This window comes from Thiogranum sp. (assembly GCF_058323355.1).
Map to the genome: position 1 here is coordinate 1 of NZ_JBTTIO010000028.1, position 45098 is coordinate 45098.

The window sequence follows — 45098 nt, forward strand, 5'->3', positions numbered from 1 at the left end:
AAACGTCCGGTCTTGCCAAGCTGGTGGCACACAAGGGAAAGATTCTTGGTGCGTCCATACTCGGTCCTCACGCCGGTGAACTGATTCATGAAATTGCACTGGCCATGAAGACCGGTGCAGGCATAGGCGATATCTCGGCCACAATTCACGCCTACCCGACACTGGCGCAGGTCCACCGGCGTACCGTCAATACCTTCTACGGGAAGAAACTGTTCAGCCCGGCTACCCGACGGCTGGTGAAGTGGATCAACCGCCTGATACCCTGAACAGGGACCACCGCCATGACAGGTATCGCTGACCCGGCAGCCTATGAGGCCTGGTACCACACGCCTCGTGGGCAATGGATTGCTGATCGTGAATTTGGCTTGCTGAAAGAACTGTTAAACCCCGAACCGGGTGCCTCGCTGCTGGACATCGGTTGTGGTACCGGCTACTTCAGTCGCCGTTTTGCACGGCTCCCTTTATCGGTGACCGGAATTGACCCGGACTTTGCCGCATTGCAGTTTGCCAGGGTGCAGGGTGAGGCAATCCACTATGTACATGGGTGTGTTCAGTCGCTGCCTTTTGCGGATAGCGCTCTCGATTACACCGCTGCCGTGACCAGTCTCTGCTTTGTTGAAGATCCGTTACAGGCCTTGCAGGAAATGTGGCGTGTCACCCGCCACGTGCTGGTGCTCGGCTTGCTTAACCGTCACAGCTTGCTCTACTGGAGAAAAAGAGGGCGAGGTGGTTATGCCGGCGCCCGCTGGGACACGTCGAATGAGGTGCTGAAAACATGGGTGCCTGCACTCACACCTGCACCCGTAGAAACCCGGTTGCGCAGTGCTGTTTTTCTTCCCGGGGGAAGCCGGATAGCGCAGTGGAGTGAGCGCAGGATGCCGTCCTCACTGGCATGCGGTGGCTTCCTGGCTGTCGAATTGAGGAAGAAGGGGGGATCGGCCTAAGGAGCCGTATTAATCTAACAGATACAATAAATCAATGACTTGGGATTTATTTAATGAGGGCAGGGTTGTTTCCTTGACCAGCGGGAATTTAGTGGTATTCTAGTATTCAAGTGAGTACTTGAATAGTGGTATGGGTTTGATTGCCACTGACGTTATTCCACGGTTACGGAGAGGCTTATGTCTGTTTCAATCATTATCGCCGGTCTGGTCACAGGTTTTTTACTGGGTGTCTTCGGCAGTGGTGGCTCTATCATCACCATGCCTGCCTTGCTTTATCTGCTGGATGTAGAACCCAAGTCAGCGATTGCCATGAGCCTGGGTATCGTTGCGGTTACTGCCACTATTACGGCCATACAGCACTGGCGGCATGGTAATGTGGATCTCAGGATCACTGCCATTTTTGGATTGTTTGGTGTGGTGGGAACCTACTTCGGTGCACTCGCAGGGGTAATCACGCCAGTTGTTATTCAACTCGGTGTCTTTGCACTGGTGATGTATGCGGCAGCCTGGAAAATGCTGATACCCCGACCCGAACATAAATCCGTGGGTGCAGCCGCAGTAACTGATTGTCCCGATGGTAATTGTGATGACCTTCAGTACGGGCATATTGCCATGCATGGTATTGGCGTAGGTCTGCTGACGGGTATCGTGGGCGTGGGCGGCGGGTTCCTGATTGTTCCTGCGCTGGTGTTATTGTCCGGCCTTTCCATGAAGAAAGCCGTTGGCACTTCGTTAAGTATCGTTGCGCTTAAATCTTTTGCCGGTTTTGCCGGTTATGCTGGTGCAGTCTCGATTGATTACCCAATGATGGCAGTATTTACAGCGATAGCAGTTGTCGGCAGCGTAGCTGGCAGTCAGTTGGGGCACCGTTTGCCAGCCAGCCTGCTTAAACGTGGCTTTGGTGGTTTTCTGTTGCTGGTGGCCAGCTACATTCTGGTCAAGAGTGTGTTGCTCGGTTAAGTGTGCAGAATGTGAACTTTTCAGGCCGCAGGCTCCAGCTCGGGTCGATACTCACCAAGCATGGCCAGGTGGTTCATGCGTGCACGTTCGAGCAGGGCCTGTTGCGCCGTCGGCATGTTCTCTACTTTTCCTTCCCAGGCCTGTAGTGCTGTCTGCTGCAGGGCGCGGCCATAGGAGATACTCAGCAGCCAGGGCGAACCGGCTCCCTGCTGATTCAGTGCATTCAGGTTGGCTGTGGCTTCTTGCGGCCCCTGCCCACCGGACAGGAAGTTGATACTGGGCACGGCAGCCGGGACAGTACGCCGCAGAACCCTGAGCGTGGCAGCTGCCACCTCGTCCGGTTCGGCGCGGCGGCAATCCTTGCCGGGCAGTACCATGTTGGGCTTCAGGATCATCAACTCAAGCGCCACATGATGGCGGTGCAGGGCATGGAACACGGCATGCTGTACGGCTTGCGTGACCTGAGCATGACGATCGATGTCATGATCACCATCCATTAATACTTCCGGTTCGACAATTGGTACCACTCCTTCGGCCTGGCACACAGCCGCATAACGGGCGAGCATTTCCGCGTTGGCTTCAATGCCGTGCTGTGTGGGTACATGTTTGTCGATGGCGTAGACCTCGCGCCACTTGGCAAAGCGTGCACCCTGTGTTTTGTAGGTTCTCAGCCGGTCGGCGAGGCCATCAAGCCCCTGGGTGATGAGATCGCCGGGCGACAGCGCCAGTGGCACCTTGCCCTTGTCTACCTTGATGCCAGGTACAATCTTCTGTGCCCAGGCAGCTTCCGGTATGGTTTTCCCGGCTGCGGTGTTCTGGCCCAGTGTCTCCTCAAACAGGATGATACCGCTGATGTATTCACCCAGCCCCTTGGTTGTCACCAGCAGGCTGCGCCAGGCGCGCCGTGTCTCTTCGGTTGATTCAACATCAATGGCCTTGAAGCGTTTGGCAATGGTCGGTGAGCTTTCGTCAGCGGCAAGAATACCGCGACCTTTTTGCACCATGTCCTTGATGGTATTTTCAAGTTCAGTCTGGTGTTCCATGTTATACCTCCTGTTTACTACGCTGATATTCAGCCTGTATATCCTGCTACCAGCTCCAGTTGCGGATTTCCGGCATGTCCTGGCCGTGTTCGGTGATGTACTGCTTGTGTTCGATCAGCCTGTCACGCATGAGTTGTTTCAGGTATACCCCTTTTGAACCGAGTCCCTCTACCCGGTCGACGACATCCCTGACAAGGTTGAAACGGTCAAGCTCATTCATGACAGTCATGTCGAACGGTGTAGTCGTTGTGCCTTCTTCCTTGTAACCGCGCACGTGCAGGTTGTCGTGGTTGGTCCGGCGGTAGGTCAGGCGGTGGATCAGCCAGGGATAACCGTGAAAAGCAAATACAATCGGTTTATTGGTGGTAAACAGGGCATCGAAGTCGGGGTCACTGAGGCCGTTCGGATGTTCTTCCCTGGGCTGCAGGGTCATCAGGTCGACAACATTAACCACACGAACCTTCAGTGCCGGGAGATGCTCACGAAGCAGTTTCACCGCCGCAAGCGTTTCTATGGTGGGAACGTCACCGGCACAGGCCATGATAACGTCAGGATTACTGTCCGCATCATTGCTTGCCCATTCCCAGATACCGATGCCGGCGTGGCAGTGCCGGATCGCCGCATCCATGTCCAGCCACTGCGGTTCCGGTTGCTTGCCGGCAATGATGACGTTGACCAGGTTGCGGCTGTTCAGGCAGCGATGGGTGATACACAGGGTGGTATTGGCATCCGGTGGCAGGTAGACACGCACAATATCTGCCTTCTTGTTCACGACATGATCGATAAAGCCGGGATCCTGGTGTGAAAAGCCGTTGTGATCCTGTCGCCAGACGTGTGAAGTCAGCAGGATATTCAGTGATGCAATCGGTTGCCGCCACGGGATCTCCTTGCTGACTTTGAGCCACTTGGCGTGCTGGTTGAACATCGAGTCGACAATGTGGATAAAGGCTTCATAACAGGAAAACAGGCCATGTCTGCCGGTCAGAAGATAGCCTTCCAGCCAGCCCTGACAGGTGTGTTCGGAAAGAATTTCCATCACCCGGCCGTCTGGCGAGAGGTGGTCGTCATAGTCATGGGTCTCGGCTTCCCAGGCCCGGTTAGTGACCTCCAGCAGGGCGCCGAGACGGTTGGAAACGGTTTCGTCCGGGCCCATTACGCGAAAGTTGTTCTGCCCGGCGTTCAGGGTCATGACATCGCGAAGAAAGACGCCCATTCGGCGGGTCGCTTCGCCAACAGAAGCGCCGGGTGCAGGGACATCTACCGCGTACTCGCGATAGTCCGGCAGTTTCAGGTTCCGTAGCAGCAGGCCGCCGTTGGTGTGGGGGTTGCTGCCCATGCGTCGATTACCTTTCGGTGACAAGGCTGCCAGTTCCGGCATCAGCCGGCCGTTGTCATCAAACAGGGTTTCAGGGCGGTAGCTTTTCATCCATTGTTCCAGCACACGAATATGTTCCGGTTTTTCCGCCAGTTGTGCGAAAGGCACCTGGTGGGAACGCCAGTAGTCTTCCAGTTTCAGTCCGTCGATCTGTTTCGGACAGGTCCAGCCCTTGGGCGTGCGCAGGATAATCATCGGCCAGCGCGGTCGGGTAGAGACATTGTTGTTGCGCGCGTGTTCCTGAAGGGTATGGATGTCGTTGATAACCTTGTCGAGCGTAGCAGACATGGCCTGGTGTACGGCCTGTGGGTCCGCTCCTTCAATCAGGTACGGTGTATAGCCGTATCCGCGAAACAGGTCCACCAACTCCTCGCTGCTGATACGCGCCAGTAGAGTCGGGTTGGCAATCTTGTAGCCGTTGAGGTGCAGGATTGGCAGTACAGCCCCGTCGCGCTGCGGATCCAGAAACTTGTTGGAATGCCAGGCGGTGGCGGCCGGGCCGGTTTCCGCCTCGCCATCGCCGACCACGCAGGTGACGATCAGGTCAGGGTTATCAAAGGCCGCGCCGTAGGCATGACTCAGGGAATATCCCAGTTCACCGCCTTCATGAATCGATCCGGGCGTCTCCGGTGCGGTGTGGCTGGGTATGCCACCGGGAAACGAGAACTGTTTGAACAGTCGTTTCATGCCGGCTTCATCGCGGGTGATATTGGGGTAGAGTTCGCTGTAGCTTCCCTCAAGATAGGTGTTGGCGACCAGTCCCGGTGCGCCATGTCCGGGACCGGTGACGTAGATCATGTTCAGGTCGTGTGCGCATATCACCCGGTTGAGGTGGGCGTAGATCATGTTCAGGCCGGGCGTGGTGCCCCAGTGTCCCAGCAGGCGCGGTTTGATGTGTTCAAGTGACAGCGGCTGTTTGAGCAGCGGGTTGTCCAGCAGGTAGATTTGCCCGATGGAGAGGTAATTGGCGGCGCGCCACCAGGCATCGATCAGGCCGAGTTCATGGTTGTCGAGAGGCGTATCGGTAACCGTAAAATTTGCTTTGATCATGGTATGTCCCTGTGTGCCGGTGGCAGGCCGCCTTCATGCGCAGCGTGCCGGGAATTCTGCGCGCGCCCGCTACACCTTGCTGCAACCTGGGTGACAGCCATGCCGCCCCTGGTGGCCTACTGTATATCTCATAGTATATGAGCTGCTTAATAAAAAACCCGGAAAAGGAGTGCATGTGATGAGACGCTTATATTTTCTTCTTCCCAATGTGGAAGTTGCACACAAGGTGGTCGATGAATTGCTGCTGGCACGTGTCGAGGAGCGCCATATCCACATCATTGCGCCGGAAGGTGTGGCACTGGGTGATTTGCCAGAAGCGACATTGCTGCAAAAAAGTGATTTTATCCCCGCCGTTGAGCGTGGAGTTGCACTGGGCGGGGCAACCGGCATACTGGCCGGTCTCGCTGCGATTGCCATGCCTGGCGTTGTTGTTGCCGGTGGTGCGCTGCTGGCAATGAGTCTGCTGGGTGCAGGCATGGGGGCCTGGCTTGGCGGTATGATCGGTATGGATGTCGATAACACCCGTGTAAAGGAATTTCAGTCAGCCATTGAAAAAGGTGAACTTTTGATGATGGTTGATGTGCCGAAGGATCGAGTCAGCGAAATTGAAAGCCTGGTCAAGAAACACCATCCTGATGCTGACTTTGAGGGGACCGAGCCGACGATCCCTGCTTTCCCGTAATAGCCGGCTGTCACTGGGAGGGCAGCACGGCAAGTGTGTGCCTGGCAATTACCAGCTCCTCGTTGGTGGGTATAACCCATGCTTCAACACGACTCCCTGACGTGCTGATGCAGGGTGCGGTCCGGGTGTTGGCCGATGCGTCGAGTTGCAGTCCCAGCCAGTCACATCCTGCGATGATGGCGGAACGTATCTGCGGGCTGTGTTCACCGATACCGGCAGTGAATACCAGTGCATCGATGCCACCCAGTGCTGCGGCCAGGGAGCCAATGGCGCGCACGGTGTGGTGAACAAACAGGTCGATAGCAAATCGGGCCGGTTTTTCTGTCGAGTCAAGCAGGGTACGCATATCATCACTGATACCTGATACCCCCAGCAGCCCGGATTCAAAGTAGAGCAGATCGGAAACAGCCTGCGCGGTCATACCCTGTTCCAACAGGTAAAGTACGACAGCGGGATCAATGCTGCCGCAGCGAGTGCCCATTGGAACGCCATCCAGTGGTGTAAAGGTCATTGTCGTTGCAATACTGTGACGTTGATGCATGGCGCACAGACTGACACCATGCCCGATGTGAGCCACAATAATTCTGCCATCGGCTTTTTCTCCCAGGTATTCGGGCAGCACGCTGGCGATATATTCATAAGACAGACCATGAAACCCATAGCGCCTTATATCATTAAGTTCTTCTTTCTGCGGGAGGGCGAAGTGTTGTTCGACATCAGTACGTGTGCTGTGAAATGCTGTGTCGAAGCAGGCAACCTGGGGTATGCCCGGTTGCAGTTTCTGTAATGCCGTAATGCCCGCCAGGTTGGCTGGCAGGTGGTTGGGTGCAAGCGGTATTAATGCCTGCAGATAGTCGAGCACGTCATCGGTGACAGGAACCGGTGCATCGAAGCGCCTTCCGCCATGCACAATGCGATGGCCGACTGCGGTCAGTGTGGTATCCCCGGCCTGCTCCGATAGCCATGTCATCAGGATGGACAGTGCATGTTCATGGTTTTCGAGGACGATGGTCGTTTTACGGGTGTGCTTGCCTTGCGAGACCCGGAAGCAACCGTTCTCTCCGATTCCGCTCAGCTGGCCACGATAGCGGAGTTGCGGTGTGCTGCGATCCGCGCAGTCAAACAGGGCGAATTTCAGGCTGGAGGAACCACTGTTGATAACCAGCAGGCTGTCGTGGCTGCCCGTCATGGCGGGCTAGATTCTGTACATCGGGTGGTTGGTGCTCATCTGTATCCAGAACACCGTATCAAACATGAGCCACTGGACAAGGATAAACCCGACGATGGCCAGCAGCGCCATGATGATAGCGGCGAGTACCGCGTCACCAAAACGCTCGACCTCGAAGCCTGGCACGATGGCAGCAGTCAGTTTTAGCATTACCGCGTTAATCAGCAGTGCAAACAGTCCAAAGGTAACTACTGTAAGCGGTAAGGTGAGGAACCAGAGGATCGGCCGGATCACCGCATTGATCGCGCCCAGTACCAGTGCCGCCAGCAGCAGGCTGCCGGCAGATCTGGCCCGCACACCGCCAACCATGAGTGTGACCAGCGAAAGCCCTGCTGCGGTTACCAGCCAGATCACCAGAAACCCGATTAACATTTTCCCTGCTCCTGTGATTTACGGGCTATTGTGCCGGTTCAGGCCTGTCCGGGCTGCAACCTGGGTGACAACACCATGGGACAAATGGTGGTAGATTTGACGCCTGTTCCGGATCGTCGCAGGTGTTTTGAGCGGGGTCAATGACCATTCGGTATCCCGTCGCGCATGCTTCGCGGCAGGCTGAGCGTTGTGTAGAACCGGGGAACAAGCCTATGAGTGATACGAGCAAAAAACCAGTGGCAGAAGCTAAACCGCCGTACCTGGAGCTGGCGTGCGGCATATTCGATAACGAGACCTCGGCGATGCGGGTGGTGGAGAAACTCATCGAGGATGATTTCCCCATGGACCAGTTGTCCCTGTTACACCGTTCCGGTGGCGAGGGTGACGATATGCTGGGCCTTGCCTTTACCAACACCAAAGAACGCGTGAAAGTCTGGGGTGAACATGGTGCGGCATGGGGTGCGCTGTGGGGACTGCTTGCCGGCGCTACAGGTCTGTTCATGTTGCCGGGTATCGGGCCATTGCTTGCAGCAGGGCCGGTTGTCGAGGCGCTGGGTGGTGCGATTGCAGGCGCGGCGCTGGGGGGTGGCGCGATGGCCGGTGCAGCAGCACTGACCCAGCTGGCCAGTGCCCTGCACCGGATGGGTATACCGGATGCCGATATCGAAATGATTCACGATGCCATCCAGCAGGGGCGTTATGCCGTTATCCTGCACTGCACGCCGGAACAGGTGGAGCAGTGCGCCATGCGACTCAGCTGGGCCGGTGCTGATCCAGTGGTTACCATGCCGATCGCGCATTGAAGAGGTGGTCATGAAAATCTCCTTTCATGGCGCCGCACAGGGTGTAACAGGGTCATGCCACCTGCTTGAATGTGCAGGAAAGCGTATCCTGATCGATTGCGGTATGTACCAGGGTGGACACGAGCTGGTCGAAGAGAATTCTGCGCCGTTCGGTTTTGACCCGGGCGATATTGATTATCTGCTTTTGACCCACGCCCACCTCGACCACTGCGGGCGTATTCCGCTGCTGGTCAGGCAGGGGTTCAGGGGCGAGATCATTACCACCTCCGCATCGGCAGAGCTGGCGCGCCTGGTTATGCTGGACGCTGCAGGTCTTCAGGAGGAGGAGGCGCGTTACCAGTTACGCAAGGCGCGTCGACACGCTGGTAATCATGGTAAGAATATCGAGCCGCTCTACACCATGCTGGATGCGCTCAACAGTCTTGAGTATTTCGGTCGGCACGCAACATATAACGAAACCCTGAAACTCGATGGCGGGATTGGTGCAACCTATATCGATGCCGGGCATATTCTCGGCTCTGCCAGTATTGTGCTGGACCTTGAAGAAAAAGGCCGCAAGCATCGATTGCTGTTTTCAGGTGATCTTGGTTACAGCGGCAGGGCGATTTTACGGGGTCCGGTCAGTCCGCAACCGGTTGATACCCTGGTAATGGAAACAACGTATGGCGACCGTTGCCACAAGCAGTTACAGCCATCCATCGATGAGTTGTATGGCGTAATCAATGAAACCGTCAGGCGAGGCGGGAATATCATCATTCCAACGTTTGCGCTGGAACGTGCCCAGGAAGTGTTGTACTACCTGCGGGAAGGGGTGAACAACGGGCATATCGAGCACTTCGCCAATGTGTTTCTCGATTCACCCATGGCGATTTCCGCCACACAGATTTTTCGACGGCACCCGGAGTGTTTCAATGCAGAAACACGCAGGATTTTTGATGCGGGCGAGGACCCCTTTGATTTGCCCGGATTGCACTTTACCCGTGAGACAGCCGAATCCATGTCCATTAACCAGATCGATGGCGGTGCAGTGATCATGGCAGGCTCGGGTATGTGCACCGGGGGGCGCATACGCCACCACCTCAAGCATAATTTGTGGCGCAGGCAGAACAGTATTGTGTTTGTCGGTTATGCGGCAGAGGGCACACTGGCACGCCGTATAATCGATGGTGCCGGGAGCGTGCGAATCTTTGGCGAAGAGATTCCGGTCAACGCCAGTATTCACACGATCGGCGGGTTTTCCGCGCACGCCGACCAGGCTGAACTGCTGGCGTGGCAACAGCGTACCGGAAAGCCTGATACGACTTTCCTGGTACACGGTGAAGAAGCCGCCATGCAGGCATTTTCACGGAAACTAACCGGCACCAGGGTAGAGATGCCTGCTCTGCACCAGGTCTTCACCCTGTAATCAACGGTTGCGCAGCATGCGGTAGGCCGTGATCTTTACTACATCGTTGATAACAAACCAGACCAGGGCATAGGCCCAGATGCCCAGCGCATACTCCCAGCCGATTGGCGTGACGAAGATACCGTATACAGCTATCAGCGTTCCCAGGATTTCGGTGCCGAAGGTGGCGCCAAACAGCAGGGCGGACGGGTAGGGACGTTTCCAGAACCAGTTATCTATACGGGTGATATACAGGGTGCTGTGTCCGGCGATAATCAGTTTCAGAAACAGCAGTGTTTGAATCAGTTCTTCGGGCAGTCCCTTTTCCTGCAGGATGTAGAACAGCAGGAAGGACGATATAACACCTGTAACCCCGAGCACGCTGGATACCGTCAGTAACTCTGGCATATTCCAGCGTACCGGTTTCCTGTCCACACGTGTGTGGTCGTAGGCAATGGCAAGGATGGGGATGTCGTTGAGCAGCGCCAGAAGAATAATCATCAATGCCGTAATGGGGTAGAAGTTGAATACCACAATTGATAGTGTTATGAACAGGATGATGCGGATGGTTTCCGCGATACGGAAGGTGGCGTAGCTTTTCATCCGCTCGAAGGTAATGCGTGCCTGCCTGATGGCTTCGTTGATGACGGACAGCCCGGGTGCGGTCAGGATGATGTCAGCTGCCGCGCGTGCCGCGTCAGTGGCATTGGCCACGGCAAAACCACAGTCGGCTTTTTTCAGTGCAGGTGCGTCGTTGACGCCGTCACCGGTCATGGCGACCAGGTGGCCGCCTTTTTGCAGCGTGTCGACAATCCGGTACTTGTCTTCCGGCACCACTTCGGCAAACAGATCCACGTCCTCGATCATATCAATGATGGCTGATTCGTGGGTGTGGATGAATTCGCGTTCCAGCAGACGTGTGTCATAGAGTTCTGCCAGTGTCTCCATGACCTCGCTGGCAAAGCGCCGGGCTTCTGATTGTGATACATCGTCCTTGAGGCGCGAGTAGATGGCCGCAGACAGGGCGGACGTCAGCGCCAGCAACTCCTGGCTGCCGCTGCCAGTCAGCTGTTTTGAACGGATGGTTTCACCTTCAAGCCCGAGCAGCCGGCCGACTTCACGGGCAATGGCGACGTGATCCCCGGTGACCATTTTGACGCGGACGCCGTAGTCCCGCATATCGGCAATAACCTGTGCGGATTCCGGACGCGGTGGATCGTAGAGAGGAATGAGGCCAATCAGCTGCAAGGGCCGGTCGCCGGTTTTCCGGCCCACTGCCAGTGTGCGGTAACCCTTTGTGGCCAGTTGGTCGACAAGTTTATTGACGATGGCGGCTTCCTCGTCCGGCAGTTGTGCCATTTCCGACAGTACCTGTGCGGCACCTTTTACCGCAGTAAATGTTTCTTCATCTGTTTCGATCTCTGCTTCGGTACGTTTGCGTATTGGGTCAAAGGAACTGAAGTGTGTCTGGCGGTAGACCGTCAGATCCATATCCGGCAATTTTTCATCGATGTAGTGGAAAATCGGTAATTCAATCGGATCGTTGTTCTCCAGGCGTGAAGCAAGCGCTGCCACCAGGAACAGTTCCGGAATATCGTGCCCGTCGAGCACCACCGGTTTGGCGACTTGCATGCGGTTTTCGGTCAGCGTACCGGTCTTGTCGCTACAGAACACATCGACGCCGGCCAGTTCCTCGATGGCCGTGAGCTTTGACACGATCGCCTGGCGGCGGGCAAGATTCATGGCGCCAACCGCCATGGTGACGGACAGTACTGCCGGCAGTGCGACGGGGATGGCGGCAACGGTCAGTACCAGCGCGAAGCGGATAATCTCGATCAGTTCATCACCGCGGAACAGCGATACCAGGATGATCAACAGCACCAGCGCAACAGTGATCAGGATAAGAAAGTTGCCGATCTGTATCACCATTTTCTGGAAGTGACTGCGTTCTTCCAGTTGCGCCCTGGCGACCAGTGAAACGACACGGGAGAAACGTGTGCGCATAGCGGTATTAACAACAACCGCCAGCATTTCGCCCTGCTTGACGACGGTGTTGGCATAGGCGACTTCATTGAGCTTGCGGCTGACCGGTAATGATTCGCCGGTCAGTGCGGACTGGTCGATAAGCAGGTAGTCGCCGGAGAGCAGCTGCACATCGGCGGGTAGGATATCTCCAATCCTCAGTCGCACCACGTCCCCGGGTACCAGCTCCCGCGCGGGTATGACTTTCATGCTGCCGTTGCGCAGTACGTTTACCTGGCGAGCCATTCTTTCTTTCAACGCCTTTAGCGCGTTGAGGGCGCGATGCTCCTGGAAAAAGTCAAGGCTGGCATTGACCAGCAGCATTACCACGATGATGCTGAAGTCTTCCCATTTTCCGGCCATTGCCGACAAAATAGCCGCCGCTTCGATCATCCACGGAATGGGCGCCCAGAAACGCCGGAAGATTCTGTGCCAGAGCGGTTCTTCCCGCTCCTCGACCTCGTTGGGGCCATAGTCCCTGAGGCGCTGTTCCGCTTCGGCCTCAGTGAGGCCCTGTTGCGGGTCCACGTCCAGTGCCTTCAGCGTTTCGCTGATATTTTGCTGTGCGTAGTTGTCAGTGTCCTGGGTCATGTTCGAATCCTGGTTGAAAATACCGGATACGGGATGCCGCAAGACTAGCGTGATTTATCTTTCCAGCCTGCAACCCAGGTGACAGCTGAGATAACGCTGATGGCCTAGGCTTTTTAACAGGTTAACACATACGCTCAGGGGTGATCACATGTTCGAGATTCTACCGGTCAATGAAGAAAATGTTCTGGCGTTCAGGGTCAGCGGGAAACTGACCGACGAGGATTACAAAACTTTTTTACCAGAGCTGGAGACACTGATACGTGAATATGGTGTGATATCACTTTTTATCGAGCTCGATGATTTCCAGGGCTGGGAACCCGGTGCCGCATGGGATGACCTGCGTTTCGGTCTTCAGCACGACAAGGACTTCAAGCGTATCGCTGTAGTCGGTGATAATACACTGGAACACCTCGGCACTGGACTGGCAAATTTCTTCACTCATACCGAGATACGCTTCTTCGGAAAGTCCGAAGCAGACAAGGCATGGGACTGGTTGAGAGAAAAACCGGAACAGAAGGGCGGGGTCAGGCCGGTAATACCCTACCGGCATGTCTTGCTGGCGACTGACTTTTCCGCCTGGTCCGAACGTGCAGCACAGCGGGCGCGGGAGTTGTGTGCACAGTACCAGGCTAAACTGCACGTGCTGCATGTGGTGGAACCCATGGTCTTTTATTATGACGATTACGACCCGATCGTTGCCGGCATGCCCCTGAGTGATGAGACGCAGATCGTGCAGGCCGAGGACAGCATGAGAAAGTTTGCCGAGCGCACCCAACTGGACAAGGACGTTGAGCTTGAAGTGCAGTGGGGTACACCAAAGTGGTCCATCGTTTCCTGGGCGCGCGAGAAAGACATCGATTTAATTGTGGTTGGTTCGCACGGGCGACATGGCTTTGAGCGTCTGCTGGGTTCAGTCAGTAATGGCGTGTTGAATCAGGCGCACTGCGACGTACTGGTTGTAAAACCCTGACTTCAGTTCGTGCAGGGACGACAGATACAGCGGCGTTGGCTGAACAGCAGTTCGACGATAACGACGGCAATGTACATGATGCCTGTCCAGTACAGGCTTTCCCGGCTGGTTTCCCACAGGTAGAACACCAGCGTCAGCCATGAGGCCAGTGACAGCAGCAGGCCGGTCAGGGGCAGGTAGTCGATGGCAGATGCGGTAGAGAACAATGCTGCCAGCCCGATCACAGAAAACAGTCCCGGGATAATGACCTTGACGATCACAATCAGCAGTTCACTGGTGCTGCTTGTCTTGACTTCTTCCAGTGTGAGCCTGCTGTTACCATTGCCGGAATGTCGGTTTGCCATGCGCGGGCCTGATGAGAGGTTGTCAGTCGGGTTATTTTTCAGCTGTACCAGAAAACCGGGTTGGCCTCGAGTGGAATTGCGACCTGCGGGAAATACGGGATTACGCGGGGCGTGTAATCGCTGATTGGCCGGCTTGCGGGTACGTCGCCGGTGTAGGTAAAGGCGTTGACCGCGCCGGCCAGTGGCGGGCCGCATTGCAGTGTTTCGCGCAATGGCGTGTCGCCATCGATACCCTCGGCGTAGAGTTCGACCTGCACGGCATCTGCCGGCACCTCGTCAAGGTACACCTGTACTTCAAAGTGATGGTTGTCCCCGCTGGTGTTGGTGACGATATTGCCAAAGTGAATGCGTGGGCCATGGTGAAGCAATGTATCGTGCCACTGCTCCATGGCGGATACCTGTTCCGGCTTGTCGCGACGCCGACGATAGTTTTCTGCGAGCGGCAGGTAATAGTTTTGTGTGTATTCACGCAGCATGCGGTTGGTGGAGTATTGCGTGGTCAGCCGCGCCATACTTTCACGTATATGGTTGACCCATTCACGCGGTACGCCCTGTTCGTCGCGCTGGTAAAAACAGGGAACAACCTCGGTTTCCAGGATACGGTACAGTTCCATGGCTTCTACAACATCCCGGGACGGGGCATGTTCCAGCCTGTCACCAATCGCCCAGCCAACGTCCGGTGTCCAGGCCTCTGCCCACCAGCCATCCAGTTCGGACAGATTGAGTCCGCCATTGACCAGGACTTTCATGCCACTGGTACCGCTGGCCTCCCAGGGTCGGCGTGGCGTGTTGATCCATACATCCACACCCTGGGTCAGTTCGGCGGCAACATTGAGGTCATAATCCTCGATAAACACCACACGGTCCCAGACCCTGTACTTCGTCACAAATTCATGCCATTGACGCAGCATGGCCTTGCCATCATTGTCACGAGGGTGAGCCTTGCCGGCAAGAATCAACTGCACAGGGCGGTCGCGGTTGTTCAGCAGGCGTAACAGGCGTTCGGGATCCTGCAACAGCAGGTTGGGGCGCTTGTACTCGGCAAACCGCCGCGCAAAGCCCAGCGTCAGGGCATCCGGTTCCAGTACTTCACTGCACTGGTTGACGCCGGGGCTGGTGGCGCCACGGCTGCATTGCTGACGTGCCAGTCGACGGCGCACGAACTGCACCAGTCGTTGCCGGCCGGTCGCGCGGAATTGCCAGAGTGTTTCATCCGGCACCTTGCGCAGGTCGTCCTCGAGGTTTTCCAGTGTACCCCGCCAGCGGGACTTCCCGCAGCTTTCGGTCCACAGGGTATCGGCTGCTACAGAGTCCCAGCTCGGGACGTGTACACCGTTGGTAACATAACCGACAGGAACTTCAGCCACGGGCCAGCGCGGGAACAGGGGCAGGAAGATGCGCCGGCTGACTTCGCCGTGCAGGCGGCTGACGCCATTGACCGCGCCGGCACCGTGCAGGGCCAGCCAGGCCATATTGAATCTTTCGTGTGGATTGTCAGCCTGACTGCGACCCAGTGCGAGCAGTTCGTCGATATCGATTTCCATCTGTTTCGCCAGGGCGCCGAGATACAGGCGTACCAGTTCAGGTTCGAAAACATCGAAGCCGGCGGCCACCGGTGTGTGGGTGGTGAACAGGTTGCCGGCCCGGGTGGCGCGCAACGCATGGCGGAAGTCGGTGTTGTGGCGGTGCATGAAATAATAGCAGCGTTCGAGTATCGCGAATGCAGCATGCCCCTCGTTGAGGTGACATACCGGGCACTCGATACCCAGCGTTTCCAGCAGGCGCCAGCCGCCGATACCAAGCACCATTTCCTGTTGCAGGCGCATTTCCCGGCCGCCGCCATACAACTCACTGGTGATGCCGCGGTCACCGGGATCATTCAGGGGGTCGTTGCTGTCGAGCAACAGCAGGGTACGGCGGCCGACCTGTGCGTGCCAGGTACGCAGGTTCAGGCTGCGTCCGGGCAGTTCAATGCTGATACGCACCCATTCGCCCTTGTCGTCGCGCAAGGGTGTAACAGGCAACATGGTCGGGTCGTTGTAGGGGTAGAACTCGATCTGTTCACCGTGGACATTCAGCGCCTGGCGAAAGTAGCCGCGCTGGTATAGCAGCCCGATGCCGATCACCGGAACATTGAGGTCGCAGGCGGTTTTAAGGAAATCACCGGCCAGTACGCCAAGGCCGCCGGAGTAGATCGGCAGTGATTCACAGATGCCGAACTCCATGCTGAAGTAGGCAATGTGGCCGTCGAAGTCACCGTCGATTTCACGGGTGAACCAGGATTCTTCCGTAAAATGCGCCTCGCGGGCATCCAGTTGTTTCTGCAGCAGGTCGAGGAAGTCACGGTCTTCGGCCAGTGTCCTGAGCCGCAGGTCGGACACGGTCTCGAGTACCAGCCAGGGGTTGGTCGTGGTGTCCCACAAGGCCGGGTCCAGCTGGCGCCATAGCACGTCACTGCCATGGTGCCAGCTCCAGCGCAAATCCAGTGCCAGTGTAACCAGTCCGCGCAACGCATCGGGCATGGAGCGTGGCAGGTAGTGGCCGGTTTGCATGAGAGGTTTCTAGCGCCTTTCCGATTCGAGTTGAAGTATCTGCCGGGTCGTTGCCAGAACGGTGTCGGGGTTCAGGCTGATGGAATCAATGCCTGTTTCGACCAGGAATGCCGCCATCTCCGGGTAATCGGACGGTGCCTGTCCGCACAGGCCGGAATGCTTGCCATTGCGTCGCGCACCTTCCACCGCGAGGCGAATCATTTCCTTCACGCCCGGGTCGCGCTCGTCAAAGTCGAATGCCACCCGTTCGGAGTCTCGATCCACGCCAAGGGTAAGCTGGGTCAGGTCGTTGGAGCCGATCGAGAAACCGTCGAACAGTCTGGCGAAGGCATCGATCTGGATAACGTTATTGGGGATTTCGCACATGACATAAATTTGCAGGTCGTTATCGCCACGCCTGAGCCCGTTGTCCGCCATGCTTTTCAGTACCCGTTCACCTTCTTCCACGCGCCGGCAGAAGGGAATCATCAGGATAACGTTGGTCAGTCCCATGTCATCACGTACACGTTTCATGGCGGCGCATTCCAGGGCAAAGCCCTCGGCGTAGTCAGGATGTGTGTAACGCGCTGCGCCGCGGAAGCCCAGCATGGGATTATCTTCCCGGGGTTCAAAGAAGCTTCCGCCGATCAGCGAAGCGTATTCATTGGATTTGAAATCCGACAGGCGTACCACAACCGGCTTTGGCCAGAAGGCTGCGGCAATGGTCCCGACGCCTTCTGACAGATGTTTGATGAAGAAGTCGGTCGGGCTGTCGTAACCACGGCATAATGTATCAATCTGTTCCCGCTGTGCCGGGTCACGTACCCGTTCCGGGTGCAGCAGGGCCATGGGGTGCGCCTTGATGGACTGGTTGATAATGAATTCCATGCGCGCCAGACCCACACCGTCGTTGGGCAGGAATGACATCTTGAATGCCAGGTCCGGGTTGCCCAGGTTGAGCATGATCTTTGTTTTCGGTCGCGACAGTTCGCCGAGGTCAGTGGTTTCACGGACATAGTCCAGCTTGCCGGCATAGACACGGCCCCGGTCGCCCTGCGAGCAGTCCACGGTGACCGGTTCGCCGTCCGGGATGACAGCCGTTGCATCATCGCAGCCGACGATAGCGGGAATGCCCAGTTCACGCGCCACAATGGCCGCGTGGCAGGTACGGCCGCCACGGTTGGTGACAATAGCTGCGGCGATTTTCATCACCGGTTCCCAGTCCGGCGTGGTGGTGTCGGCGACCAGCACCTCACCGGCATGGAAGGTATTGAGCTGACCGGGGTCGCGGATCAGACGCGCGTTGCCGCTGGCAATGCGTGTACCTACCGCATTACCAACGGTAAGCACCTCACCCTCTTCCTTCAGGTGAAACACTTCGAGCATATTGCCCGTGACCTGTGATGCGACTGTCTCCGGACGTGCCTGCACCAGGTACAGTTCACCGTCGATGCCGTCTTTAGCCCATTCCATGTCCATGGGTTTGTCGTAACCGGCCTGCCGGCTGTAGTGTTGTTCGATCTTGATGGCATAGTCGGCCAGCGTCAGCACATCCTCGTCGGAAATACAGAACCGTTGCCGGTCTTCGCGTGGGGTCGGCACATTACGGGTCGCCTCGCGGGTGCGCCCCGCAGCGTAGATCATTTTGATTTTCTTGGAGCCCAGCAGGCGGCGCAGTACAGTCCGGTGACCTTGTGCATAGGTCGGTTTATGAACGTAGAATTCGTCGGGATCAACGGCGCCCTGCACGACATTCTCGCCGAGCCCGTAGGCGCCGGTAATGAATACCACGTCACGAAAACCGGTTTCCGTATCCAGCGAGAACATGACGCCACTGGACGCGAGGTCGGAGCGCACCATTTTCATGACACCAATCGACAATGATATTTTGAAATGGTCAAAACCCTGGTCGACCCGGTAGTGAATGGCACGGTCGGTGAACAGGCTGGCGAAGCAGCGGCGACAGGCCTCGACCAGCTGTTCATCGGTCTCGATGTTGAGATAGGTGTCCTGCTGGCCGGCAAAACTGGCATTGGGCAGGTCTTCTGCCGTGGCTGAACTGCGCACGGCAACACTGATGTCAGTTTTGTACTGCGACTTCAGCGTATGGAAGGCGTCGAGGACTTGTTCGCGCAGGTCGTCGGGCAGCCCGGCCCCGTAAACAATTTCACGCGCCCTTGCCCCGCGCAGGGCGAGGTCGTCAACGTTTTCAGGGTCGAGGGCATCAAGGGCGTCGTGCAATGCCTCCCATGCCCCGGCGCGGTCGAGCATGCTGCGGTAGGCTTCGGCGGTGATAGCAAAGCCATTGGGTATTTTTACACCCTGCGGGGTGAGCTCGCGGTACATTTCACCCAGCGAAGCATTTTTACCACCTACCAGGGGTATGTCGTCGATGCCGAGCGTTTCAAACCAGCGAATATACTTCGCTGCGGCATTCATCGTCTGAAGCCCTGTAGTTGTGCTCTCAGCGCTTCAATCTCTTCGAGCAGGTCAAGCGCCAGCGCGACTCCCGCCAGGTTGATGCCAAGGTCACGTTGCAGTCGTGCCGCCACCAGTGCCCGTTGTAATGCCGTTGCGCTGAAGTACCAGTGTTCAGGGGAAGGTCCGGCAGGCTCCAGAACACCTTCCTCGACCAGTTCGATCACCCACTCGGCATGTCGCGAGCAGGCCCGGCACAGTTCACCCAGCGACATCCGGGTCTGTTCATCAATGAGTACGCCATTCAGTATATTTGTCGGCATGGCTGTCTACACTCCCGGTTTGTTGCGTGGGTTGAACGCCAGTTCTTTTTCCATCTTGCGGTACAGGTCTTTTGCCGCTTCGTTGCTTGCCGGTGGCAGGACGATTTGTGGAATGACATAAATGTCACCCGGCGGCGTGCCGGGAATGCCCCGTCCTTTCAGGCGCAGCTTCTGTCCGCTGCGCGTCCCGGCGGGAATTTTCAGGTCGACCGGACCCGCTGGTGTCGGTGTTTTCACCGTGGCGCCGAGCGCGGCTTCCCAGGGAGCAACAGGAAGGTCGAGGTACAGGTCACGGCCCTCGACCCGGTACAACGGGTGAGGCTTGAAATTGATCTCCAGGTACAGGTCGCCGGCAGGTCCTTCACCCATGCCGGGAGCCCCCTGACCGGCCAGCCGGATGCGCTGGCCTTCCTTGACCCCCTTCGGGATCTTGACGTTCAGGGTACGTTCGCGGTTTACCACGTGACCACTGCTGTCCAGTTCGGGGTGGCGCAGGGTAATGGCACGCGTTGCACCGTGGAAAGCATCCTCGAGGTCAATCAGTACCCTGGCATGGTGGTCCTCGCCGCGTGCATGGTAACCACCGCGTCGATGGCCGCCACCCCGCGCAGCACCGAATCCCTGGCCAAACAGGGATTCGAAAAAGTCACTGAAATCACCGGCGTCACCGCCGGTGAAGCCACCGCCGCCAAACTCAAAACCGGCATCCCAGTTCGGTGGCGGGTTGAAGTCGGCACCGGCTTTCCAGTTGGCGCCGAGCTGGTCGTAAGCGGCACGCTTCTCCGGGTCTTTCAGTACTTCGTAGGCTTCGCCGACTTCCTTGAAGCGCGCCTCGGCATCCGGCTCCTTGCTGACGTCCGGGTGGTATTTGCGCGCCAGTTTACGGTAGGCGCGCTTGATCTGATCCTGGGTGGCATCGCGCGCTACACCCATGATTTTGTAATAGTCCTTGAATTCCATGTACGGCTCCGATGTGAGCGGCTTGTTCTCTATGCCCGATAAACATGGTGACAGGGTTGCGCTGTTTCAACCGGGTCCTGGTGCAGTCTCGATATCGCAGTAATGGTGCAGAAACAGCCTAACACTGGTTGCCGGGTTGTGTGTGTCACTTATGTGACAGGCTGGCCGGTTTTGTTGCCTGTCGTCCCATGTGCGACAATCCGTCATTCAAATCTCGCCGGAGCAGACCTGTATGAAAAGGGACATGGCATACTACACGCACTGCAAGGCACAGCTGGCCCGTTCACCGCTGTTTGCGGGCCTGTCGGACGAACTGATGGACGACATGCTCGGTATGTTCCGGCGTGACAGCTGGCGGCGTGGCGTTCAGCTGGATCCATCCATCTTCCAGCAACGCCTGTTCCTGTTGATCGATGGCCGGGTCGAGGTGACGCGTATCAATCCGCAAACCGGTCGCAGCATCACGCTGTTCCTGCTGGGGCCGGGAGACGGTATCGACATGATCACCCTGCTGAACGATCAGCCGCACGAAATGACGCCTGTGGCACTCGACGACGTCAATCTGATTTCTGTACCACTCCCCGAGGCCCGTGCGTGGCTGGAAAGGCATCCCGAATTTAACCGGAATTTCCTGCCATACCTTGGCGAGCAGATGCGCAAACTCGAAGACCTTGCCACCGACCTCGCCCTGCACGACACCATGACACGTCTTGCCCGGCTGATTCTCCGCCATGTGAAACCGGGCGGGAATCCGGCCGGCAAGGCAGAGCGCACGCTGCACCTGATCAACGATCTGCACGACGAGTCGCTGGCGCGCATGGTGGGTTCCGTGCGGCAGGTGATAAACCGGCATCTGCAGCACTGGCGCAAGCAGGGTATTCTGCACAAACGCCATTTCCAGACTGTGGTTACCGAACTGGAAGCCTTGCAGGAATACGCGGACGACACCACGACGCATCATGGTGCTGTAGAAAAACAGGTGAGGGTAAAGCCGCATCATTCATGATTGTCAGTCAGGTGACAGACCTGCTTTCCGGAATGGGTGATACTGGCTGGGGAGAACGGGTACCGAGAGGTCTGTGGATGACTGAATGCAGCACTTGTGTCGCGATATATGACCTGCAGCAGCAGCTTGAGGATTCGCTCGCTGCGTTACATGTTAACGGCTGTGACTTGCACAGGGTTTCTGTTGTCGGCAAGGGTGGTTACAGTGACCAGTGCCACTTTGCGCTTTATGAGACTGCGGGCGAAGCAAGGTTTCACGGTGAACAGGCCGGGTTCTGGAACCGTGTGTACGGCATTCTGGGTTCCGCAGGTTATTTCTGGGTCCCGGATTATGGCCCGTTTACGGTAGCGGGTTCCATGGTTGCTGTGCTGGCGTCCAGACTGGACAGGCAGGTTATAACCGGGCAGCTTCACAAGCTTGGTGTGGGTCTCTATACGGTGGGCGTGTCGGGTGACAGTGCGCTGCGCTATGAAACCATGGTGAGTAACGGGCGCCTGCTGTTGATTGTGCAGGGTAACCACGACGAGGTGGAGCAGGCCAGCGAAACGATCGCTGTCACAGAAGGTGTAGAGATGGCAGTGCACGCGGCATGAAGAAAAACACTCAGTGCAGGTCTTCCAGCATGGCCTTCTGGTAGTGACGGGTCAGTTCATGCTGTTCTCCCAGCAAGGAGAAAATCACCAGCATGGCCTTGCGGGGCAGGGCGTCATTGCAGGCCGGCTGCTGGCGATAAGCGCGCAGTAGCAGTTCAAGGGCGGTCGCGAAATCATCATCCACCATCGCCAGGGCGGCGCGGCTCAACATGGCGTGGGTGTCCTGCGCTGCTTGCCTGATACGCGCATCCAGCGTTTCTGCCGGGTCGGCCTGTTCTGCCAGCGCAAGCATCCTCGCGTGTGTGTGCAGGGTGCCGATATTTTCCTGTGCGCGAACGCTGTCCGGCAGAACTTTCACGTAGGCATCAATATCTGCGTAACGTTTTTCCCGCAGCAGCAGTTTGATGGCGGTCGCGTGTATGCGCGGGTTGTCCGGTGACTGGATGCCGGCCTCCACCAGTTTAAGTAACGCATTATCGACCTGGCCCTGCTGGTAGAGGCGGATAGCTTCGGCAATTTCCGTATCCTGGGCCGGCGGCACGTATTTATCGATGACCTGGCGCAGTGAAATTTCGGATTGAGCGCTATACACGGATTCCACAACCTCGCCGTTACGGTACAGCTTCAGGGTAGGGACACTGTTGATCGCATTGTCACGCGCCAGCACCTTTTGCGCTTCGGTGTTGATGTTGACCAGCAGAAAGCGTCCGGCGTAGTCCTGGCTGAGTTTTTCCAGCGTCTGCCACAGACGCATGCAGGGGCCGGCGCCGGGTTTCCAGTAGTTGGCGATCACCAGCCCCTTGTGTGAATTTTCCAGTACCAGTTGCGGGAAGTTTTCACGCGTTGCGTCGAAGACGTGTCTGAGTTCTGTCATGGCGTTTCCGTTACGAGATATCAGGAAGAGCAGCTGACCGAGATACCCTGTGCCCAGTCAGGTGGCTCAGCGGCATAGGACTCGAATTCGGGGTTATCATCAAAGGGATCTTTCAACAGCGTCATGAGCCGCTCGATCTCACTGTAATCTTCATCGTCACGTGCCTTGCGGATAGCTGTCTCGGCCAGGTGGTTGCGCAGGATATATTTCGGGTTGACCTGTTTCATGCGCTGACTGCGTTCTTCAGGCACGCTGCTCTCATGTTCCAGGCGGGCACGGTAGTGAGACAGCCAGCTACCGATTGCATCACGGTCAATGAACAGGTCACGCACTGCATCGATACCAGTTGCTTCCGACAATTGTCTGAAAACCCGGGTGTAATCAGCGCGGCTGCTGGCCATGATGTCGAGCAGCGTCTCGCAGAGGGCCTTGTCTTCGGGGCGTACGGCCTGTAATCCCAGTTTCTTGCGCATGAGTTTTGCGTAAGCATCAATATACAGTGTCTGGTAGCGGTCGAGTACGTGGCGTGCTTTTTCAGCCGATGCTTCCGGTTCTGCATCGATCAGCGGTAACAGTGCCTGTGCCAGGCAACTGAGATTGAACAGGCCGATGTGTGGCTGCTGGTCAAAGGCGTAGCGACCGTTGTGGTCGGAATGATTGCAGATAAAATCCGGGGCATACGTGTCCAGGAAACCAAACGGTCCGTAGTCCAGTGTAAGACCGAGGATCGACATGTTATCGCTGTTCATTACGCCGTGCGCAAAACCTGCAGCCTGCCAGTGGGCAATCAGATCCGCCGTCGATGCAATGGCGGATTCGAGCAGAGCAAGGTACGGATTGTCGCTCTCGATCAGTTGCGGGAAATAGTGTTTCAGCGTGTAGTCGGCCAGTGTGCGCAGTTCATCGTGACGTTCTTCATAATACAGGTATTCGAAGCTGCCAAAGCGGATATGGCCATGCGCCATGCGCACCAGCATGGCACCGGTTTCGATTTGCTCGCGGTAGACCTCGTCACTGCTACCGGTGATGCACAGGGCGCGGGTGGTGGGTATGCCCAGTCCGTGCATGGCCTCGCTGCACAGGTATTCGCGAATGGTGGAGCGTAGTACGGCACGTCCGTCACCACCACGGGAATACAGCGTGGTTCCGCCACCCTTGAGTTGCAGGTCCCAGCTTTCTCCATTGTCGTTGCGCACCTGGCCGAGCAGAATGGCACGTCCGTCACCGAGGCGTGGAACATACTGTCCAAACTGGTGACCGGCGTAACACATGGCTAGCGGGCGACAGTCGGGCAACAGTTTCCTGCCGGATACGAAATCGAGGAATTCAGATGTTTTTGCCTGTTCGGGATCCAGATCGATCAGTGCAGCGGCATCGGCATTAAAATGAATCAGCCGGGATTCATCCAGGGGTTGTGGCCGGTGTTCGGAAAAACAGATCTCCGGCAGACGGGCATAGTGATTGTCGAAGCGGAGCTGCTGGAGTGTTTTCATGGAGTGGATGAAGGCTGTCTGATTTCTTCAGTGCATCGATCATATAGGATGTATGCCAGTGCCTTCACACACAATCATTAATGGATTGAGGTCTGTGCCGGGAGCATACAGGGCGGATGAATACCGGAAATCCATCGCGGTAATAAAATGTTCTGCTACGTTTGGTGTAGTATGACTGGAAACTTCTTTTGGCGATGCATCCAGGCAGGTGACCCTTGACCAACCCCCAACAATACCAGCTGGTCGAAACCCGGCTTCAGGAAAAACTTTCCAACGGGACTACCCGCTGTAACCTGTGCCTGTGGCGTTGCAAGATCGGCCACGGCCAGCGTGGTTTCTGCCAGGCGCACGTGAACCGGGACGGTACCCTGTACAACCTCTCATACGGCATACTTTCCTCTATCGATATTGACCCCATCGAAGACAAGCCGGTAAAGCACTACCGCCCTGGTACGCAGGTCATGTCAGTGGGGAGTTACGGTTGCAGTTTCCGTTGCGGCGGCTGTCACAACCTGGATATTTCCTGGGGGGTGAAGGCGCTGGACGATCTTGCCCGTGGCGAATCACGCGAGGCCTGGGTGTCGCCACAGTCATTGGTTGATACGGCATTGCGGGCCGGTGTGCAGGGGATAGCCTTTACCTATTCCGAACCGGCGGTGTGGCTGGAATATGTTATTGATACCGCGAAGCTGGCACACGAGGCCGGTTTGTATACGGTGTATGTTTCCAACAGTTTTGTGACGGACGAGGCACTGGAACTCGCGGCGCCTTACATCGACGTATTGTGTTCCGATATCAAGAGTCTCAGCGATGACTTCTACCGGGAAATCTGCAAACCCGCGCGCGTGGAACAGGTGCTGCATTCCATTAAAAGGGCGCACGAACTCGGTATTCATGTCGAAACCCGGACCAATATCATTCCCGGCAAGAACGATGACCCGGAGGAACATTACCGGATTGCCTGCTGGGTTCGCGACAACCTTGGCAAGGACAGCCCGTGGCATATCACGCGCTTTTTCCCGGCCTACAAGCTCAGCGATGTACCACCGACACCGGAGGCCAGCCTGTTTGCGGCCCGTGATGCGGCGGTTCGCGCCGGCCTGACGAATATTTACGTGTATAATGACAAGGGTTGCGACTGCGCAGCAGAGAATCGCCCGGTGTCCTTTTACCTTGGCGCCAGCGAGGACGAGATACACCAGGTCAGGAAGTGTGCCGCGAGTTGTTGTGGCGACGATGGTGTGCTGCTGAAGAAATACGAACAGAATCTAACCGATTAACAACCCGTTCAGGAATTCGACATGACAAGAATGGTGCAGTGTGTGGTGCTCAAGACCGAGGCGGAAGGGCTGGACAAACCGCCGCATCCCGGCGAGCTGGGAATCCGTATTTACGAGAATGTCTCGAAAGAAGGCTGGCAGAAATGGCTGGAGCGTTTGACCACTATTATCAACGAGAATGGTCTGAGCACCGCTGATGAAAAGGCTATCGAGCTGATCGAAAAACACATGCTGGGCTTCTTCTTCGATGAAGGCGATTACGGCCAGTTACCGGCCGGTTTCCAGCAGGCGGGTGGCGGCAAGAAGTAGTCAGAAACGGCCTCCTGGATGTTCGTTTTCCGGCACTCTGCTGAATGCCGGAGTCCAGTGGTTTCAGCGTGCTGGAAGCTTGCCTTCGATATGCAACATCGGTGCAACCACAAAGTTCAGCCTGTCACTGGCTTCCCGCAGGGCGTTAATGACGTCTTCCACCTTGTTGGCACTGGCGAACAGGTAGCCTGGGTACTGGTTACCTTCAGGTAACGGTACCAGCTCGTTACCGTTACGAATAATGATATCCACCCGGTCGATATGTCTGACCTTGCGCGCCGCTTCAATACCTTCCACCCGGCGCAGTACGCCACCCTTGCGGATGGGCAGCATCATCACGCCACGGGCTTTTTGCGAGGGACGGTTGGCCAGCGGTTGTCCGATGGCCAGTGAGATCACCAGTTCCTCAAGATTGAAATCACTGCCCTGGTCGAGGATACGCGCGCAATCTCCGCCGATGGTGCGCGAGGCGACTTCCAGTATCCACGCATCATGTTCATCGACGCGCAACTCGGCGTGTACTGGCCCGGTGATGAGGCCATAGGCCTCGCAGGCGCGGGCAACATTGCGTTCGATACGTGTCTGTGTTTCGGTGTCGAGTTGCGAAGGTGTCACGTAGATTGTCTCTTCGAAAAAAGGTCCGGTCAACGGATCGGGTTTGTCGAACAGGGTCAGGGTAGTGAGCCGGCCTTCGTGCAGGAAGCCTTCATAGGCCACTTCGATTCCGTCGATGTATCGTTCTACCAGCAGGTTCGATTGCAGGAAAGGGTCGGCCTGTTCGGCAAGGATCGGTTTGACGCGTTCGCACGCCGAGAGCAATTCATCCAGGTTATTTACGCGTATCACGCCACGGCTGGCGGACAGGTTGAGTGGCTTGATGACACATGGCCAGGGCATGGCCTGCGCCTGTCTCTCAATCGGTTTATTCAGGTCGACAAGGCTGTGCGTGGGGACAGGAACATCGGCCAGCGCCAGCTGCGCGCGCGCCAGGTCCTTGCGTCGTGACAGTCGCGCGGCTTCGGGTGGATTATGCGGCAGATCCAGCGCCTGCGCGGCCATGGCGGCCAGTTCGACGGTGCTGTCGTCGCTGCCGAGAATACCGTCGAAGGGGGTCAGTTCTGCCTGGCGGAGAATATCCTGTAGCGCTGTTTCAGTATCATCCGGGTCGATGTGCAGGCCGCGGGAAACCTCGGTAATGAGGGAATGCTCGCCACGTGAGGCGATCAGTGTATCCACACCCATTCGCCGGGCGGCGAACAGGTAGGGTGCAATACGGTAGCTGCCCGGTTGGGCAACCAGGAGCAGCTGGCTCAGCCGCAACCGCCGCCGGCTGCGCCGCAGGCACCACAGGTACCAGCGCCACCGGTGTTGGCGAACACGTTCTTGAACACAAAGCTTTTGTTCACGCCCTGGGTCTTGAAGTCGATCTCCACACCTTCCAGGAAGCCCAGTGCCACGGCATCCACATAGATGTTCATGCCGTCTTTTTCCAGCACGCGGTCGTAAGCGCCCGGTTGCTCGACGAAGGTCATGCCATAGGACATGCCACCGCAGCCGCCGCCGGAGACAAAAATACGCACGCCGTTTACGGCGTCTTCATTCTCGGTAAGCGCGATCAGCTGTTTGACGGCTTCCGGGGAAACCTTGATTTCGTCGGTGAGTTTTGGATTGAACTGTACTTCGGACATAGCGTCACCCTGATTCTGCCAGCAGTCGAATTTGTCACAGTTTACCACGTTATTTGAAAATTTGGGGTCAGAGTCAAAACTCAATCCCTCGCATCTTGAGGTATATTGTCAGTCACGAGTTTTCGGGTTTTGACTCTGACCCCAAATAGTTGAATGGCACACATTTTGTGCTGATATGGTTTATGTCTTGTGTAGTAATGCCTGCAGGGCCAGCGCCGCATTTGACAATGTGCGTTCCCGGTGGGTAACAACGCCCAGTGTGCGCTGCAACTGCAGTTCACGTACATGGATATGTTTCAGTTGTCCGTCCAGCATGGTCAGGGGCAACAGGCTCCAGCCCATGCCGACCGAGACCAGCATGCGGATGGTTTCCAGGTAGTTGGTCGACAGGGCCACGTCGAGCGTTGCGCCGGCCTGAGTGAATGCCTGCTCGGCAATCTGGCGTGTGTAGGTGCCGGTCGCCGGCAGAATGGCGGGGTGTTTCAACAGCGAAGACAATGCTGTGCGCTGCTGGCCAGCGAGCGGATGTTCGTTCGATACCACGATCCCCAGCGGGTCTTCCCACACCGGGTCGAGTGACAGGTTCGGTGAAGGCTCGGGTGGCAGGGTAACAATCGACAGTTCCAGTTCCCCGTGTTCTACAGCTACACACGCGGCTTCGGAATCCATGAAGCGAATATCCAGGCGCACGTCCGGGTGTTGCCGCGCGAATGCTTTCAGCGCCGGCGGTAAACGGTGCAGGCCGATGTGGTGGCTGGTGGCGAAGCGGAGTGTCCCGTGTATCTCACCACTGAGGTTCGATATGGCGCGAATGCTGTCCTCGATTTCCACCAGGATGATACGTGCCCTGGGTTGCAGGGCGCGGCCGGCTTCTGTCAGCGACACGCGACGGCCGATACGGTCGAACAGGCGCGCATCCAGTTCGTTTTCCAGTGCGGCGATACGCTTGCTGATGGCGGGCTGGGTCAGGAACAGGCGCTCCGCCGCCTGCGAGAAGGAGCCGGTATCGGCGACCGCGAGAAAGGCCTTGAGTGAAGCAATATCCATATTCCATATAGTAATCCAAAATATGAAAAATATGAATTGGAGTTATTTGTGTTTCCGCCGTAGGATAGCCGCACAGTAGGAGGGAACGATGAGCGGCAAGACACTCTACGACAAATTGTGGGACGCGCACCTGGTACGCGAGGATAACAACGGCACCGGTCTTATTTATATCGACCGGCACCTGGTACACGAAGTCACCTCACCGCAGGCCTTCGAGGGGTTGCGGCTGGCCGGCCGCAAACTGTGGCGGTCGGATGCCGTGCTGGCGGTGCCGGACCACAATGTCCCGACCACACAACGCGAACAGGGCGTGGCTGGCATCACCGATCCGGTGGCACGCATCCAGGTGGAAACGCTGGACAGCAACTGTGAGAGTTTCGGTATTACCGAGTTTCACATGAACGACCCGCGCCAGGGCATCGTGCATGTCATCGGCCCGGAGCAGGGCGCAACCCTGCCCGGCATGACGGTAGTTTGCGGCGATTCACATACCTCCACTCACGGTGCGTTTGGTGCCATGGCCTTCGGTATCGGCACATCGGAAGTCGAGCACGTGCTGGCTACCCAGTGTTTGATCCAGAAAAAATCGAAAAACATGCAGGTGCGCGTGGAAGGCGAGCTCGGCGAGGGCGTTACCGCCAAGGACCTGGTGCTGGCCATTATCGGTGAGATAGGCACGGCGGGCGGCACGGGTTATGCCGTTGAGTTTGCGGGTAGTGGTATCGAGTCCCTGTCCATTGAGGGCCGCATGACAGTGTGCAACATGGCGATTGAGGCCGGTGCACGCTGTGGCATGGTGGCCGTAGACCAGAAAACCCTCGATTATGTCACCGGCAGGCCGTTTGCGCCGAAGGGTGAGATGCTGGAGCGCGCGATCGAGAACTGGCGCGACCTGCACAGCGATGACGATGCGGTGTTCGATCGCGTGGTGACATTAAATGCCAAGGATATTCAACCACAGGTCACCTGGGGAACGTCACCGGAAATGGTAACACCCATCGACGGCGTGGTACCGGACCCGGCACAGGAAAGTGACAGCGTGAAACAGACCGGTATGCAGAAGGCGCTCGAATACATGGCGCTGGAACCCGGTATGCCAGTCACCGATATAAAGATCGACAAGGTGTTTATCGGTTCCTGCACCAACTCGCGTATCGAGGATCTGCGCCAGGCGGCCGCGGTCGCGAAAGGCCGCAAGGTGGCGGATAACGTGGTGCTGGCGATGGTGGTGCCGGGTTCGGGGCTGGTCAAGCAGCAGGCCGAGGCAGAAGGACTGGATCAGATCTTTATCGAGGCCGGTTTCGAATGGCGCGAACCGGGCTGCTCCATGTGCCTGGCCATGAATGCCGACCGGCTGGAACCGGGTGAGCGCTGCGCCTCGACCTCCAACCGTAACTTCGAGGGGCGCCAGGGCGCCGGTGGACGCACCCACCTGGTCAGCCCGGCGATGGCGGCAGCGGCGGCAGTGGCCGGGCATTTTGTCGATGCCCGGGAGCTGGTTTGATCAGGAGTCAGACGATGGAAAAATTCACAATACTCAACGGCCTGGTGATGCCGCTCGATCGACCCAATGTCGATACCGATGCCATCATCCCCAAGCAATACCTCAAGTCGGTCAAGCGCAGTGGCTTTGGACCGAATGCGTTCGATGACTGGCGCTACCTCGATCCGGGCGAGCCCGGCGAGGACCACGGAAAGCGGCGCCTGAACCCGGACTTTGTCATGAACCAGCCGCGTTATCAGGGGGCGCAGATCCTGCTCGGGCGTGAGAATTTCGGCTGTGGTTCTTCACGCGAGCACGCGGTATGGGCGCTGGAAGATGCAGGCTTCAGGGTAGTGATTGCGCCGGGCTTTGCGGATATCTTTTTTAACAATTGTTTCAAGAATGGCGTGCTGCCAATTGTGCTGGATGCCGGGGTGATGGACCGTTTGTTTGCCGAGGTCGAGGCCAACGAAGGTTACCGCTTGAAGGTAGACCTTGAAGCGCAGACCCTTGGCACGCCGGATGGCGAGGTGATCCGCTTCGACGTGGACGAGTTCCGCAAATACTGTCTGCTCAACGGGCTGGACGATATTGGCCTGACCCTGCAGCACGCCGATGAGATCCGCGCCTACGAACAACGCCGTCGCGCCGAGGCCCCCTGGTTATTCGAAAATCCGGGGTCAGAGTAAAAACATTCAATATCCAGTATTGTCAAGCGGGGGGAGTTTTTACTCTGACCCCAAACAGGAAAAACGATTATGAAGAAGATTTTGATTCTCCCCGGTGACGGCATTGGCCCGGAGATTGTGGCGGAAGCCGTTAAAGTCATGGAGCGGCTGAAGGCAGATGGCCTGTCGGTGGAGCTGGAACAGGGCCTGGTCGGTGGTTCGGCCTACGACGCCAAGGGTCACCCGTTGCCGGAAGACACGCTGGCGCAGGCGCGCGAGGCGGATGCCATTCTGCTCGGCGCTGTTGGCGGGCCGCAGTATGAATCGCTGGATCGTCCGTTGCGGCCGGAACAGGGGCTGCTGGGGCTGCGTGCGGAACTGAAACTGTTTTCCAACCTGCGCCCGGCGATTCTTTACCCGCAACTGGCGGACGCCTCGACGCTGAAGCCAGAGGTGGTATCCGGGCTGGATATCATGATCGTGCGTGAACTCACCGGCGGTATCTACTTCGGCCAGCCGCGCGGTGTGCGCACACTCGATAATGGCGAGAAGGAAGGATTCAACACGCTGGTATACCGTGAGTCGGAGATTGAACGCATCGGCCGTTCCGCGTTCGAGATTGCGCAAAAACGCGGCAAGCGCCTGTGTTCGGTCGACAAGGCCAACGTACTGGAAGTCACCGAGTTGTGGCGACAGGTCATGCTGGGCCTGGCGAAGGACTACCCGGATGTCGAACTGACCCACATGTACGTCGATAATGCCGCCATGCAACTGGTGCGCGCGCCCAAACAGTTCGATGTCATGGTGACCACCAACATGTTCGGTGACATTCTTTCCGATGCCGCCGCCATGCTGACCGGTTCAATTGGTATGCTGCCATCCGCTTCGCTGGATGCCGACGGCAAGGGCATGTATGAGCCGATTCACGGTTCCGCGCCCGACATTGCAGGGCAGGGCGTGGCGAACCCGCTGGCAACCATCCTGTCGGTGGCGATGATGTTGCGCTACAGCTTCGGCCAGTCGGAACCGGCTGATCGTATCGAAGCGGCTGTGGGCAAGGTGCTGGACCAGGGTTTGCGTACCCCTGACATTGCAGCCGAGGGGCAGGCGGCCGTGGGTACTGTCGAGATGGGCGATGCCGTGGTGGCGGCGCTGGATTAATTTATTTCCTGTCATTGCGGGCGTAGCGCGGCAATCCTTTCAGGTCTGCCACCAAACTGACAGAGATTGCCGCGCTACGCCCGCAATGACGGAGTCAGTGACATGAGAGAACAGGAGTCATTATGAGTCGTACATTCGATGTCGCCGTGGTCGGCGCAACCGGCGCAGTCGGTGAAGTCATGCTGGAAATTCTTGCCGAGCGTAATTTCCCGGTCGGCGAGGTCTACCCGCTGGCCAGCGAACGTTCCGCCGGCAGCAAGGTGCAGTTCGGCAACAAGATGCTGACGGTGCAGAACCTTGCCGATTTTGACTTTTCCAAAGCGCAGATCGGCCTGTTCTCCGCCGGTGCATCCATATCCAGAGAGTATGCACCGAAAGCCGCGGCAGCCGGCTGCGTGGTCATCGACAATACCTCGCAGTTCCGTTACGACGACGAGATCCCGCTGGTGGTGCCGGAGGTCAACCCGGAAAAGATTGCCAACTACAAGGACCACGGCATTATCGCCAATCCCAACTGTTCCACCATCCAGATGCTGGTGGCGCTGAAGCCGATCCACGACGCGGTGGGTATCGAGCGCATCAATGTCTGTACCTACCAGGCGGTCTCGGGCACCGGCAAGGACGCCATCCAGGAGCTGGCCACACAGACAGCCAACCTGTTGAATACAAAAGACGTCAAGGCTGAGGTCTACCCAAAACAGATCGCCTTCAACGTGCTGCCGCACATCGACGTGTTCCAGGACAACGGCTACACCAAAGAAGAAATGAAAATGGTCTGGGAAACCCGCAAGATCATGGGCGACGAGAGCATTCAGGTGAACCCCACCGCCGTGCGCGTGCCGGTATTTTTCGGGCATTCGGAGGCGGTGCATATCGAGACCCGCGACAAGATGACGGCTGACCAGTGTCGTGAACTGCTGGCGCGTTCACCGGGTATCGAAATCATGGATGAACACAAGGACGGGGGCTACCCGACAGCCGTGACCGAGGGGGCAAACAGCGATCCGGTGTACGTAGGTCGCATTCGTGAAGATATCTCGCATCCCAGAGGTTTAGATTTATGGGTGGTCGCCGATAATGTGCGCAAAGGGGCAGCCCTTAACAGTATTCAGATTGCTGAAATACTGGTAAAAAACTACCTCTGAGCTAGTCTGTTCAGCGGCGGTCAGGGCTGCCAGTGGATGCACATGGTCCGGTCGGGAGAACGGCCGGGTTCGCTTGTGGATGCGAATCAGGGAAAAAAAGGGGACGTTATATGTTCAGGAAATCGGCCTTGGCAATGGCAATGCTGGGCGCATTGACCACAGCAGACGTGGTTGCACTGGGACTCGGCGAGATTGAGCTTAAATCCTCGCTGAATCAGCCACTTAATGCAGAAGTGGCGTTGCTTTCCGCCACCGATGCGGAGATGCAGGAACTCAAGGTTTCCATGGGCTCTCCCCGGGCTTTCGAGCAGGCGGGTGTGGATCGTCCACTGTTCCTTTCCAGACTCAAATTCAACGTAACCCGCAACGAGGCCGGCAAGCCGGTGGTGCTGATTACCAGCCGCGAGGTCATTCGTGAACCGTTCCTCGATTTCCTCATGGAGATTTCCTGGAGCAAGGGCCGTTTGCTGCGTGAATACACCGTGCTGGTCGATCCGCCCCTGACCATGCCTGCCGCAGCCCCTGTCGTACAGGCGCCGGCCGCCCGGGTTACTCCGGTTCAGTCTGCACCGGTTCGTTCAGCGCCCGTCAGCGCTGCACGGGTTCGCAACACAGGTCGTACACCGCAACCTTTCAACCCCGGTGAGTACGGCCCGACAAAGCGTAATGACACACTCTGGCAGGTTGCCAGACAGGTGCGTCCCGATGCAGGTGTCAGTATCGAGCAGACCATGATCGGTCTGTTGCGCGCCAATCCACAGGCTTTCATTGGCAACAATATCAATAACCTCAAGGAAGGTTATGTGCTGCGCGTACCGTCACGGGAAGCGTTGACATCGATCAGCAAGGCCGAGGCACGGCGAGAGAGTCGCGCCCAGTACCAGGCATGGCTGGCCGCGCGAAGCGGTAGTGTCGTTCGCAGTGAGGCGGCAGAAGCGCCGGTAGCTGCGTCCGGGACAGGTCAGGTTGCCACGACTGCCGCCGAACCCAGCCTGCAGCTGGTTGCCCCCGAGGGAACCGGAGCCGCCAGTGCCACGGGAAGCGCCGAAGCCGGTGCTGAACTCGAGACGCTGAAACGTGAGCTGATCATGGCTAACGAGGCGATGGAAGCGCAGCGCCGTCAGAGCGAAGACATGTCCGGTCGCCTTGCGGTGCTGGAACAACAGATCCAGAACATGCAGCGGTTGATCCAGCTCAAGGACGAAGCGCTGGCACAGCTGCAGGCACAGGCGGGTGCAGAATCCGCTGTGATCGAGGAAGCAACAACGGAAGCGGAAGCCCCGGTTGATGCTTCAGCAGAAGTGACCACAGAAGCTCCGGCAGAAGAGGCTGTTGCAGAAGCCGGCAGTACTGATGCGGGGGACACAGTCGTGGCGGTCGATGAAACGGTCTCTGCCGAGACTGCAGATACCGCGACCGGGCGTGTGGAGGGTGAAGCCGCACCGCCTGCCGACGAAACCGCGACTGCCGTGGCCGATACTGCAACGGAAGAGGCTGCACCGGAGGCCGAGCCGGACGTTAGCGTGCCCGCCATACCGGAAACGGCAACGACGCCGGGCTTTGTCGATCGTCTGATGAACAACCCCTTGTGGCTGGGCGCCGGTGGTGTAGTGCTGGCCTTGCTGGCCTTCTTCGGCCTGCGTCGCAAGCGCAGTGTCGAGACGGAATTCCAGGAAAGCATTCTGCAGGCGGCTGGCAATGAATCTGCGGTTTCCGATAGCGAAATCGTTTCGACCGCCAGCAGTGAATCATCCACTAACGAGTCTTCCCTGCTGTCGGAATTTGCCGTGAGCGACATGGGTTCCATGCGCACTGACGGTGAAGCCGATCCGCTGGCCGAGGCCGATGTCTATCTTGCCTACGGACGTTTCCAGCAGGCCGAGGATCTGATCGCCGATGCCCTGGAGAAGGACCCGCAGAACGAAGACCTGAACCTGAAGATGCTGGAAGTGTTCCTCGCCGCCAGGAACCAGCCGGGCTTTGACGGACACGCCGAGTTGATCCTGGCGCGCCTCGAAAACAGCGATGATCCGCTATGGCAGAAGGTTGCCGAGATGGGGCGCGAGATCAGCCCCGACAACCCGATCTACCAGCCGGGTGGCGTGGCAAGCGGCGATGCCGGTGATGCCACGGAAGACACGGATTCACTCAACGACGAGCTTGAGTTTGATATGAGTGAGTCTGACAGTGAAGGCACCAGTAAACCCGAGGCCGCCGCAGAAGACAAGGTGGATGAGGGGCTGGACTTTGATATCGACCTGTCGCTCGATGAAGATAAGGAGGTCAGCGAAGAAAAGCCGGACAGTGTTGAATTCACACCGCCGGAAGAAACCGCACAAGCGGCCAGCCCGGAACTGGATATCGATATGGACAGCGTGGAGCCTGATGCCATCAAGCAGGAAAACACACTGGACTTCGATATCGACAGCCTGGACCTCGATAGCGAGGAAGCGGAAGCTGAATCAGGTGATGGAGAACTGGCCGACATGGACGAAGTGTCCACCAAGCTTGACCTGGCCCGTGCCTATATCGACATGGGTGACCCGGACGGTGCTCGCAGCATTCTCGATGAAGTCATCGAGGAAGGCAGCGATGAGCAGAAGGACGAGGCACGTGACATCATGGGGCAGATCGCCTGATCCCGATATAACATGTTGAAGATAAAAGGGGCGCCTCGGCGCCCCTTTTTATTACGCAGTGTTAGTCAGTTTCCCTGAAGATTGTGTCTTGACTGTGAGGGCGCCAGGTCGCATAAACATGATATGACTGTCCGGAGTGCCTTATGGATTTCCCCGCTGATCTGATTCCTGCCGGTTTGTCGTGGCCCGCCAATGCCCTGTTCGTCATGCTGCTGTGGGTTGCGCTGCGGCAGGCGCCACTGGCGCGGTTACTGGAGAACCGTTTCTCTCACCTGTTCTTCGCCGCCTGCGTCATGGTGTTGCTGTTGTGGAACACCCGTGCCGGGGTGCTGCCGGCACTTAACTTCCACCTGCTGGGCATGACGGTGGTGACACTGATGTTCGGCTGGCCACTGGCGATGCTGGCGGTATTGCTGGTGCTGACAGGAAGTACCTTGTACAACGGCGACAGTTTTGTCTCGCTGGGACTCAACGCACTGGTGATGGGGGGTATACCGATCCTGGTCACAACCCTGCTGCTGCGTTTTGCGCAACGCCGTCTGCCGCATAACTTCTTTGTCTATGTGTATGTCAATGGGTTCCTGGCCGCCGGCATTTCCATTCTGTTCGCCAGTCTTGCCGGTGCGGGTGTCATGTTATTGAGTGACGCGGCCAATGCCGGCTGGCTGAGCTACCAGTACTATCCCTATTTTCCGCTGGTATTCTTCGCCGAGGCGGTGCTCAACGGCATGTTGATGACGGCACTGGTTGCGCTGCGCCCGGGCTGGGTGTGCAGTTTCGACGACGAGCGTTATATTCATAACAAGTAACCGTTATGATTACGCGGATCGAAATTACCGGGATGTTTCATGCTGATTGCCTGTGGAGTGGAGTACGACGGCGCTGCCTATTCCGGCTGGCAGGCCCAGCCGCACGCACCTTCCGTGCAGGCGCAAGTCGAGTCGGCGCTGTCGAAAGTTGCGGATCACCCGGTACAGTTGTGCTGTGCCGGGCGTACCGATGCCGGTGTGCACGCCACGCACCAGGTGATTCATTTTGAAACCATGGCCGAACGCCGCGAGCGTTCCTGGTTGCTCGGTGCCAATGCCAATCTTCCCGATGACATCACATTAACCTGGGTGCGCGGGGTCGATGAAGATTTTCATGCGCGTTTCTCTGCCGAGGCACGCAGTTACCGCTACGTCATTCTTGTCCGCGAGGTGCCGAGTGCCTTGTTGAGAAAGCGGGTGACCTGGGTGCACGAGACACTGGACGCGACATCCATGCAGGCCGCGGCCCGTTACCTGCTCGGCGAGCACGATTTTTCGTCTTACCGTGCCAGCGCCTGCCAGGCCAAAAGCCCGGTACGCACCGTGCACCGGCTGCAGGTCAGTCGACAGGGTGACTTTATTTACCTGGATATCGAGGCCAACGCGTTTCTGCACCACATGGTGCGCAATATCGCCGGTGTGCTGATGGTGATAGGCCGGGGCGAGCAACCACCGGTCTGGGCACAGCAGATCCTTGAATACCGGGATCGCGCCCGCGGTGGCGTGACCGCGCCCTCCGGCGGTTTGTACCTGGTCGGGGTGAAATACCCGGAGCGTTTCGGCCTGCCGACGCAGGGCATGCTGCCGGTGTTTGGCTGAACACCCGGTAAATCCCCGCAAACGCGGCGAAATCGCCGAAACAGGCCGGTTTCTGGTAGGATACGCGCCTTGTTGCGCCGTGCCGGATGAAGCTCATGCGAACCCGTGTCAAAATCTGTGGGATTACCCGAGTGGAAGACGGACGTGCGGCTGCGCAGGCCGGCGCTGACGCCATCGGGCTGGTGTTTTATGACCGCAGTCCACGTTATGTGACGGCGCAGCAGGCGGCGCAAATCTGCGCGGGTCTGCCGCCGTTTGTCAGTGTGGTGGGGTTGTTTGTCGATGCGCCGCGCGTGCAGGTCGAAGGGGTGCTTGAACAGGTGCCGCTCGACCTGCTGCAGTTCCACGGCGCGGAAAGCGCCGACCAGTGCGAAGGATTCAGCCGGCCCTACATCAAGGCCGTCGGTATGAAGGAAGGTGTCGATGTGGCTGGCGTGGTTCAGGCTCACCCGCAGGCAAGCGGGTTCCTGTTCGACGCCTGGCAGCCGGACACCCACGGTGGCGGCGGGGTGGCGTTCGACTGGACGCGCATGCCGGCCATCGGCGACCGGCCGGCGATCCTGGCCGGTGGCCTGACGCCCGACAATGTCGAGCAGGCGGTACGCCAGACCCGGCCCTGGGCCGTCGATGTCAGCACTGGTGTCGAGCAGGACAGGGGCATCAAGTCTGCAGAGAAGATTGAAGCATTTATACGAGGTGTAGTACGTGGCGACACAATGCAGTGATTTATCCGGGTTGCCGGATGCCGACGGGCATTTCGGACCCTATGGCGGAAAGTTTGTCGCCGAGACATTGATGGGGCCACTGGAGGAGCTCCGGCAGGCCTACGAAACGTTCTGTGTCGATGCCGATTTTCTGCGCGAGCTGGACGAGGACCTGGCGCACTTTGTCGGTCGCCCGTCGCCGCTCTACCATGCCGAGCGCTGGAGCAGACAGCTTGGTGGTGCGCAGATTTATCTCAAGCGCGAAGACCTGAACCACACCGGCGCGCACAAGGTGAACAACACGATTGGCCAGGCGCTGCTGGCAAAACGTATGGGCAAGAAACGTATCATTGCCGAGACCGGCGCCGGTCAGCACGGCGTGGCGACGGCGACCGTGGCGGCACGTTTCGGTATGCAGTGTGTGGTGTACATGGGCGCGGAAGATATCCAGCGCCAGGCCATCAACGTCTACCGCATGCGTTTGCTGGGCGCTGAAGTGGTGTCGGTTGAATCCGGTTCAAAAACCCTCAAGGACGCGCTTAACGAAGCCATGCGTGACTGGGTCACCCACGTCGATGACACCTTCTACATCATCGGTACCGTGGCCGGCCCGCACCCCTACCCGGCGATGGTGCGCGACTTCCAGACGATCATCGGTCGCGAGGCGCGCGCGCAGATGCAGGAGCGGGTCGGTCGCCTGCCCGATGCACTGATTGCCTGCGTGGGAGGCGGCTCCAATGCCATAGGCCTGTTCTATCCTTTCCTTGAAGACAGGGACGTGGCCATGTACGGCGTGGAAGGCGGTGGTGATGGTATTGAGAGTGGTCGTCATGCCGCGCCGCTGTGTGCCGGCAGCCCCGGCGTGCTGCACGGCAACCGTACCTACCTGATGGAAGACGCCGACGGGCAGATCATTGAAACCCATTCCGTCTCGGCCGGGCTGGATTATCCGGGCGTCGGCCCCGAGCATGCCTGGTTGAAGGATTGTGGCCGTGCGCAATATGTCGCCGCCACCGACCAGCAGGCGCTGGATGCGTTCCACGATCTGACGCGCACCGAAGGCATCATTCCGGCGCTGGAGTCCAGTCATGCGCTGGCCTACGCGAAGCAACTGGCGCCAACGCTCGACAAGGACAGGATACTGCTGGTGAACCTGTCCGGGCGTGGCGACAAGGACATTCACACCGTGGCCGGGCTGGAAGGGATCAGGGTATGAGCCGTATCGCTACCCGTTTCGATGCCTTGCGTAGTCACGGCCGCAAGGCGCTGATTCCCTACATTACCGCCGGCGACCCGCAACCGGACGTGGTCGTGCCACTGATGCATGCGCTGGTGAAAGCCGGCGCCGACCTGCTGGAACTGGGTGTGCCGTTCTCCGACCCGATGGCCGATGGCCCGGTGATCCAGGCCGCCTGTGAGCGGGCACTGAAGCACCATGTCAGTTTGAGAAACGTGCTGGATATGGTGCGTGAATTCCGCCAGACCGATAACGATACGCCGGTGATTCTGATGGGGTATCTCAACCCGATCGAGGTGATGGGCTATGAAGCCTTCGCGACGGCCGCGCAGGATGCCGGCGTGGACGGTGCCCTGACGGTGGACCTGCCGCCGGAAGAGGGTTGTGAGCTGGTGGCCGCCCTCAAGTCGCACGATATCGATCCCATTTTTCTTGCCGCGCCGACCAGTAGCGATGAGCGCATCCAGTTGATGGCGAAAAATGGCAGTGGTTTCCTTTATTATGTCTCCTTCAAGGGCGTGACCGGCGCGAACCGGCTGGATGTGCAGTCGGTGCAGGACAAGCTGACACAGATTCGCGCCAACACGGAATTACCGGTCGGCGTGGGTTTCGGTATCCGTGATGCCGAGTCTGCCGCGCGGGTCGCCGCTGTTGCCGACGCTGTGGTGGTGGGTAGTGCACTGGTCAACCGCATCGCCGCGCTGGCAGACGAGCCGGAACGGATTGCCGCCGAAGCACCGCAGGTGATTGCCGACATGCGCGCCGCGATGGACGCGAATGACTTAAAGCTGTAATACAGGTACAGACAAATGAGCTGGTTTGAAAAACTGATGCCGTCGCGCATCAGAACCGAGAACAAGGATAAACGTACCGTGCCGGAGGGCCTGTGGTCCAAGTGCCCGGCCTGTGACGCCGTGTTGTACCGCGCCGAACTGGAACGCAACCAGGACGTCTGCCCCAAGTGCGACCAGCACATGCGCATTGGCGCACGACGGCGCCTCGACCTGTTTCTCGACCCGGAACCGCGCGAGGAAATCGGTGCCGAAGTGCTACCGGCCGACCCGCTGAAATTCCGTGACAGCAAGAAATACATCGACCGCCTGAAAGCCGCACAGAAAGCTACCGGTGAAACCGATGCGCTGGTAGCCATGCGCGGTCAGGTCGAGGGTATTCCGCTGGTGGCGGCCGCTTTCGAGTTCGGTTTCATGGGCGGCTCCATGGGGTCGGTGGTCGGTGAACGTTTTGTGCGTGCCGCCAACAGCAGCCTGGACCACAATATCCCGTTGGTATGCTTTTCCGCCAGCGGCGGGGCGCGCATGCAGGAAGCGCTGTTCTCGCTGATGCAAATGGCCAAGACCAGCGCCGCACTGGGCCGCCTGTCGCGTGCCGGTATTCCGTTTATCTCTGTTTTGACTGATCCGACCATGGGTGGCGTGTCCGCCAGTCTTGCCATGCTGGGCGATATCAATATTGCCGAGCCGAAAGCCCTGATCGGTTTCGCCGGTCCGCGCGTGATCGAACAAACAGTACGCGAAACCCTGCCGGAGGGTTTTCAGCGCAGTGAGTTCCTGCTCGAACATGGCACCGTGGACCTGATCGTCGACCGTCGCGAAATGCGTGAGCGGGTCGCCTCGATACTGTCGATCCTCACACACCACGCGCCTATCAATTAACCGGTTCTGTGTCCCGCTTTAATACCCTGTCCGACTGGTTGACCTGGCAGGAGACCCTGCACCCGTCTGCCATCGACCTGGGCCTGGAACGTGTGGCCAGCGTAGCCCGCAAGCTCGATTGCCTGCAGCCTGCACCGGTTGTCATTACCGTCGCCGGCACCAATGGCAAGGGATCGACGATTGCGATTCTGGAAGCCATTCTGAGCCGTGCAGGCTACCGTATCGGCTGTTACACCTCGCCCCACCTGTTCCACTACAACGAACGCCTGCGTATCAACGGCGAAGTGGTTGATGATCGGTGCTGGTGCGATGCTTTTGCACGCATTGATGTGCTGCGCAGCAAAACATCCCTGACCTATTTTGAGTTCGGTACGCTGGCCGCGCTGGATATCATGCAGCGCGACACGCTGGATGTGGTATTGCTGGAAGTCGGCCTGGGCGGTCGGCTGGATGCGGTAAATATCATCGATGCCGATGTGGCCATTTTAACAACGATTGGACTGGATCACACCGAATGGCTGGGTGATACACGTGAGGCCATTGGTGCCGAGAAAGCCGGTATTTTCCGCGCTGGCCGGCCGGCGATATGCGGCGATGCCTTCCCGCCGGAGACTGTGCTGGAAACAGCGGCTGCCGTTGGCGCGGACCTGCAGGTGATCGGTCGGGATTTTCACGTGCGCCACAGGGGTAAACGCTGGCACTGGCAGGGTATCAGCAGTCACTACCAGGATTTGCCCTGGCCGGCCCTGCCGGGGGTGCACCAGCTGGCGAATGCCGCTGCTGCGCTGGCGGCACTCGACAGCCTGCATGAACGACTCCCTGTTACCGAGTCGGCCGTGGCCGGCGGTCTCAAATGGGTGGCTTTACCCGGTCGCGTACAGCTGTTGCCGGGCAGGGTAGATCAGGTGCTGGATGTGTCCCATAATGCCGAGGCCGCGCTGGCGCTGGTGGATGCGCTGCGACATCGCCCGATTCCCGGCGCAACACACGCAGTAATCGGTATGATGCGCGACAAGGATATCGCAGCTTTCGTCGACGCGTTGCACGGCCAGGTGGATCACTGGTACCCGGTGGGCCTGGGTGAGCAACGTGCTGCGTCAGCCGCGCAACTGGCAGAGCAGCTGCAGCAACTACCGGAACTCGGGCCGGTGAGTGTCTGCCAGTCAGTCGCCGAAGCGCGGCAAGCATTGACGAGCCAGGTGCAAACGGGAGACCGGGTGCTGGTGTGCGGCTCGTTTTACACCGTGGCGGAATGGTCCGCACTCGGTACGGATTTTAAATAACAGGGCAACCGGGATGGACGTTCTCTTGAAGCAAAGACTGGCAGGCGCCATTGTACTGGTGGCACTGGGCGTGATTTTCATTCCCATGTTGCTGGAAGGCCCGAACCGGACACTGGTGCCGGAAATGGATGAAATGCCGGTGCCGGAGACGCTGGCGCCGGAGTTGCCGCTGGAGCCATTCCCGCCGGTCCGCGAACCACAGCCGGCCGCGCGGGCCGTGGTGACAGAACCCACCGGTGCCCGTGCCGCCGGGGCCACGCCTCCGGCAGCGTCCGGGCAGCCGGCCACGGAAGCGCAGGTGGAAACAAAACCCGCCGGGGAAACAAAGCCTGCGCCGACACCGGCAAACGTCGTCCCGGTAAAACCGGTTGACAAAATCACCACGAAACCCGTTAGCGGCAGCTGGGTCGTGCAGGTGGTCAGCCTGTCGAATAAAGGTAATGCGCTGGCGCTGCGGGACAAGCTGCGCAAGGGCGGTTTTGCGACCCAGGTTGAAGCAGTGCGGGTAGACGGCAAGACGCGTTACCGGGTGCGTGTCGGCCCATTCCTGGAGCGGGACGAGGCGGAGCGGATCAGAAAGCAGATCGCCGGGCGTTTTGACCAGAATGGCCGGGTTTTGTCGTACCCGTAATTAATCGTTCGCCTTCGCTGTCGTGCTTCGAGTAAAATAGCGCCACTACATCATCGGCCTGAGGGGCGGCGGAAAACACATGCAGGTTCTGGCTTGATCTGGGTCGACTACTTCATTCTTGCGATTATCACGATTTCCGCGCTGCTGAGTTTGTGGCGCGGGTTTTTCAAGGAAGCCTTGTCGCTGGTGACCTGGGTAGCGGCGCTGTGGGTCGCGATGCTGTTCTTTGGCGACTTCAGCGGTTACCTGTCGCAGTGGATCGAGACCCCGTCGGTACGCCGCTGGGTGGCTTTTGCCGTGTTATTTGTGGCGACTGTCATTGCCGGCGGTGTGGTGAATTTCCTGGTCGGCAAACTGGTGGAGAAAACCGGGCTGAGCGCGACCGACCGGGCGTTGGGCGTGATATTTGGCGTGGCGCGAGGTGCCGTGATTGTCTCGGTACTGGTGATGCTGGCGGGGCTGACTTCGGTACCGCAGGACCCCTGGTGGCGTGAGTCATTGCTGCTGGTGCATTTTCAGGACATGGCGATGTGGCTGCGCAGTTTTCTGCCGGCGGGTATCGCTGAAAACATTCAATTCGGGTAAGAGAAGGTCGGGCTTGTGTGTGGCATAGTCGGTATTGTTTCAAATGGTGTGGTCAATCAGTCGATTTATGATGCGTTGACCATTCTGCAGCATCGCGGGCAGGACGCTGCCGGCATCATGACCTGCGAAGGCAGCCAGCTGTACCTGCGCAAGAATAACGGACTGGTGCGCGATGTGTTCCATACCCGTCACATGCTGCGGCTGCGGGGTAAAATGGGCATAGGTCATGTGCGCTATCCTACGGCGGGTTGCGAGAGTTCGGCCGAGGCCCAGCCTTTCTATGTCAATTCCCCCTACGGCATCTCGCTGGCGCACAACGGCAACCTGGTTAACGCCGAGGCGCTGAAAAAGAACCTGTTCCTCGAAGACCTGCGCCATATCAACACCGACTCCGATTCCGAAGTGCTGCTCAATGTGTTTGCGCACGAGTTGCAGCGGCGTGGCAAGCTGCGCATCAATGCCGATGATGTATTTGCAGCCGTCTCCGGCGTACACCAGCGCTGCGAGGGCGCCTACGCGGCGGTGGCGATGATTACCGGTTTCGGCGTGGTGGCATTCCGCGACCCGAACGGTGTCAGGCCACTGGTGTACGGGCGGCGTAAAAATGCTGATGGCTACGATTACATGGCAGCGTCCGAAAGCGTGGCACTCGATTCACTGGGCTTTGAACTGATTGATGACGTACGTCCGGGTGAAGCGGTATTTCTCGGTTACGATGGCAGCATCGTCACACGCCAGTGCGCCGAACAGCCGGGTTATGCGCCGTGCATTTTCGAACATGTCTACCTTGCCCGTCCCGACTCTATTATTGACAATGTGTCGGTTTACAAGGCGCGCCTGCGCATGGGCGAGGCACTGGCGGAAAAGATCGTACGGGAGCGACCGCAGCACGATATCGACGTGGTGATCCCGATCCCGGACACCAGCCGCACAGCGGCACTGCAACTGGCCAACACACTGGGTATCAAGTACCGCGAAGGGTTCATCAAGAATCGCTATATCGGCCGAACCTTTATCATGCCCGGCCAGCAACAGCGCAAGAAATCGGTGCGCCAGAAGCTCAATGCCATCGACCTGGAGTTCCGCGACAAGAATGTGATGCTGGTGGATGACTCCATTGTGCGCGGCACGACATCCCAGCAGATTATCCAGATGGCGCGCGATGCCGGCGCCAGGAATGTCTATTTCGCCTCGGCTGCGCCGCCGGTGCGTTATCCCAACGTATACGGTATCGACATGCCGACCAAGGACGAGTTGATTGCGCATGGCCGCAGCGTGGAACAGGTGGCCGGGGAAATCGGCGCCGACTGGCTGGTGTTCCAGGACCTCGAAGACCTGATCGAGGCCGTGCGCAAGGGCAACCCCGATATCCACGAGTTTGACTGTTCTGTCTTTACCGGTGAATACGTCACGGCTGGCGTGGATGAAGCCTACCTCGACCACATCGAACAGCTGCGTTGCGATGCGGCCAAGCAGGACCGTCGGCTGGCCGACCACGAGGTCATCGAGTTGCATAATAACGCTTGACACCAGGCTATCCAGCCTCGTCGACGTTGCGCCGATTTGAATTCAGCGTGCGACGTGAGTCGTTCAGGCAGTTAGCCTGGGGGCTTGTCGGATTTGGTCCCTGCATTCCTATAGAACAGGCTTGCCGCGCCAGGCATGAAAATGGATGATGCCTGATGTGGCGGATCATGGCAGAATCTATCGAATACCTATACGCCGAAAAAAGCGCGATTAAATGATGAAGATACTCATTATTGACGACCATTCGCTATTCCGTGAAGGATTGTCGCATGTTCTTAATGCCCTGGATGAGCAAATCACGATTCTTGAAGCATCAAACCATGCGCATGCCTTGCAACATGTATCACAGAATCGCGACCTGGATCTGGTGTTACTCGACCTGAATATGCCGGACAAGGATGGTTTCGCCGTTTTAACGGCCATTAGTGAGGAGTTTCCGGCCAT

The 45098-nt window shown here is 58.0% G+C and carries 42 protein-coding genes; 27 read left to right on the top strand and 15 right to left on the bottom strand.

Annotation, left to right across the window (positions count from 1 at the left end; genetic code table 11):
- The 3 genes from ACW81B_RS04555 to ACW81B_RS04565 form a co-directional block, all read left to right on the top strand.
- Nucleotides 1-266 (top strand): oxidoreductase dimerization domain-containing protein (locus tag ACW81B_RS04555; RefSeq protein ID WP_491579030.1); only part of this gene is annotated, 266 nt, incomplete at its 5' end.
- Between the two features lie 15 nt (nucleotides 267-281).
- A complete protein-coding gene (locus tag ACW81B_RS04560) occupies nucleotides 282-944 on the top strand; it encodes a class I SAM-dependent methyltransferase (RefSeq protein WP_491579031.1) in 663 nt (220 codons plus the stop codon).
- A 177-nt stretch (nucleotides 945-1121) separates the two neighbouring features.
- On the top strand, nucleotides 1122-1904 hold the full coding sequence (locus tag ACW81B_RS04565) for a sulfite exporter TauE/SafE family protein (RefSeq protein WP_491579032.1): 783 nt from the start codon (nucleotides 1122-1124) through the stop codon (nucleotides 1902-1904).
- Between the two features lie 20 nt (nucleotides 1905-1924).
- Here the strand turns inward: ACW81B_RS04565 and ACW81B_RS04570 are convergent, their stop codons facing one another.
- Both ACW81B_RS04570 and ACW81B_RS04575 read right to left on the bottom strand, forming a co-directional pair.
- On the bottom strand, nucleotides 1925-2947 hold the full coding sequence (locus ACW81B_RS04570; RefSeq protein ID WP_491579033.1) for a class I fructose-bisphosphate aldolase: 1023 nt from the start codon (nucleotides 2945-2947) through the stop codon (nucleotides 1925-1927).
- A gap of 46 nt (nucleotides 2948-2993) precedes the next feature.
- A complete protein-coding gene (locus ACW81B_RS04575; protein WP_491579034.1) occupies nucleotides 2994-5372 on the bottom strand; it encodes a phosphoketolase family protein in 2379 nt (792 codons plus the stop codon).
- A 178-nt stretch (nucleotides 5373-5550) separates the two neighbouring features.
- On the opposite strand from ACW81B_RS04575, the gene ACW81B_RS04580 reads away from it, so the two are divergent.
- Nucleotides 5551-6054, top strand: a complete 504-nt coding sequence (locus tag ACW81B_RS04580) for a DUF1269 domain-containing protein (protein WP_491579069.1) — start codon at nucleotides 5551-5553, stop codon at nucleotides 6052-6054.
- Between the two features lie 10 nt (nucleotides 6055-6064).
- On the opposite strand, the gene ACW81B_RS04585 is transcribed toward ACW81B_RS04580, so the two are convergent.
- On the bottom strand, nucleotides 6065-7243 hold the full coding sequence (locus ACW81B_RS04585) for an acetate/propionate family kinase (RefSeq protein ID WP_491579035.1): 1179 nt from the start codon (nucleotides 7241-7243) through the stop codon (nucleotides 6065-6067).
- A gap of 6 nt (nucleotides 7244-7249) precedes the next feature.
- The gene (locus tag ACW81B_RS04590; RefSeq protein ID WP_491579036.1) at nucleotides 7250-7654 is read right to left on the bottom strand and encodes a phage holin family protein; all 405 of its coding nucleotides are present in this window, start codon (nucleotides 7652-7654) and stop codon (nucleotides 7250-7252) included.
- A gap of 236 nt (nucleotides 7655-7890) precedes the next feature.
- On the opposite strand from ACW81B_RS04590, the gene ACW81B_RS04595 reads away from it, so the two are divergent.
- The gene (locus tag ACW81B_RS04595; RefSeq protein WP_491579037.1) at nucleotides 7891-8457 is read left to right on the top strand and encodes a hypothetical protein; all 567 of its coding nucleotides are present in this window, start codon (nucleotides 7891-7893) and stop codon (nucleotides 8455-8457) included.
- A 10-nt stretch (nucleotides 8458-8467) separates the two neighbouring features.
- Nucleotides 8468-9862: an MBL fold metallo-hydrolase RNA specificity domain-containing protein gene (locus tag ACW81B_RS04600; RefSeq protein ID WP_491579038.1), complete on the top strand. Its 1395-nt coding sequence runs from the start codon at nucleotides 8468-8470 to the stop codon at nucleotides 9860-9862.
- Here ACW81B_RS04600 and ACW81B_RS04605 read toward each other — a convergent pair whose 3' ends face one another.
- Nucleotides 9863-12454 carry a plasma-membrane proton-efflux P-type ATPase gene (locus tag ACW81B_RS04605; protein ID WP_491579039.1) on the bottom strand — a complete coding sequence of 864 codons (2592 nt, stop codon included), beginning with the start codon at nucleotides 12452-12454 and terminating at the stop codon, nucleotides 9863-9865.
- A 148-nt stretch (nucleotides 12455-12602) separates the two neighbouring features.
- Between ACW81B_RS04605 and ACW81B_RS04610 the strand changes: the two genes are divergently transcribed.
- Nucleotides 12603-13424: a universal stress protein gene (locus ACW81B_RS04610; RefSeq protein WP_491579040.1), complete on the top strand. Its 822-nt coding sequence runs from the start codon at nucleotides 12603-12605 to the stop codon at nucleotides 13422-13424.
- A gap of 2 nt (nucleotides 13425-13426) precedes the next feature.
- On the opposite strand, the gene ACW81B_RS04615 is transcribed toward ACW81B_RS04610, so the two are convergent.
- From ACW81B_RS04615 to ACW81B_RS04635, 5 genes are read right to left on the bottom strand one after another with little or no spacing between them, the layout of a single operon-like run.
- Nucleotides 13427-13768 (bottom strand): hypothetical protein, encoded by a 342-nt coding sequence (locus ACW81B_RS04615; RefSeq protein WP_491579041.1) that lies wholly within the window; start codon nucleotides 13766-13768, stop codon nucleotides 13427-13429.
- Between the two features lie 38 nt (nucleotides 13769-13806).
- Nucleotides 13807-16320 carry an alpha-glucan family phosphorylase gene (gene glgP, locus ACW81B_RS04620; protein WP_491579042.1) on the bottom strand — a complete coding sequence of 838 codons (2514 nt, stop codon included), beginning with the start codon at nucleotides 16318-16320 and terminating at the stop codon, nucleotides 13807-13809.
- Between the two features lie 9 nt (nucleotides 16321-16329).
- Nucleotides 16330-18738, bottom strand: coding sequence for a phosphoenolpyruvate synthase (gene ppsA, locus ACW81B_RS04625; protein WP_491579043.1), 2409 nt, complete (start codon nucleotides 18736-18738; stop codon nucleotides 16330-16332).
- Nucleotides 18735-19040 (bottom strand): chaperone modulator CbpM, encoded by a 306-nt coding sequence (locus ACW81B_RS04630; protein WP_491579044.1) that lies wholly within the window; start codon nucleotides 19038-19040, stop codon nucleotides 18735-18737. Before ACW81B_RS04630 ends, ppsA begins: the two co-directional genes overlap by 4 nt.
- Nucleotides 19041-19046: 6 nt before the next feature.
- Nucleotides 19047-20000 carry a DnaJ C-terminal domain-containing protein gene (locus ACW81B_RS04635; protein WP_491579045.1) on the bottom strand — a complete coding sequence of 318 codons (954 nt, stop codon included), beginning with the start codon at nucleotides 19998-20000 and terminating at the stop codon, nucleotides 19047-19049.
- Between the two features lie 244 nt (nucleotides 20001-20244).
- Here ACW81B_RS04635 and ACW81B_RS04640 point away from each other — a divergent pair, with 244 nt between their 5' ends.
- Nucleotides 20245-21006: a Crp/Fnr family transcriptional regulator gene (locus ACW81B_RS04640; RefSeq protein ID WP_491579046.1), complete on the top strand. Its 762-nt coding sequence runs from the start codon at nucleotides 20245-20247 to the stop codon at nucleotides 21004-21006.
- A 77-nt stretch (nucleotides 21007-21083) separates the two neighbouring features.
- On the top strand, nucleotides 21084-21599 hold the full coding sequence (locus ACW81B_RS04645) for a hypothetical protein (RefSeq protein WP_491579047.1): 516 nt from the start codon (nucleotides 21084-21086) through the stop codon (nucleotides 21597-21599).
- Between the two features lie 10 nt (nucleotides 21600-21609).
- Here ACW81B_RS04645 and ACW81B_RS04650 read toward each other — a convergent pair whose 3' ends face one another.
- A complete protein-coding gene (locus ACW81B_RS04650; RefSeq protein ID WP_491579048.1) occupies nucleotides 21610-22473 on the bottom strand; it encodes a tetratricopeptide repeat protein in 864 nt (287 codons plus the stop codon).
- A gap of 20 nt (nucleotides 22474-22493) precedes the next feature.
- Nucleotides 22494-23966 (bottom strand): protein adenylyltransferase SelO, encoded by a 1473-nt coding sequence (locus ACW81B_RS04655; protein WP_491579049.1) that lies wholly within the window; start codon nucleotides 23964-23966, stop codon nucleotides 22494-22496.
- 215 nt (nucleotides 23967-24181) lie between these two features.
- Here ACW81B_RS04655 and amrS point away from each other — a divergent pair, with 215 nt between their 5' ends.
- A complete protein-coding gene (gene amrS / locus ACW81B_RS04660) occupies nucleotides 24182-25246 on the top strand; it encodes an AmmeMemoRadiSam system radical SAM enzyme (RefSeq protein ID WP_491579050.1) in 1065 nt (354 codons plus the stop codon).
- Nucleotides 25247-25267: 21 nt separating this feature from the next.
- Complete coding sequence (locus ACW81B_RS04665; protein ID WP_491579051.1) at nucleotides 25268-25555, top strand: oxidative damage protection protein; 288 nt, start codon at nucleotides 25268-25270, stop codon at nucleotides 25553-25555.
- A gap of 63 nt (nucleotides 25556-25618) precedes the next feature.
- On the opposite strand, the gene ACW81B_RS04670 is transcribed toward ACW81B_RS04665, so the two are convergent.
- From ACW81B_RS04670 to ACW81B_RS04680, 3 genes are all read right to left on the bottom strand, one after another.
- Nucleotides 25619-26875: an ATP-grasp domain-containing protein gene (locus ACW81B_RS04670; RefSeq protein WP_491579052.1), complete on the bottom strand. Its 1257-nt coding sequence runs from the start codon at nucleotides 26873-26875 to the stop codon at nucleotides 25619-25621.
- Nucleotides 26866-27243: a HesB/IscA family protein gene (locus ACW81B_RS04675; RefSeq protein ID WP_491579053.1), complete on the bottom strand. Its 378-nt coding sequence runs from the start codon at nucleotides 27241-27243 to the stop codon at nucleotides 26866-26868. The genes ACW81B_RS04670 and ACW81B_RS04675 overlap by 10 nt, the downstream gene beginning before the upstream one ends.
- 180 nt (nucleotides 27244-27423) lie before the next feature.
- Nucleotides 27424-28290: a LysR family transcriptional regulator gene (locus tag ACW81B_RS04680; RefSeq protein ID WP_491579054.1), complete on the bottom strand. Its 867-nt coding sequence runs from the start codon at nucleotides 28288-28290 to the stop codon at nucleotides 27424-27426.
- 88 nt (nucleotides 28291-28378) lie between these two features.
- Here ACW81B_RS04680 and leuC point away from each other — a divergent pair, with 88 nt between their 5' ends.
- The 16 genes from leuC to ACW81B_RS04760 all read left to right on the top strand — a co-directional run.
- Nucleotides 28379-29794 carry a 3-isopropylmalate dehydratase large subunit gene (gene leuC, locus ACW81B_RS04685; RefSeq protein ID WP_491579055.1) on the top strand — a complete coding sequence of 472 codons (1416 nt, stop codon included), beginning with the start codon at nucleotides 28379-28381 and terminating at the stop codon, nucleotides 29792-29794.
- A 14-nt stretch (nucleotides 29795-29808) separates the two neighbouring features.
- On the top strand, nucleotides 29809-30462 hold the full coding sequence (gene leuD, locus ACW81B_RS04690; RefSeq protein WP_491579056.1) for a 3-isopropylmalate dehydratase small subunit: 654 nt from the start codon (nucleotides 29809-29811) through the stop codon (nucleotides 30460-30462).
- A gap of 69 nt (nucleotides 30463-30531) precedes the next feature.
- On the top strand, nucleotides 30532-31602 hold the full coding sequence (gene leuB / locus ACW81B_RS04695) for a 3-isopropylmalate dehydrogenase (protein ID WP_491579057.1): 1071 nt from the start codon (nucleotides 30532-30534) through the stop codon (nucleotides 31600-31602).
- A 119-nt stretch (nucleotides 31603-31721) separates the two neighbouring features.
- Entirely contained in the window at nucleotides 31722-32747 is a 1026-nt protein-coding gene (locus tag ACW81B_RS04700; RefSeq protein WP_491579070.1) for an aspartate-semialdehyde dehydrogenase, read from the top strand.
- Nucleotides 32748-32881: 134 nt separating this feature from the next.
- Nucleotides 32882-35386: a motility hub landmark protein FimV gene (locus ACW81B_RS04705; RefSeq protein ID WP_491579071.1), complete on the top strand. Its 2505-nt coding sequence runs from the start codon at nucleotides 32882-32884 to the stop codon at nucleotides 35384-35386.
- A 143-nt stretch (nucleotides 35387-35529) separates the two neighbouring features.
- On the top strand, nucleotides 35530-36195 hold the full coding sequence (locus ACW81B_RS04710) for an energy-coupling factor ABC transporter permease (RefSeq protein WP_491579058.1): 666 nt from the start codon (nucleotides 35530-35532) through the stop codon (nucleotides 36193-36195).
- Nucleotides 36196-36234: 39 nt separating this feature from the next.
- The gene (gene truA, locus ACW81B_RS04715) at nucleotides 36235-37014 is read left to right on the top strand and encodes a tRNA pseudouridine(38-40) synthase TruA (protein WP_491579059.1); all 780 of its coding nucleotides are present in this window, start codon (nucleotides 36235-36237) and stop codon (nucleotides 37012-37014) included.
- A gap of 95 nt (nucleotides 37015-37109) precedes the next feature.
- Complete coding sequence (locus ACW81B_RS04720) at nucleotides 37110-37739, top strand: phosphoribosylanthranilate isomerase (RefSeq protein ID WP_491579060.1); 630 nt, start codon at nucleotides 37110-37112, stop codon at nucleotides 37737-37739.
- Nucleotides 37720-38934: a tryptophan synthase subunit beta gene (trpB, locus tag ACW81B_RS04725; RefSeq protein WP_491579061.1), complete on the top strand. Its 1215-nt coding sequence runs from the start codon at nucleotides 37720-37722 to the stop codon at nucleotides 38932-38934. Before ACW81B_RS04720 ends, trpB begins: the two co-directional genes overlap by 20 nt.
- Nucleotides 38931-39749 (top strand): tryptophan synthase subunit alpha, encoded by an 819-nt coding sequence (trpA, locus tag ACW81B_RS04730; protein ID WP_491579062.1) that lies wholly within the window; start codon nucleotides 38931-38933, stop codon nucleotides 39747-39749. The genes trpB and trpA overlap by 4 nt, the downstream gene beginning before the upstream one ends.
- A gap of 15 nt (nucleotides 39750-39764) precedes the next feature.
- Nucleotides 39765-40628, top strand: a complete 864-nt coding sequence (gene accD, locus ACW81B_RS04735) for an acetyl-CoA carboxylase, carboxyltransferase subunit beta (protein WP_491579063.1) — start codon at nucleotides 39765-39767, stop codon at nucleotides 40626-40628.
- 8 nt (nucleotides 40629-40636) lie between these two features.
- Complete coding sequence (folC, locus tag ACW81B_RS04740) at nucleotides 40637-41911, top strand: bifunctional tetrahydrofolate synthase/dihydrofolate synthase (protein WP_491579064.1); 1275 nt, start codon at nucleotides 40637-40639, stop codon at nucleotides 41909-41911.
- A gap of 13 nt (nucleotides 41912-41924) precedes the next feature.
- Nucleotides 41925-42542: an SPOR domain-containing protein gene (locus ACW81B_RS04745; protein WP_491579065.1), complete on the top strand. Its 618-nt coding sequence runs from the start codon at nucleotides 41925-41927 to the stop codon at nucleotides 42540-42542.
- 93 nt (nucleotides 42543-42635) lie between these two features.
- Nucleotides 42636-43127: a CvpA family protein gene (locus ACW81B_RS04750; RefSeq protein ID WP_491579066.1), complete on the top strand. Its 492-nt coding sequence runs from the start codon at nucleotides 42636-42638 to the stop codon at nucleotides 43125-43127.
- A gap of 15 nt (nucleotides 43128-43142) precedes the next feature.
- The gene (gene purF, locus ACW81B_RS04755; RefSeq protein WP_491579067.1) at nucleotides 43143-44654 is read left to right on the top strand and encodes an amidophosphoribosyltransferase; all 1512 of its coding nucleotides are present in this window, start codon (nucleotides 43143-43145) and stop codon (nucleotides 44652-44654) included.
- A gap of 214 nt (nucleotides 44655-44868) precedes the next feature.
- The coding region (locus ACW81B_RS04760) for a response regulator transcription factor (protein WP_491579068.1) at nucleotides 44869-45098 on the top strand (230 nt) is incomplete at its 3' end.

Coding starts and splice junctions, on each gene's coding strand:
- ACW81B_RS04560 (WP_491579031.1), top strand. CDS start 282: ATGACAGGTATCGCTGACCCGGCAGCCTATGAGGCCTGGTACCACACG.
- ACW81B_RS04565 (WP_491579032.1), top strand. CDS start 1,122: ATGTCTGTTTCAATCATTATCGCCGGTCTGGTCACAGGTTTTTTACTG.
- ACW81B_RS04570 (WP_491579033.1), bottom strand. CDS start 2,947: ATGGAACACCAGACTGAACTTGAAAATACCATCAAGGACATGGTGCAA.
- ACW81B_RS04575 (WP_491579034.1), bottom strand. CDS start 5,372: ATGATCAAAGCAAATTTTACGGTTACCGATACGCCTCTCGACAACCAT.
- ACW81B_RS04580 (WP_491579069.1), top strand. CDS start 5,551: ATGAGACGCTTATATTTTCTTCTTCCCAATGTGGAAGTTGCACACAAG.
- ACW81B_RS04585 (WP_491579035.1), bottom strand. CDS start 7,243: ATGACGGGCAGCCACGACAGCCTGCTGGTTATCAACAGTGGTTCCTCC.
- ACW81B_RS04590 (WP_491579036.1), bottom strand. CDS start 7,654: ATGTTAATCGGGTTTCTGGTGATCTGGCTGGTAACCGCAGCAGGGCTT.
- ACW81B_RS04600 (WP_491579038.1), top strand. CDS start 8,468: ATGAAAATCTCCTTTCATGGCGCCGCACAGGGTGTAACAGGGTCATGC.
- ACW81B_RS04605 (WP_491579039.1), bottom strand. CDS start 12,454: ATGACCCAGGACACTGACAACTACGCACAGCAAAATATCAGCGAAACG.
- ACW81B_RS04610 (WP_491579040.1), top strand. CDS start 12,603: ATGTTCGAGATTCTACCGGTCAATGAAGAAAATGTTCTGGCGTTCAGG.
- ACW81B_RS04615 (WP_491579041.1), bottom strand. CDS start 13,768: ATGGCAAACCGACATTCCGGCAATGGTAACAGCAGGCTCACACTGGAA.
- glgP (WP_491579042.1), bottom strand. CDS start 16,320: ATGCAAACCGGCCACTACCTGCCACGCTCCATGCCCGATGCGTTGCGC.
- ppsA (WP_491579043.1), bottom strand. CDS start 18,738: ATGAATGCCGCAGCGAAGTATATTCGCTGGTTTGAAACGCTCGGCATC.
- ACW81B_RS04630 (WP_491579044.1), bottom strand. CDS start 19,040: ATGCCGACAAATATACTGAATGGCGTACTCATTGATGAACAGACCCGG.
- ACW81B_RS04635 (WP_491579045.1), bottom strand. CDS start 20,000: ATGGAATTCAAGGACTATTACAAAATCATGGGTGTAGCGCGCGATGCC.
- ACW81B_RS04640 (WP_491579046.1), top strand. CDS start 20,245: ATGGCATACTACACGCACTGCAAGGCACAGCTGGCCCGTTCACCGCTG.
- ACW81B_RS04645 (WP_491579047.1), top strand. CDS start 21,084: ATGACTGAATGCAGCACTTGTGTCGCGATATATGACCTGCAGCAGCAG.
- ACW81B_RS04650 (WP_491579048.1), bottom strand. CDS start 22,473: ATGACAGAACTCAGACACGTCTTCGACGCAACGCGTGAAAACTTCCCG.
- ACW81B_RS04655 (WP_491579049.1), bottom strand. CDS start 23,966: ATGAAAACACTCCAGCAGCTCCGCTTCGACAATCACTATGCCCGTCTG.
- ACW81B_RS04665 (WP_491579051.1), top strand. CDS start 25,268: ATGACAAGAATGGTGCAGTGTGTGGTGCTCAAGACCGAGGCGGAAGGG.
- ACW81B_RS04675 (WP_491579053.1), bottom strand. CDS start 27,243: ATGTCCGAAGTACAGTTCAATCCAAAACTCACCGACGAAATCAAGGTT.
- ACW81B_RS04680 (WP_491579054.1), bottom strand. CDS start 28,290: ATGGATATTGCTTCACTCAAGGCCTTTCTCGCGGTCGCCGATACCGGC.
- leuC (WP_491579055.1), top strand. CDS start 28,379: ATGAGCGGCAAGACACTCTACGACAAATTGTGGGACGCGCACCTGGTA.
- leuD (WP_491579056.1), top strand. CDS start 29,809: ATGGAAAAATTCACAATACTCAACGGCCTGGTGATGCCGCTCGATCGA.
- leuB (WP_491579057.1), top strand. CDS start 30,532: ATGAAGAAGATTTTGATTCTCCCCGGTGACGGCATTGGCCCGGAGATT.
- ACW81B_RS04705 (WP_491579071.1), top strand. CDS start 32,882: ATGGCAATGCTGGGCGCATTGACCACAGCAGACGTGGTTGCACTGGGA.
- ACW81B_RS04710 (WP_491579058.1), top strand. CDS start 35,530: ATGGATTTCCCCGCTGATCTGATTCCTGCCGGTTTGTCGTGGCCCGCC.
- truA (WP_491579059.1), top strand. CDS start 36,235: ATGCTGATTGCCTGTGGAGTGGAGTACGACGGCGCTGCCTATTCCGGC.
- ACW81B_RS04720 (WP_491579060.1), top strand. CDS start 37,110: ATGCGAACCCGTGTCAAAATCTGTGGGATTACCCGAGTGGAAGACGGA.
- trpA (WP_491579062.1), top strand. CDS start 38,931: ATGAGCCGTATCGCTACCCGTTTCGATGCCTTGCGTAGTCACGGCCGC.
- accD (WP_491579063.1), top strand. CDS start 39,765: ATGAGCTGGTTTGAAAAACTGATGCCGTCGCGCATCAGAACCGAGAAC.
- ACW81B_RS04745 (WP_491579065.1), top strand. CDS start 41,925: ATGGACGTTCTCTTGAAGCAAAGACTGGCAGGCGCCATTGTACTGGTG.